This is a genomic window from Phaeobacter sp. 11ANDIMAR09 (assembly GCF_001294455.1).
Taxonomy (GTDB): Bacteria; Pseudomonadota; Alphaproteobacteria; order Rhodobacterales; family Rhodobacteraceae; genus Pseudophaeobacter.
Genome location: NZ_LIKT01000003.1, coordinates 170,139 through 225,970 on the forward strand (window position 1 = coordinate 170,139; position 55,832 = coordinate 225,970).

Sequence of the window (55,832 nt, forward strand, 5' to 3'; positions counted from 1 at the left end):
TCTTGTTCCAGCTTGGCCACCGCATCAACCGGCATGAACCGGTCGGTATGCTCGGAATTGTCGGAGTAGTATCTCCCCAAAGTTGCCTTGGATTTGCCGGTGATCTGGCAGGCTGCCTCGATCCCAACATCTTTAACCAGGGCCTCAGTATGCTTTTTCAGGTAGGTACCAATCTCTGCCATAAACTCTCACCAGCCATGCCGTGCCAAAAGGGGAAGGTCGGGAATAAATTCCCATGATGTCGTTTTAAAGTATTTGCTAATATTTCACCATCCCTAAGGTTTTTCAGGGATTTAGCAAGTGACGGAGAGCATATTTATTGGGCTCTCCATGGTGTTTCAGAACCTGCTTAGTGAGTGGGCAAGGTTTTGACATGGGATGCATTTACCCGTGGCTTTTGTGTGGGCAAAGTTAAGGCCTGAATACCCTTCCTGATCTGTCGGTAATAGCCGCCGAACAACCCCCAGAACGCAAGTTCCAGGGTGTCAGGGGGGGTATGAACTTGCCCGGCCACCCGGGTGAGCCCCCAGAGAAAACGCATGAGCAACCATATTAACCATTTATAAAATATGGATTTTCCAACTTCACTGCAGAATTTCACATGTCGATTTGAGGAGAAATCTCAGCCCCGCCCCACCAGGGTCAGAACCCCGCTCCGGGCTTCGCCCTCCTTAGTTGGTTTTGACAGGCCACCTGCCCCCTTGCTCCCTTGTGTTGAGACAGGCTAAAGGGGGGCCATGGCAAAGCTTTACTTCAACTACTCGACCATGAACGCTGGAAAATCGGCGGTTCTGCTACAGGCTTCGCATAACTACCGCGAAAACGATATGGACACCTATCTGCTGACCGCGCAGATCGACACCCGCGAGGGCAAGGGGAGAATCGCTTCGCGCATCGGCATCAGTGAACAGGCCGATACCTTTTCCCCTGGCGAGGATCTCTTTGCAAAAATCCAGGCCCGTCTGGCGCAGGGGGACCTCGCCAGCATCTTTATTGACGAGGCTCAGTTTTTGACGGCTGACCAGGTCTGGCAACTGGCTAGGATTGTGGATGATCTGAAGGTGCCAGTCCTGTGTTACGGGCTGCGGGTGGATTTTCAGGGGCAGCTCTTTCCCGGCTCTGCCGCGCTGCTGGCATTGGCTGATGAAATGCGCGAGGTGCGCACCATCTGTCATTGCGGCAAAAAGGCCACCATGGTGATCCGCCAGGACGCCCAAGGACGGGCGATCACCAAGGGCGACCAGGTGCAGATCGGCGGCAATGAGAGCTATGTCTCATTGTGCCGTCGGCATTGGCGTGAGGCTATGGCAGAGGGAAGCTGACCCCTGCGGTCAGAACAGTTTTTGGCAACGGGTGCAGGGGGCTCTGCCCCCTCGCGCCGAGGGCGCTTACCCCCGGAATATTTTTAGAAAGATGAAGTCAGGGTCAGGTTCGTCAAAATCGTTGCGCGAGGCTGGGCCGCAAATCGATTTTGAGTGGGGTTCTCAGACCTGGTTTGGCAGCTTCTGCCCCGCCACAAAGGCGGCAATATTGTCCAGGGCCATATGACCCATGGCACTGCGCACCTCTTCGGTCGCTGTGCCCAGATGCGGCAGCAGGGTCACATTGGACAGATCCCGCAGAGCCTGTGGCACCTCGGGCTCGAATTCATAGACGTCCAGACCGGCTCCGGCGATCTTTCGCTTCTGCAAAGTATCGATCAGCGCTTCCTGCTGCACCACTTCACCGCGTGCAATATTGATCAGATGCGCTGTTGGCCGCATCGCCGACAGGACCCTAGCATCCACCAGATGATGTGTATCCCCGCCACCTGGAACAGCCACCACCAGGAAATCCACTGTGGCTGCGAGCTGTTTCAAATCTGCCATAGGGGTGGCGGCAAATCCGGGAGATTTTTCACTGCGGGCGGTGTAAAACACCTGCATATCAAACCCAAAATGGCAGCGCCGAGCGATGGCAGCGCCGATGCGTCCCAGGCCGATCACCCCGAGCTTTTTGCCCGTCACATGTTGGCCCAGCATCTGGGTTGGATGCCAACCGGGCCAGCCCCCGCTGCGCACCAGGCGTTCGCCCTCTGCGGCGCGGCGGGCCGACATCAGGATCAAAGTCAGGGCAATATCCGCCGTCGCATCTGTCACCGCCCCCGGCGTATTGCTGACGGCAATCCCATGGGCAGCTGCCGCAGCCACATCAATATGATTGAAGCCAACGCCAAAATTCGCCAGAAGCCTGCAACGTGGCGCTGTGACCTCGGCAAGAACCCCCGCGTCAAACCCGTCCCCGAGAGTGGGCATCACCAGATCAAAGTCCCGCAGCGCTGCCAGCATCTCCCCGCGACTGAGCACCGCAGTCTCCGGTCGGATCACCACGTCAAACTCCGCCCTGGCGCGGGCCTCGACTTCTGCGGTCATGGGGCGGGTGATCAGCAGTTTCATTATCAGTGCATCCTGCCGCCCAGAGGAACCGGCCCATCCGGCCCCACGAGACGGATCTCACCCGCATCATCCGGCAGCCCCAAAACCAGGACTTCTGACATGAATTTTCCGATCTGGCGTGGTGGGAAGTTCACCACCGCCAGGACCTGTTTGCCGATCAATGTCTCAGGCGTGTAATGCGCCGTCACCTGAGCCGATGTTTTTTTCTCACCGATCTCCGCGCCAAAGTCGATCCAGATCTTGATCGCCGGTTTGCGGGCCTCCGGGTAGGCTTCGGCGCGAATGACCTCGCCGACACGAATGTCCACCTTCATGAAATCGTCAAAGGAAATCTCAGCCACGCGACAGCTCCTTTGACCGATCGGTCGCAGCCGCCACTGCCCGGTTCAACAGGTCCGGAAAGCCGGTCTCTTGCTGCATCAGCACCGCAAGCGCAGCCTGGGTGGTGCCATTGGGACTGGTGACATTGATGCGCAACTGGCTGGGGCTTTCATGCGCCACATTGGCCAGTGCCCCGGCCCCGGCAACTGTCGCCTTGGCCAATTGCATTGCCATATCCGCAGGCAGTCCCTGGGCCTCTCCGGCTTGAGCCAGGGTCTCGATCAGGTGAAACACATAGGCCGGCCCTGAGCCGCTCACCCCGGTGACCGCGTCGATCTGCGCCTCGCTGTCGAGCCGTACGGTCTGGCCAATCGCCTTGAGCAACCGCTCGGCCATGTCCAGATTGTCGGCGCTGGCCACGGCGTTGCCGATCAATGCCGTGATTCCCTGGCCAATGGCCGCAGGCGTATTAGGCATGGCCCGCACAATCGGAGTCTGAGCCCCGAGGATCTCCTCAAAACTGGCAATCGAAGTCCCGGCGGCAACCGAAACAAACAGCGTATCACCATTGCCCAGTGCCCGAAGCTCGGGCAGGGCCGCGCCCATCATCTGCGGCTTCACCGCAATCAGCACCAGGGCGGGCGAGCTAGGCAGACCTGCATTGATATGCACCCCTGTCCCCTGCAGCCATTCCGAAGGATGCGGATCCAAAACCCAGACCGAAGAAGCTGGCAAGTCTCCCTCGAGCCAGCCTGCCAACATGGCCGACCCCATTTTGCCGCAGCCCAGCAGTACCAGCCCACGGGTTTCAATAGCACTTGTCATCGTACGCTTGTCTTTCTTGCGTGAATTTTTCGTTCAGAGCCTTCAGGCGCGCCCATAGGCTTCGGCGATGGCGACCTCCATCGCTTCGCCCGGAGATCTCCCCGCCCAGGTGGTGAGCTGGATCGCCGGATAGTAGCGCTCACAGTTTGAAACCGCTGCATGGATCATGGCATCTACCTGCTCCGGGCTAGCGGATTGTCCGCCAGCCAGGACAAGCCCATAGCGATAGAGCATCACCTTATGATCAGCCCAATAGGTAAATCCGCCAGCCCAGCATTGATCGTTCATCAGATTGATCAACTCATAGAGCTGTGGGATCTTGTCCTGGGGGGGCTCCATCTCATAACTGCAAACCAGCCGCAAAGTCTCTTCATAGGCCGACCAGGCCAGAGTCAGGGAATAGGTCCGCCACTGACCTTCGACGGCCATGGCGATCTGGTCATCGCCAATACGGTCAAAATCCCAGTCGTGGTGGGCCGCCAGGTTTTCGACGATATCAATCGGGTGGATGTCATCGTCCAGATGAAATTCGGAAAGGGCCATGTCTCACCTCTCAGCTCTCTAGCTGTTTGGGCCGATTTCGCCCCCTACAACTAGGTTTCTGGTCAATGGACCGGGGAGCATCCCCGCCTCCATACTAGATATGGTGGCAAGGGGGCCATAGTCTGGCAACCCCTTATTTGGGGATATCTTCAATAAGTTGTGGACGAATGGCGTCACGCCGCAATATATCGGCAAATTCACGCGCGCATCAGGTATGCGATCCTGCCCCGCAGCCTGCGACATGGAAGCCACTGCACGGCCTCGACAGCGCGCCCCTGCTCTCCCGAGCCTAGGTCAAAGCTGTACAGGACCATTTGAGCCTGGCCCCGTTTCATCTTTCTAAAAATATTCCCGCCGGAGGCATTCCCCGCTCACAGCCAATACTGCCGCGGGACTACGAAACAATGCGCCCACGACTGATCCCCCCCAAGCGCTCGCCGGGAAAAATCGTTCAGCCCTTGGCGTCCAACGCGTCCAAGCGCGCCTTCAAGGCCTCATTTTCTTCCCGTGCCTTTTGCGCCATGGCCCGGACTGCGTCAAATTCTTCCCGGGTGACAAAATCGCGGTCCGCCAACCAGCGGTCCATAAGGCTCTTCATGGCAGTTTCAGCTTCATCCTTTGCGCCCTGGGCCACGCCCATCGCATTTGTCATCAGCTGGGAAATGTCATCCATGATCTTGTTTCGGCTCTGCATCATCTTCTCCGTATCACTCTTCCCCCCTATATGGGGCCGCAAAGGGTCGCGGGCAAGCCGTTGACTTTCAATTGCGAGCAAAGGCATTCAGGACAACATGCGAGCCATGATCCAATTCCCCGATATTTCGCCCGAGATCTTCTCGATTTCCCTGTTTGGCATGGAGTTTGCCCTGCGCTGGTACGCTTTAGCCTATATCATTGGCATCGTGATTGCCTGGCGGCTGGCCATTGCGGCGTTGAAATCGCCGTCGCTCTGGCCCGGCCAAAAGGCGCCAATGCGGCCCGAACAGGTCGAAGATCTGCTGACCTGGATCATTCTGGGGGTGATTCTGGGGGGGCGGCTTGGCTTTGTTTTGTTCTACCAACCCAGCTATTACCTGGCGCATCCCGGCGAGATTCTGCGGATTTGGCAGGGGGGCATGGCCTTTCACGGCGGCCTCCTCGGGGTCATCATCGCAGCCTGGGGCTATGCCCAGCGTCATGGAATTTCCAAACTGCAGATGGCGGATTTGGTCGCCTATACGGTGCCCGCCGGGTTGATGTTGGGACGATTGGCAAACTACATCAACGCAGAACTCTGGGGCCGCCCCACCGATCTCCCCTGGGGTGTCGCCTTTCCCGGACAGGCTGCGCAGGACTGCGGCCAGGCCTTGGGCGCGATATGCGCCCGCCACCCCTCTCAGCTCTATGAAGCAGCGATGGAAGGGCTAGTCCTGGGGCTTGTCCTGATCTGGCTGACCTGGCGCCGCCAGAGCCTGCAGCACCCAGGCCTAAACCTCGGCGTGTTTCTGGCCGGCTATGGCCTGGCGCGGTTCACCGTCGAATTTTTCCGCCAACCGGATGCACAGTTTGTGACCCCCGGCAACCCGCTCGGGCTGGCCTGGGAAATGGCAGGATATGGCCTCACTATGGGACAGATCCTGTCGCTGCCGATGATCGCATTGGGACTGTATTTCGCCCTGCGCCCGGCCAAACAGAAAGCGGCCATATGACCGTTTTGGCAGAACAACTGACCGCCCGGATCAGGACCGAAGGCCCAATCAGCCTGGCGGACTATATGGCAGAATGCCTGCTGCATCCTGAACACGGGTATTACACTGCCCAGGTCCCCTTTGGGGCCCTGGGTGATTTCATCACCGCGCCGGAGATCAGCCAGATGTTTGGCGAACTCATCGGATTGTCGCTGGCCCAATGCTGGCTGGATCAGGGGGCCCCAGCCGCCTTTACCCTTGCCGAACTGGGACCCGGGCGCGGCACCCTGATGGCGGATCTGCTGCGCGCCACCCGGAGCGTGCCCGGCTTTCATACCGCCCTGCAGCTTTACCTCGTTGAGGCCTCGGCGCAGCTGCGACAGCAACAGGAAGAAACCCTGCAGGGCTATGAGGTCACCTGGGTCGACGGCATTGATGAGCTGCCACAACAGCCGCTGTTTCTGGTGGCCAACGAGTTCTTTGACGCCCTGCCCATTCGCCAGTTTCTGCGCGACGGTGAAGGCTGGCGAGAAAAGCGCGTGGGATTGATTGACGGTGCGCTCGGGTTCGGGCTGGGGCCAGAGGCCCCGCAGCCTGCGCTGGAACATCGTCTGCTGGACACCAAACCGGATGATCTGGTGGAGATGAGCCCGGTCATGGCGCCCATTACCGCAGGCCTGGCCCAGCGCATTGCCGCTCATGGCGGCGCTGCGCTAATCATCGATTATGGCGATTGGCGCTCTCTTGGGGACACCCTTCAGGCGCTCAAATCCCATGCCCCCGTTGACCCGCTGGCAACACCGGGTGAAGCCGATCTCACGGCTCATGTGGATTTTGAAGTGCTCTGTTCTGTCGCCGCAGGGGCGGGCTGCGCCCATAGTCGCGTGACCCCCCAAGGCGTGTTCCTCGAACGCCTCGGCATCACCGATCGCGCCCGCACCCTGGCCAAGGGGCTGGAGGGAGAGGCACTGGAAGCGCTGATTGCCGCACATCGGCGGTTGACGCACCCCGAGGAAATGGGAAACCTGTTCAAAGTGCTGGGGCTCACCCCGGCCGAGGCCGCTCCACCACCAGGATTAAATGCATGACGCTGGAAATACTTACCTCCGAGCTATTGAACTCCGTGCACCACGGGTTCTTTACCCGTCGCGGCGGCGCCTCTTCGGGGATCTTTGAGGGATTGAACTGCGGTCTGGGCTCCAGCGACCAGCAAGAAGCCGTGACACTGAACCGCGCGCGTGTGGCCGAGGCGATGAATGTCCCCGCTGCGGCCCTGGTTGGGGTGCATCAGATCCATTCGCCGGATGTAGCCGTGATTACCGGCCCCACAGCAGACAGGCCCCGCGCCGATGCCATGGTGACAAAGACCCCCGGTGTGGCGCTGGGTATCCTGACAGCCGACTGCCAGCCGGTGCTTTTTGCCGACCCCAAAGCCGGAGTCATTGGCGCCGCCCATGCCGGTTGGCGCGGCGCTCTGGATGGTATTCTAGCGGCCACACTCGATGCCATGGAGGACCTGGGCGCAGATCGGCGCAACACCTATGCGGTCATTGGTCCCTCGATTTCCAAGCGCGCCTATGAAGTCGGCCCGGAATTCCATGCCGACTTCCTGCAAAAGGACCCGGACAACAGCCGCTTTTTTGCCCCCGGTCACGAGGGGCGATATCAGTTTGATCTGCCCGGGCTGGGCCTTCATCTGCTGCGGCAAGCCGGTGTGGGACGGGCCGAGTGGACAGGCCATTGCACCTATAGCGATGAAGAGCTGTTTTACTCCTATCGTCGCACGACCCATGCCGGGGAAGCCGACTACGGAAGGTTAATATCCTGCATCACCCTGTAGAGGGGAATCTGGGCAAGACTGCACCTTTTTTGCCCAGTTTCCCTCGCGCTCACCCCAGGCAAACACAAAAAGTCACAATAGTTTTAATTGAATTTCAGGCACTTGTGCCGCCAGAATTTAAACCAACACGGAAAACATCGCGATTGGGGCGTGATCTCAGAATTCCACGTCCAAGCCACATTCAGGGCGCAATGATTACCGATAAATGGGTCAACAGAGCTTGGAAAACTCAGCTCGCCCCAGGTAGGAGAGGCCCCATGAAAGCAAGAGATCGCTTTTTAAAGTCGGTAATTTCGGCTGCAAAAACAGAGACAACGCAGATGCCCTGGAGCCGTGGTGCCGTGAGAGAGGCGCATCTGATCCAGCGTCGCGCACCACAATCGCGCCAAGCGACGACGCAAGAGCTAAAGCGCGCCTAGACAAGGCCTCCTAAGGTTAAACCAAGAGGCAGCCCGGGTCGGCCGCAATCAGCCCTTTTGCGGATAGGCCCCTGACGCTGCGAGATCCGGTTTTTCCTCCGTATTTGCGGTGACCCTTTATTAGTCAATGACCGCCACAGTCTTTACGGAAACAGCCACCAGATCGCTCTTGAGCCGTTTTTTCTGGTCCGTTGAGAGATAACCAATAAGGCACAGTTGTGCAGATTAAGTCGATGCAAAACACAGATCCATCACCAGGCCAATCACTGGCCCATGCCGCTCCTTCCATCTGCCGGTTGGGGTTTGCAATTCGTGACGTGTTTGCAAGAAAGGTTTTGAGCCAATGACACTTCCTCATTCCTTGCAACAGGCCGCTGCCAGGGCCGCTGAAGCCAGCGCGTTGCTCCAGGATCCCGCCGCGCTGCGCCTGCCCAACAAGCCGCAGCTGCGCCGCTACGAGGTGAGCAGTCTGCTGCCCAATGGCAGCATTGCAGAAACCCGCCACATCGCCCCAGCCCTGCCGATTTTTGAAGATGCGTTTTGCGCGTTCACCCGTGGCTCGCTGGTGGAAACCACCATGGGCCAGATCGCGGTAGAGGACCTGTTGCCCGGTGACGAAATCGTCACCCGGGATGGTGGCAGTCAACCTTTGGTCTGGAAGGGCTCAACCAGTCTGGTGCCCTCCCGCAGCGATGCCAAGGGCCGCGCCCATCGGCTGACCAGTTTTATGCCTGACAGTCTGGGGCTGCAAAAGCCTGCTTCCTGCGTAGTGGCAGGACCTGCTGCGCGGCTGCTGCGGATGCCACCGCATATGCGAGTCGCAGCAGACTCAGAACAACTGCTGACACTGGTCGCGGAATTCCAGGATGGAATGAATATCTTTGAAACCGCTCCGCCTACCGTGGTGGATATGTTCCACCTCTGCCTGCCAGAACATGCGGTCATCAATGTCGGTGGCTTGGAGTTTGAAACCTATCACCCGGGTCCCGAAGCGTTGAAACTGGTGAGCTATGCCATCAAGACGCTTTACTTCAACCTCTTCAGCCATGTGGATTCGCTCAGCGGCTTTGGCCCATTGGCCTATACGCGCGCCGCCCCAATGACAGACAGCTCTCTACGGGACTAAGGTCGCGCCGGATCAGGATCCGCGCTTTCTGGGTGTATTGAAGGTGGTCCAACAAACCATAGCCCGCAGCGCCTTACCGCTTGCGGGCTGTTGCCTTTAGGCCTCGCGTTGAAGCCGCTCTTCCAGAACATCAAAAGGCACGCCAGGTTCATCCTTGGCCCCCCGAATGACAAGCGAGGTCTTGACGCTGGCCACATTGGGCGTGGTCAACAGATCCGCGGTCAGAAAGCTCTGAAAGGTGCTGAGATCGGGCGAGACACATTTCAGGATGAAATCCACCTCGCCGTTCAGCATATGGCATTCCCGCACCAAGGGCCAACTGCGGCACTGCTCTTCAAAGGCGGAAAGCTCGGCTTCGGCCTGGCTTTCCAACCCGACCATGGCAAAGACCTGAACTTCAAAGCCCAGTTCCCGTGCGTTGACTTCGGCATGGTAGCCGCCAATCAGACCCGCCTCTTCCAGAGCACGTACCCGACGCAGGCAGGGCGGCGCCGAAATGCCAACCCGTTTGGCCAGCTCAACATTGGTCATGCGCCCATCGGCCTGCAATTCCGACAGTATCTTGCGATCAATCGGATCGAGACGGGTTGTGACCATGGTTTAAGCTCCTGACGATTTTCGTTTCTTATAGCACTGCCGCCGGGCTGCGCAATATTATTTCACAGCTGCGAAATAATCTTTGCGGCAGGCGGATACAAGCAGCAAAATGGGCGAGATGAACAATCGCAAAAGCGTGACCAGCCGCCCGCGCTTTCCGCAGGCAAGGCAGCGCATGAGGGGTTTAAGAGGCGCGGCCCTGCCGCTATATGCAGGGACTGACGGTGGCCAAAGCCGCCATGTGCAGCCTTATTTGCAGATTTGGGGATACGAAATGAGCGACACGCGCCACACCAAGGTTCTGATCATTGGCTCCGGCCCGGCCGGTTATACAGCGGGTGTCTATGCCGCCCGCGCCATGCTGGAACCTGTTCTGGTTCAGGGCATCGAGCCCGGCGGCCAGCTGACCACCACCACCGAGGTGGAAAACTACCCCGGCTTTACCGAGGTCCAGGGCCCTGATCTGATGATCAAGATGCAGGAACATGCCTCCGCCATGGGCTGTGACATCGTCGGCGACATCATCACCTCGTTGGACATGTCCAAACGCCCCTTTACTGCCAAGGGCGACAGCGGCACCACCTATACAGCGGATGCGGTGATCCTGGCCACGGGGGCGCGCGCCAAATGGTTGGGGTTGGAGTCGGAAGAGAAATTCAAGGGCTTTGGCGTCTCGGCCTGTGCCACCTGCGACGGTTTCTTTTACCGCGGCCAGGAAATTGTGGTCATTGGCGGCGGCAACACCGCCGTGGAGGAAGCCCTGTTCCTGACCAACTTTGCCTCCAAGGTCACACTGGTTCACCGCCGCGACGAGCTGCGTTCGGAGAAAATCCTGCAGGACCGCCTGTTCAAAAACCCCAAGATCGAGCCCCTGTGGTTCCATGAGCTGGAAGAGGTCTATGGCACCGACAGCCCGCTGGGCGTCGAAGGCATCAAGGTCAAACATGTAAAAACTGGCGAGATCACCGACATCCCCTGCAAGGGCGTCTTTGTTGCCATCGGCCATGCGCCTGCCAACGAGCTGGTGAAGGACGTGTTGGACATGCACAACGGCGGCTATGTCTCGGTCAAGCCAGGGTCGACCGAGACCTCGGTCCCTGGTGTCTTTGCCGCCGGTGATCTGACTGATCACAAATACCGCCAGGCGGTTACTTCGGCCGGCATGGGCTGCATGGCCGCGCTGGATGCGGAGCGTTTTCTGGCCGAACAGGACGACTAAGCCCGGCGGCACAGGCTCCAGTTACACAATAAAATTGGTCGACCAAGGCAGATTTGGTCGACCAAGCCCAAGCTCTGTCGTCAGCCCCTATTTTTTACCGTTTGAAACGCCTTGACCTGCCCAAAGACATCCGGGCACCCTGCTCGTGTGTAACCGAAAGGGTCTTTGGCGTGACACATGTGCTCTGGCGGGGAGATTTTGTTCAGCGCAGTCGCACCGTTAGTGGTGTCTTCCTGCTCCTGTACGCATTCCTTCACTTTCTGAACATTGCCGCAGGTCTGATTTCCCCGGAGGTCATGTATCAGGTTCAGGAGTTCCGCAGGCTGCTTACCGGTCACCCGCCGGGTCAGATCCTGCTGTTTTCCGCACTCTTGGTGCATATCGGTCTGGCGCTCTGGCAGGTGGCCAGCCGTCGGACCCTCCGCATGAGCCTGGCCCAGGGCCTGCAACTGATCTTGGGGCTCGTCATTCCTCTGCAGCTGATCCAGCATCTTGTTTTCACCAGCTATGCCTCCAACATCCATGGGCTGGATGATGACATGACCTCGATCATATTGCTGATGTGGAATTCCCCCGAAGTCTGGCAGCAATATCTGTTGCTGTTGGTGGTCTGGGTGCATGGCTGTATTGGCCTGCACATGTGGCTGCGGATCACCAGCTGGTGGCGGCCGCTTCTCCCCTATATGATTGGCCTGGCGACCCTGGTGCCGACTTTGGCACTGGCAGGTCTTTTGACCGAAGGGCGCCGCATCTGGGCAATCTTTAGCCGCCCTGGAAACGCCCCCGTAATACGTGACAGTTTTAACTGGCCTGACAATACCGGCTTTGCCCGCTTGTTTGAGATCTACAACCTCAGCTTTTGGATCTTCCTGATTCTGCTGGGCAGTGCGGTGGCAACCTTTTATTTGCGCAGGATCATTCGCAAGCGGAACTCACTGCAAATCCGCTATGAAAACGGCACCCAGATCACGATTGAACACGGGCTGACTCTGCTGGAAATCTCTCAGCTCAACGGTATTCCCCATACCTCGCTCTGCGGCGGCAAGGGGCGCTGCACCACCTGTCGGATCGAAGTGACCAAGGGTCTGGAGGGCCTGCCACCGCCCAGCCCGGCAGAAGCGCGTACACTAAAGGCCATCAAGGCCCGAGAAAATGTCCGCCTGGCCTGCCAAATCCGGCCCAGCACCTCGCTCTCCATTCAACGGGTCTATCAGCCCAAGGGGCGCCGCCAGGTGCATTCGGCGCAGGGAGTCGAAAAAACCATCGCGGTGCTGTTTTTGGACATTCGCGGCTTCACCGCCCGCTCTGCTGGACTGCTGCCCTATGACATCGTCTTTCTGCTGAACAGGTTTTTTGACGCAATAGTGCCCGAAATCACTAAGGCTGGAGGCACCGTGGACAAATACATGGGAGATGGGCTGCTCGCCCTATTTGAGATGGACGAGCCGGAGCATTCGGCGCAGGCCGGGATTGCCGCTGCCTGCAATATCGGCGTGGCTCTGGCGCGGTTTAACAGGCTGCTTGCTTCCGAAGGCGAAGACCCAGTCCACATCGGCATGGGTCTGCACACTGGCACCGTGGTTCTAGGCGAAATTGGCACCACCGAGAATGCCCCCCGCACCCTGATCGGCTCAGCTGTGAATGCGGCCAGCCGCTTAGAGGCCAAGACCAAGGATCTGGGGGTTGAACTGCTGATCTCCGAATTGGTGATCCAGGCGGCAGGCCTATCGGCGCCACTGGGGATGATGCAGGATTTCACCCTGCGCGGTGTGGACCACCCGGTCCGCGCCCTGCCCGTCGCCCAGGCCGCAACGCTGGAGGGCATGCTGACACCCCAGACGGATCCCGAGGTCACCACCTTTGCACCCGCGACCTCTGGCCGAGCAACCTGACCCCCCTCCCTAAGTTTTACCCTGTTTTGGTCCAAAGTTCCGGTTTTCCCGGCCTGTGTGATACGCTGTTTCATCAGGATGGACAAACTCGGTCCAGCGGGCATCCTGTCCCGCAACTGGGGACGGTTTGCGCGGATTCTAGAAAAATTTGACTTTGCATTTGCAGCAATTTATGAGATGTGTTCACTCATGAACACATATTGAAAATCAACCATGCCTTCGCCTGAAACAAACCCAAACCCAGATGAGGAAGATCTGCTCTTCCGCCTCCTGCGCCAGTTCGATCTGGAGCCGGAAGCCTCGCAGCGCGCTACCGCTGCTGCGCTGGGGATCTCTTTGGGCGGGCTCAACACTCAACTGCGCGCAGCCGCCGAGGCCGGTCTGATCACAATTAGCGACCGCCCCGGCCCGGATAAACGGCAACGCTATGCCTACACATTGACCCGCCGGGGCGCTTCAGAAAAGCGCCGCCTCGCCGATCAATTCCTTTCCCGCAAGCTCGCTGAGTACAACGCGCTCCATGCGGAACTCACTGGTACAGCAAGCGGCCTGCCACACATTAAACACAGGACTCATCCAATGCAGAACAATCTGGCCCCCATCCCCGAGCTCTACGTCTCTTATGACTCCGCTCAAAAACTGAAAGTCGAGGCCGGCGAGCTGAAAAGCCACGACCTGACACCGCGCCAGATTTGCGATCTGGAACTCTTGATGAACGGCGGCTTCAACCCGCTGAAAGGCTTCCTGTCCAAGGAAGACTATGATGGCGTTGTTGAAAACATGCGCCTTGCGGATGGTTCCCTCTGGCCTATGCCAATCACTCTGGATGTCTCCGAAGACTTTGCCGCCAGCCTGGAAGCCGGTGAGGACATCGCCCTGCGTGATCAGGAAGGCGTAATCCTGGCCACCATGACCGTCACCGATAACTGGGTGCCCAACAAATCGCGTGAAGCCGAAAAAGTCTTTGGCGCCGACGATGATGCCCACCCCGCAGTCAACTATCTGCACAACCAAGCCGGCAAGGTCTACCTCGGCGGCCCGGTAACCGGCATCCAGCAGCCTGTGCACTATGATTTCCGCGCCCGCCGCGACACTCCAAACGAAATGCGCGCCTATTTCCGCAAGCTGGGCTGGCGCAAAGTTGTGGCCTTCCAGACCCGCAACCCCCTGCACCGCGCCCATCAGGAGCTGACCTTCCGCGCCGCGCGGGAAGCCCAGGCCAACCTGCTGATTCACCCCGTTGTTGGCATGACCAAACCCGGCGATGTTGACCACTTTACCCGCGTCCGTTGCTACGAGGCGGTTTTGGACAAATACCCTGCCTCCACCACCTCGATGAGCCTCTTGAACCTGGCAATGCGTATGGCCGGCCCCCGCGAGGCCGTCTGGCATGGTTTGATCCGCAAAAACCACGGCTGCACCCATTTCATCGTTGGCCGCGACCACGCAGGCCCCGGCAAAAACTCTGCCGGTGAAGACTTCTATGGCCCCTATGATGCCCAAGACCTGTTCCGCACCCATGAGGAAGAAATGGGTATCGAAATGGTCGACTTCAAACATATGGTTTGGGTCTCGGAACGCGCCCAATATGAAGCTATCGACGAGATCGAAGACAAGGATGATGTCACCATCCTCAACATTTCGGGCACCGAGCTGCGCCGCCGCCTGGCCGAAGGTCTGGAAATCCCTGAGTGGTTCTCTTTCCCCGAAGTTGTCGCCGAGCTGCGCAAAACCAAGCCACCACGCTCCAAGCAGGGCTTCACCGTCTTCTTCACAGGTTTCTCGGGCTCCGGCAAATCCACCATTGCCAATGCTTTGATGGTCAAGCTGATGGAAATGGGCGGCCGCCCCGTGACCCTGCTGGATGGTGACATCGTGCGTAAAAACCTTAGCTCCGAACTGGGGTTCTCAAAAGAGCACCGCGATCTCAACATTCGCCGTATCGGCTATGTGGCCTCGGAAATCACCAAAAACGGTGGCATCGCCATCTGCGCGCCCATTGCGCCCTATGCCACCACCCGTCGCGCCGTGCGTGAAGATGTGGAGCAATTTGGTGCCTTTGTCGAAATCCATGTTGCCACCTCGATCGAAGAATGCGAGCGCCGCGACCGTAAGGGTCTGTACAAGCTGGCCCGCGAAGGCAAGATCAAGGAATTCACCGGGATCTCTGACCCCTATGACGTGCCTGCCAGCCCCGAGCTGAGCGTTGAGACCGAAAATGTTGAGGTCGACAACTGCGCGCATCAGGTTCTGCTCAAGCTGGAAAACATGGGTCTGATCGCAGGTTGATCTGAACGCGAGACAGCAGCCCCGTCACAAATTCAGGCCCGCCCTTTTCCAAGGGGCGGGCCTTTTCATGTGCTGGCCTTGGCACCGCTTGACCACTTGCCTCAGTGCCTCAGCTTCGCAGAGCTTTCGGGCAAAACGGCAGACAATTAGACAAAGGCAGAGCGGGTCAGAGACTGTCGCGAAGAGTTCGCGCCGCGCGCAAAGACAGATCGCCATAGTGCACAGCTGCCTGTTTCAGCTCTCGGAGCGCTGGCAGGCGACGCGCATAGTCCTCAGGGCCGATCTGCTTTAGGGCCGCCTCAAGCTCCTGCTGATCGTGACACTGTATGATGCCCTCACCTGCAAAGAAGTCCGCGATATTGGGACACCCCCAATACAGCGGCACGGTTTCACATAGAATCGCATCGATCAGTTTTTCGGAAAAGTAATTCGGCTCCTGCACGTTTTCGATCACCACCGAATAGCGATAGGGGGCCAGGCCGTCCGATTTTTTGTCAAAAGGCTGGTAGCCCCGGCCAAGGATCTCTGCCTCTGGCCTCTGCGCCTGCAGATGGGCGACAATTTGATGGCGCAGCTTGTGCCCCGGATGATCCTTTTTGGCCGAGGCAATCAGGGAAAGTTCTTTGGTTTTAGTGATTTGCAGCCGCTCCCACTCCGGCACCCAGGTGGTGCCATAGGGCAGCATCAGGCCATTGGGCAGGTGCGCCAAAAGCTGTGGATCATAGGTAAAAACCCGGAAAAACCTCCGCGCGCTGAGCCTGAGAATGTGATGATGATCCGCCGACATGATCTTGGGCTCGGCCACGATCATCGACAGATGCGCCGGGCAGCTACCATGCGACTGAATATGCATCGCCCGTTTGGCAAAGACGATCAAATGATCCTCGGCCGCCATATCCCTGACCCGCTTTCCAAGCAGGCGTTCCGGGCATCCCAAAGGCCATTCCATCTCTGACAGCGGCCGTTCAGCCAGGGCTTTGCCCAGTTTGCCGCCATAGGGCAGGATTGCAATTGCAGGCTCTGTCATGGCTGCGGGCTCAGAGGGCGTCATTGGCACAGGATTCCGTTTTTGGTTGGGGTCTGAGATCAGCTTTGATCCGGCAGGTCAACTGAGCCGCGCATCAAAACAAAGCCCTGTCCCGCAACCTTGATGCCCTGGATATTGTCACAGGGACCAATCCGACTGACCTGCGCCATGCCCGGCCGGCCCATGCCATGCCCCTGCTCGGCGGTAAATCTGTCCTTTGGCATGAGGCCGTGCCGCCACAAATAGGCCGCCATGGCCCCGGTGGCTGAACCGGTAAAGGGATCTTCGGGTGGGCTGGGCGGTGCCATCAAAAGCCGGGAGTAGGTATCCCCCATCTCTGTGGCCCCCTGCAGGGTCACCAAAAAGGGCTCCATCATGTCAACGCCATCAGCGCCCAACGATTCCCCCAGGGTCGCCAAAGCCGACAGATCCAGCCGTGCTCGAGCCAAGTCCGCCTGGTGCTTTAGCACCGTGATGCAAAAGGGCAAGCCGGTGGAAACCCTTTGCGGTATCCCCTGGATGGCCTCGACGGGTAATGAAATCGCGGCCGCGACCAGAGCGGGATCCGCCGCAGGGCCAAATTCTGGTGCGATCTGGGTCATTTCGATGCGCTCACCTGCAACCGTGACCGGAACGATCCCCGCCCCGGTCTCCAAGCGGATCTCTCCGTCACCGATCAGCCCGCGATCCCGCAGCGCGGCAACTGTTGCAATGGTGGGATGGCCGGCAAAGGGAATCTCGCGACTGGCCAGGAAATAGCGCACCCGAATATCTGCCAGCTCCGAAGGACCGGTGAAGGTACATTCGACCAGGGAGGTCTCGCGGACATAGGCCGTACAGGTCTCGACGGGAAGATGCGCGCCCTCATGGACCACGGCGCAGCCATTGCCGCCAAAGGCCCTGTCTGAGAAGGCGTCGACCCAGTCAAAATCAAATCTGCTCATCCACCCTGCCCTCAGAAATTATTTGCAGGAAGTCTAACCAAGTTTGATCACCGGGTGAACCACCTGCACATCATAGGTCAGGCGCCCCTATGCTCTCTATTGACCATCAAGAGTGCGCATAGGGAAGCGGAGTCAATGCACGGCAACCGGAGAGAAATCATTTTGCCGTGCCAGAACAAAGGCCAGCTTGCGGTCTGCCACCAGGGCGAGCTGCTCGCCCTCGGCATCATGCACCGCATAAAGATGGTCGCGTCCCTGGGCGCTGGCCTGCATATCCTCTGGCAAGTCCTCAACAGCAATCGTTTTGACGTAAACGATGCGTGGGCCGGAATTGCCAAAGCTCGGCGTATCAACTGGAGTGTGCATCTCTTTCAACCCTTTCTGATATTGATTGTCTGAACCACGGTTTCAGGACGCGACCGAGTGAGGTCAACGTGCAACAATCCGTTTTCCATCACTGCCTCGCCAACCTCGACACCATCAGCCAGCACAAACATGCGCTGGAATTGGCGCGCAGCGATTCCTCGGTGCAGAAAAACCCGCCCCTCACTGTCATCGCCCTGCCGTCCCCGGATCACCAACTGGCGATCCTCGATCGTGATGGCAAGATCCGCCTCTGCGAACCCTGCAACAGCGAGGGTGATCCGATAGGAAAAGTCGGAGGTTTGTTCAATATTATAAGGCGGATAGCCCTCGTTGCCGGATTTGGCCGAGCGTTCAAGAAGGCGTTCTAGCTGTTCGAACCCGAGCATATGCGGGTAAGAGCCCAGAGTGAGTTTCGTCACGTGTTTCGTCCTTTTACTGCAAAGCGACGTTGATCAGCAGTCCCGTTGCGGCAACTGCCTGTTTAGAATATGGGAACTTTCCTCGAATTCTCAAGACTATGGCTGCTAGGTCTAGCGGAAAAGCCGTTAAAGAAGTATCTTGAACCCGACCCGCAGCCTTTCATATTTTGAGTCGCCCATGAATGCATCTGTCGATATTTCCATGAAAACCGATGAGGTTCTCAAAGTGGAACTGGAAGTGTTTCGCAGACAGCACCGGGATCTGGATGAAGCCATCATCGCCCTGCAGGAACGCGGCACCAGCGATCAGCTCACCATCCGGCGGTTGAAAAAGCAGAAACTGGGACTGAAAGACAAGATCGCCCAGATCGAAGACCGGCTGACCCCAGACATTATCGCCTGAGCGGCACCGCAGTCGGGCCTGCACCTTTCAGCACCCAAACCGCTCTCCTGCGCAGCGTCAGAGATGGCGGGCGCCCTTTGCGTGCCTTTGGGTCTGGCAGATGACCGCTACTGGCATCCTGGCCGGGCGAGTACCGCGACCACGATCTCGTAGCATTGTCGCATTGCGCCACTGGCAAGTTTGACTATAGTGCGCGTCTCCTTCCACCCCAGCAGCCCTCCCCTGCGGAGACTGCGGCATGACAGGACAAATCACATGCCAAACACCCCCAGCGACATCAAAGTCGGCATCATCATGGGCAGCCAGTCCGACTGGCCAACACTGAAAGAGGCCGCCACGCTCCTGGATGAGCTCGGCGTTCCCTATGAAGCCAAGATTGTCTCGGCGCACCGCACCCCCGACCGCTTGTGGTCATACGGAAAATCGGCAGCAGAGCGCGGATTGCAGGTGATTATCGCAGGGGCGGGTGGAGCCGCGCATCTGCCCGGCATGGTGGCCTCCAAAACCCGGGTGCCTGTTGTGGGGGTTCCGGTTCAGACCCGGGCGCTTTCGGGGGTCGACTCGCTCTATTCCATTGTGCAGATGCCCAAGGGCTTCCCGGTCGCGACCATGGCCATCGGCGCCGCCGGTGCGGCCAATGCCGGGCTGATGGCCGCTGGCATTTTGGCCCTGCAGGACGCGGCCCTGGCCAAACGTCTGGACGCCTGGCGCGCGGCGCTCTCGGCCTCGATCCCTGAGGAGCCCGTCGATGACTGAAGCCCTGAAAACCGGCGCCACAATTGGGATCCTCGGCGGCGGCCAGCTGGGCCGCATGCTCTCCGTTGCGGCCTCCCGTCTGGGCTTCAAGACCCATATCTTTGAACCCGGCGCCACCCCTCCAGCGGGCCAGGTCGCTGATCAAGTGACCACCGCAGGCTATGAGGACAGCGCGGCCCTGCTTGCCTTTGCCAATTCTGTCGATGTGATCACCTATGAGTTCGAAAACATCCCCACGGCGGCCCTGGACATCATCGAAGCCCATGGCCCCATTCGCCCGGGCCGCGAAGCCCTGCGCATCAGTCAGGACCGGTTGACAGAAAAGAACTTCCTGCAAAGCCTTGGTCTGCAAATCGCGCCATTTGCCGATATCACCGATGCCGCCAGCCTAGAGGCCGCTTTGGCAGAGATCGGCACTCCGGCAATCCTGAAAACCCGGCGCTTTGGCTATGATGGTAAGGGCCAGGCACGGATCATGGCGGCGGATCAGGCTGAAGAGGCCCTGACCGCAATGGCAGGCGCCCCTTCGGTTCTGGAGGGTTTTGTGACCTTCAGCCATGAAGTGTCAGTGATTGCCGCCCGCGGCACAACCGGTGAAGTCGCCTGTTATGATCCCGGTGAAAACGTCCACCGTGACGGCATCCTGCACACCACCACCGTGCCTGCGCGCCTCAGCGCCAGCCAACGCATGGACGCAGTGCTCTTGGCTGCCAAGATCCTGAACGCGCTGGACTATGTTGGCGTTCTGGGAGTCGAGCTTTTTGTCACCCCACAGGGGCTGGTGGTCAATGAAATCGCGCCACGCGTGCATAATTCTGGCCATTGGACCCAGAACGGCTGCGCGGTTGACCAGTTCGAACAACACATTCGTGCAGTTGCCGGCTGGCCTTTGGGCGACGGCCAGCGCCATTCAGATGTGGTCATGGAAAACCTTATCGGCGATGACATGGACCGCCTGCCCGAGCTGGCGAAAGAGCGCGACTGTGCCCTGCATCTATACGGCAAGGCCGAAGCCAAGCCGGGCCGCAAGATGGCCCATGTGAACCGAATTACACGGCCCCAAAAGTAACTCTGGCAGCCCACTCTATCAATCTTCAAGCGCGCGCATTCAAATGAGAGCGCGCGCTTTGGGCGGCAAGTTATACGGTTTAATCAGAACCTTCCCACGTTCCCTGAGATATTCGGCACTCGCGCCACAAATAGTAGACGATGCACCAGCAAGCGCACTAAACGTGGTTCCCATAGAAACCACATCCAAAGTTGTCTCAAACCAATAGCGCAAAGCAGTTGTATCCACCCAAGTTGCGGGCTCTCGTCCGACCCTGAGGTAAAGAAAGTACTGCCCAGAATCGGCTTTCGTTTTCAGCACATATCCTTGTGAAAAAAGCGCCGCGAGAATGGAAATCCCCCAGCAAAGGACCGCAGAGATGGCTATACATCCTATTGCTATCCTCAAAGCTGTCTTCATGCCTCACCCCATGAACCGAGTCGCAATTTCACCAGACATATAGCTCACCCGTCCGCCTGACAGGGTCGCAGCCACCCGTTCGCTCGCCTGATCCAGGATCACCATGTCGGCGCGCTTGCCGGGAGTAAAATCGCCGCGATCGTCCAACCCCAACAGCCGCGCCGGACCCGACGAGACCAGACCCCAGGCCGTTGACAGATCCAATACCCCCGAACGGGCCAGCATCAGGGCAGCCCGGCGTGGGCTGGGGTAGTGGTAATCTGAGGCCAGCGCATCACACAGCCCCATGGCAATCAAATCCAGCGCCGAGGCATTGCCTTTGTGCGAGCCGCCGCGCACCACATTTGGAGCCCCCAGAATGATGTAGTCTCCCCCCGCGCGCGCGGCCTCTGCAGCTTCCTGAGTTTCGGGAAACTCGCTGATCTCAGCCCCGCGCGCACGCCAAATGGCGCGATCGTGGGCGGTTTGATCATCATGACTGCCAATCCGCAGCCCCTTGGCCCGTAGCTGCTGGCACAAGATCTCCAGCGCTGCGGGCACCTCAGAGCTGCGGCGATGCATCTCCAAAAGCATCTCAAAATGCCGATCCGGGTTGCGTCCGGCCTTCAGCGCCTGGCCGATCAGACGCGGCGGCTTTTTGCCCTGGGCCAGACGGTCATGCGGCAGGTGATCGTTGAAGACGATATAGGACAGCCCCCAGTCCGCAATCCTCTGTGGCAGCTCGGCATAGTGCTCCAGCATATGCGTTTCAAATCTGAGCTGAGGCAAGAGATCCGTGACCAAATCCCCCCGCACCTCGGCCACCGCGTCAAAAACCTGGCCTGCGTAATCCGGGGCGCGCAGCCCCCCTTCCCAGCTGTAAAACTGCGCCAATACCGCTGTGGTCATGCCATTTGCGGCAAGCTCTGCCTCGGTGGCAACGACCCCCTCACCCATCTGCTTCATTGCGCCCCGCCGCGGCGCCAGATGGCGTTCAAACCCGTCGCCATGGGGGTCAATAATTCCCGGCACAATGAGATAGCCCGAAAGATCCACAGCCCGCCCCTGTGGCTGCGCCAAGACAGCCCCAGCCCCAAAGGCAATCTCGCCGTTCCGGCGCAGCCCCTCTGGAGTCAGCACATCCCCCCCCTGGAGGGTCAATTCAAGCGAAGTCATTGGCGCATAGGCTCCTGCTGCTTTTCTATCGTCAAACCATAGCCGCAATCCGCACCGATACAGCTGCCAGCGATGGCATTATTTAACGCATCCATCCAGGTGATGCTCTGATCGAACCTGCCCTCTTTGAGAAAGGCGACAACCTGGGCAATAACCAAGGGATCATTCATCATAAATGTATGGGTCACCGGCAGCACCAGGTGATCCTGCATCCCGTCAAGGCGGGTGCTCTCAACCGAGACCTTCCCGTCATCCACACCGGGGATGAGCGCCGAAAACACCGGGCTGATGGATTGGCTTCCAGCAATGATGCCCAGCGGGAAATCCGCAGGTGGCAACTGTCTGGGCAGGCTCTGCGGCCCGGTTCCCAGGCTTTGCCCCGCAGGGCCGTTGATCATACCAAAGATTGCCCAATCGCCCAGCTCGTCCACCAGCTCACTGCCCCTATTGGGCGGCCCCAACATGACCGTGCGTCCCAGCTGCGCCGGGCGATGCGCCGCTTCCTTCAGATAGTGGCGCAGCAGGATCCCTCCCATAGAATGGGTGACAAAATGGATCGTCCCCTTGCCCTGGCAGGCGGCAACAGCTGCGGGCAAAACCTGATCGGCCAGCTGGGTTACGGGAAATTCGGTCGACTCATAGCCCGGCCGCAGCACCTCATAGCCCTGCTTTCGCAGGACCTGCTCCATCACCACAAAGGAGGTCTCAGAACGCGCCAGCCCATGCAACAGCACAACACAATCGGCTGCGGCGAAACTGGGGAGCAGCCCCCAAGCCACAAAAGCAAAAAATCTGGTCAGGTTTCTCATCCCCTTCAGATAGAATTTGCAGTGCCGCGAGAAAACCCCCTTTAGCTGCGATTTGGCGCCCAGATCACCAGCGCAATGCCGGCCAATACGCCCGAGCCCCCCAGCACCAGCCGGAGCCCGACAGGCTCGGCCAGAAAAACCACCCCACCAAGGACGGCCAGAACCGGCACGCTCAGTTGAATGGTCGCCGCCACTGTGGGCTGAAGGCGAGGCAGAACCTGATACCACAGCGCATAGCCCAACCCCGAGGTCACCGCACCAGAAAGCACCGCCAAAGAGATCCCCGGCCATGTCACCAGCCCGCCGCCCTGCAAGACCCAGACAAAGGGCAGCATCATCCCGGAGGCACAGAGAAAGTTCACCGCGCTGGCCCCCAGCGGATCGCGCACACCGCGCCCGATCAGACTATAGGCCGCCCAGCCCAGCCCGCTCACGGCCATCAAAGCCGCATCCCCAGGTGAGACCTGCAGGCTCTCGTGCGGCCAGATTACATAGGCCAACCCGGCAAAGGCCACCCCGGCGCCCAGTATCTGGCCAAGACTGGGGGGCGTGCCTGTCGCGGCACCCCAGCCAAACATCGCAATTTGCACAACCCCAAACAGGATCAAGGCCCCAAGCCCAGCATCAAGCCCTTGGTATGCCAGGCAAAAACCTATCATATAGAGTGTCAGCGCCGCGCCACCTTTTAGGCTGTCACCCCAAGGCTGACGTAAAGAGCCCCGGCGCAACAGGCTCAGGGCAACCAACATGGCAGCCCCTGAAATCAGCCGCAAAAGGCCAAAGCCCAGTGCATCCATATATCCCCAGCTGATGGCCATTCGGCCCAAAACCGAATTTCCTGCAAAAGCAATCAAGACAAGAACCACAAAAAGGAGAAGCTGCATCATCAGGCCTCGATTGGGCCGAGGCTATCGGCGCAGAAAAGAGCGTTTCCCGTCGCTATCGCATGTGCAGCCACAGAGCAACCACCAGCCAAGAGGGCTAATCCATTGGAGCAGGGGACAGCCATCACAATTTCGAGAAAGCAGCAGGAAAGATCAGCTCTGCCTCTGGCACATCATCGCCATGTCGCAGGATCAGCGTGCATTCCAGCGGATAAGGGCTTTGCAATTTCTGCGCCCGTTCCAGGCTAAAGCCATAGCGGCTGTAGAACGACGGCTGTCCCAGAACTACAATTGTCTTGGGGACATTGGCAGGCAATCGCTCAAGCGGGATTTCATACATGGCTGCCAGTTCCTGCAGCATCCTGGTGCCAAAGCGCCAAGGGCTGCGATACATTTCGTCCTTTGAGCCACCGACGTCCATATTGGGATTTCGCTCGGCCAACCGACCGCCCTGCCACTCAGGCTGCACCGCCATTGGCGCAAGACAAGCCCAACCTTCGGGTGCCTGCATCCGGCTCAAAGCGTAGTAACCACCGATTCTCCCCTCCCAGGGTTTTTGAATTTCAACCAGCATATCGCCATCGGCGCGCAGCTGCCGCACCAGACGCGCTTCCGCATCCATTGGGAAGGCCGCGCACAACAGCGCCTCAACCTCATCGAACTGTGCATCTTTGATATCCGTCGAATAGTCCGGTCCAACCACCATCTCACGCCCTCCCCATCACCTTTCCCAAAAATATTCCCGCCGGAGGCAGGCGCGCAAAGCGGGCCACTCTTCTCTAACAACAAAAAGGGGCCGCCCAAAGGCGACCCCAAATTCATCCGGTAGGATGGCTGATGCTTACATCATGCCGCCCATGCCGCCCATGCCGCCCATGTCGGGCATGCCGCCGCCGGCTGCGCCGCCGTCTTTCGAAGGCTTGTCTGCAACCATGGCTTCGGTGGTGATCAGCAGGCCTGCAATCGAGGCCGCATCTTCCAGCGCGGTACGTGCCACTTTGGCAGGGTCGATCACACCAAAGGCAAACATGTCACCATATTCTTCGGTCTGAGCGTTGAAGCCAAAGCTGGTGTCGTCGCTTTCGCGCACTTTGCCAGCAACAACCGCACCGTCAACACCGGCGTTCTCAGCGATCTGACGCAGAGGCGCTTCGATGGCTTTGCGCACGATGACGATACCAGCGTTCTGGTCAGCATTGGCACCTTCCAGAGTGGCCAGGGCTTTACCAGCCTGAACCAGAGCAACACCACCACCAACGATGACGCCTTCCTGTACGGCCGCGCGGGTCGCGTTCAGTGCATCGTCAACGCGGTCTTTGCGCTCTTTCACTTCAACTTCGGTCATGCCGCCAACGCGGATAACAGCAACACCGCCGGCCAGTTTGGCAACGCGCTCTTGCAGTTTTTCACGGTCGTAGTCGGACGTGGTTTCTTCGATCTGAGCGCGGATCTGGCCAACGCGGGCTTCGATCTCGGCCTTGGAACCCGCACCGTCAACGATGGTGGTTTCGTCTTTGGTGATTTCGACCTTCTTGGCGGTGCCCAGCATGTCCATGGTGACGGACTCGAGCTTCATGCCCAGATCTTCGGAGATCACCTGGCCACCGGTCAGGATCGCGATGTCCTGCAGCATGGCTTTGCGGCGATCGCCGAAACCAGGGGCTTTAACAGCAGCAATTTTCAGACCGCCACGCAGTTTGTTCACAACCAGAGTTGCCAGGGCTTCGCCTTCAACATCTTCAGCAATGATCAGCAGTGGCTTCTGCGACTGGATCACCTGCTCCAGCAGTGGAACCATGGACTGCAGCGAGGACAGTTTCTTTTCGTGCAGCAGGATCATGCAGTCTTCGAGATCTGCGATCATCTTGTCAGCATTAGTCACGAAATAGGGGCTCAGGTAGCCGCGGTCGAACTGCATGCCTTCAACAACATCGGTCTCTGTTTCCAGGCCTTTGTTTTCTTCGACGGTGATAACACCCTCGTTGCCGACTTTCTGCATCGCGTCTGCAATCTGCTGGCCAATTGCTTCTTCGCCGTTGGCGGAGATGGTGCCAACCTGTGCAACTTCTGCAGAGTCTTTTACGTCACGGGCAGAGGCTTTGATGCCTTCAACGACTTTGGCAGTTGCCAGGTCGATGCCGCGCTTCAGATCCATTGGGTTCAGGCCAGCAGCAACCTGCTTCAGACCTTCTTTGACAATCGCCTGAGCCAGAACGGTGGCAGTGGTGGTGCCGTCGCCTGCTTCGTCGTTGGTGCGGGAAGCAACTTCCTTCACCATCTGGGCGCCCATGTTTTCGAACTTGTCTTCCAGCTCGATCTCTTTGGCAACGGAAACACCATCTTTGGTGATGCGCGGTGCGCCAAAAGATTTGTCCAGAACCACGTTACGGCCTTTGGGGCCCAGGGTCACTTTAACCGCGTCAGCCAGTACGTTTACGCCGGCGAGCATACGGTTGCGGGCATCGGTGTCGAATTTGACGTCCTTAGCAGCCATGTTTTATTCTCCTCGAGAAAATCTGTGTTTTTTAGCGATATTTGGAATCAGAGAAGCCAGTTGGGAAATCCCGGTGGCTTACTCGATGATGCCCATGATGTCGCTTTCTTTCATCATCAGCAGCTCTTCGCCGTCGACGGTGACTTCGGTGCCGGACCATTTGCCGAACAGGATGGTGTCGCCAGCTTTAACAGCCATTGCGATCAGCTCACCGTTGTCCTTGCGTGCGCCTTCGCCGGTTGCGACGACCTGGCCTTCGCTGGGCTTTTCTTTGGCGGATTCAGGAATGATCAGACCGCCAGCAGTTTTTTCTTCGCTTTCGGTACGACGAACCAGCACGCGATCGTGGAGTGGTTTCAATGCCATCTTTGCAGCTCCTTATAAGGCTCAAAGGTTGTTATCTCTGTCTCCCCCTGCTCCCCGCAGAGGGCGTTATCACTCACACCTGATGAGTGCTAACGGACGAATAGCTAGGCAGCACTCGCGCGTGAGTCAACCAAAATGGGAAAGAAAATTTTAGCAATTGGACGAATAAAGGGCGTGCCGGGCCTTCAGCCCCTCACTCCAGCCCTTCGTTGGCAGCCTGCCCGGCCTTTGGCTCCCAGCTATAGGCCCAATGTTTCAGCCCGTCACTGCCTGCCTCGGTCAGTTGGTAAATGCCTTTTTCGACCCGCTCGAACCAGCCATAGTGATTTGAGGCCATCAGCGTGGTGGCGCGGCCAACCCCGGTGGCCTTGGCGACCTCTGACCCTTTGGTGGCGCCCGCTTCGGCCAGATGAGCGGCGCAGCGCAGCGCATCCTGGCGATAAGCGGTGACGATACCATGACGTGTGGCGCCACCTGCATTGGGGTCACCTTGTAGTTTTTCAAACTCACGCAACAGTCTTTGCTGGCGCTTTTTGGATTTGCGCGGCGCATAGGGGCCAGGGTCGCACTGCACCTCGCAACGCCCATCTGGCAGCACGGTAATCAGCCCGAGAGCTAACCTCCGGCACAGGGCCAGGTTTTCCTTGAGCATCCGTTTGGCCTGCCGCCCCTTGGGCCGTGGCACCGCAATATACACAAGGTCCGTGACCGATTGGCGAGCGATAGCCTGATGAAACAGCGACAGCGAAAAGCGCAGCTTCAACTCAACAATGACCGGATCCTCATCGCCGCGCCGTGCCATCACATCGGCGGCCCCGATCTCGCCCTTGACCTCATAGCCCTGGGCCTGCAGCAAAGCCTTCACCGGCGGATATAACTGATCTTCGCGGTCCATTTTGGATGCTTGGCAGGTTGCATAGGGCTTTTCAAGCAGAAGGCCTGCGAAAGAGCCGCAACGCTCCTCGCCCTGCAGGAGAGGTAACGCCTTGCATTTGTCCAGTGCAGCCCCCTAGCCTTGCCCATCGAATCTTATGAGGCCAAGCCTATGATCCGCCTGTTTTCATTTCTGTTTGTGGCCTTGCTCAGCGCCCATGCAGCCAGTGCGGCCTGTCGCGGATTTGACATGCGCGATCATCTGCCGCCAAGCGAGGCCGCCTGGCTGGATCGGCAAATGGCGGCCACGCCCTATTCCACGGGCAACCATTGGATTGCCCGCAAGGACGGCCAGAGCCTGCATATCATTGGCACCATGCATAGTGGCGACAGCCGTCTGGCCCGGGTCATGCGCCGCCTGCGCCCGGTCATTGCCAAGGCCGATGCGGTATATTTCGAAGTCACCCGAACGGAAATGGACAAGGTCCAGGGCCAAATCAAGGTAAACCCTGAGCTCTTTTTACTGCCTCCGGGGCGCAGCCTGCAGCAGCTCATGACCCCGCAGGGCTGGAAACAGTTTGAACGCTTTGCCACCAGGTCAAATGTCAACATGAATCTCATCCAACACATGCAACCCTGGGCCGTACATTTCTTTTTGGTTCCCGGCGGCTGTCGCCCAATTGGTTTTGGGTTGCGGCGCGGGCTGGACGAACGGATCGAACGCTTTGCCATACGCAAAGGCATCCCCACCGGTGGGCTGGAGACAGCGGCCACCGGTTTTAAAGCCCTGGGCCGCACCCCACTGCGGGATCAGGTCCGTATCCTCGAGAACGAAGTGGCCCTGGTGCTGTCAGATGCACCGGAGAGTGCAACAGCCGTCGAGGCCTATTTTGATGAAAGCGTCTGGCAGTCTTTCCTTCTGAAGCCGCGCCTCGCCAGCCAATTTATCAATGTTTCTTCTCGCGAGCTCACCCGGTTGGATCAGGTGTTTCACAGCAACATTCTGGGATGGCGCAACAAAGGCTGGATGAAAACTATTCAGCGGATCAAAGAACAACGTGCTGTGATCGCCGTTGGGGCCGCCCATCTTCCTGGCAAGGAGGGGATACTGAACTTGCTGAAACAGCAGGGCTATGCGCTTGAGCCCGCCACCTTTCAATAGCCCGGCCCTGCGCCCACCGCCCACCCCATAGATTTTGTCGGAGAGATCATGCGTCTTATTGTTTCTATTCTGTTTTTGCTGCTGCCCCTCTGGGCACAGGCAGCCTGCACTGGCACTGATCTACGCGCCGGGCTGACGCCCAAAGATCACAACTGGATCGAGGCCAGGATCGCCCATACCCCCTTTGTCGAAGGCAATCATTGGATCGCCCAACGCGGGAGCCGCAAGATCCATGTGATCGGAACCATGCACTTTAATGATCCGCGCATGGATGCAGTCTTTGCGCGCCTGAGCCCGGTGCTCGACGATGCCGAGCATCTCTTGCTGGAAATCACCCCTGACGACGAAATAGCGTTGCAAAAACGCCTTGGCGCTTCGCCCGAGCTGATGTTCATCACCGAAGGCCCCACCTTGATTGACCGGCTGCCTGCCGAGGACTGGGCCGCGCTTTCAACCCTGGCCCAGGAACATGGGCTGCCCGCCTGGATGGCTGCCAAAATGCGCCCCTGGTTTCTGGGGCTATCCATGTCGGCGCCACCCTGCCTGAAATCCACCCAATCCAAGGAGCTGGGCCTGGACAAACGCTTGCAAAACGCCGCTACAGCGACAGAAACGCCCATGTCTTCGCTGGAGGATTCGATGACCATCATCCAGGCGCTGAACGCCGATCCACTGGAGGAACAGATCCGCCAGATGCGGCTCACGCTCAGCCTGGCCGGACAGGGGACGGATGAATATGTCACCCTGACTCACAGCTATTTTGAGGAACAGTCTTGGCAATACCTTGCCCAGATCGAACGCCGTTTCTACCAAAGCGAGGCCTTTGCCCCGGAAGAGGCCAAACGGCTCTGGGCGCATTCCATGGACCTGGTGCTGGTGCGCCGCAACCGGGCCTGGATCCCGGTGATCGAGGGCACCCCCGGCGACAGGCTGGTGCTGGCCGTAGGCGCCCTGCATCTGCCCGGGGAAACCGGCGTGCTCAACCTGTTGCAGCAACAGGGATATAGGCTGACACGCGCCGCATTTTGACCGCCAGGACCCGGGCCTCACGCTCCCCAGCCAGGATCGCCCTGCAGCAACCACATTGCCGCATTGCAGCTCTGGTGGGGTGACAAGTGATTTCTCCCTGCTATAAGGCGCGCAAACTCCCGTTTTGTTCATAGGATAGCATCATGACCGTCCAAGTTTTTGGCCATAAATCTCCCGACACCGATTCGACCGGCTCCCCGATCATCTGGGCCTGGTACCTGAACGAGATCAAAGGTGTCGCTGCCGAAGCCAAACTGCTGGGTGAGCCCAATACCGAAGCCGCTTTCATGCTGCAGCGCTGGAACCTGGACAAGCCGGAAATCATCGCTGATGTGGTGGACGATCAGGCGGTTGTCATTGTTGACACCAACAACCCTGCCGAGCTGCCCGCCAATATCAATGGCGCCGATGTTCAGGCCATCATCGACCACCACAAACTGGTTGGCGGGTTGGAAACCAAAGGCCCCATCGACATCACCATCCGCTCCCTCGCCTGCACCGCCACCATCATGAATGATCTGATCGGTGACGACATGGCCAAGATGCCTGAGGCCGTCAAAGGCGCTGCCCTGACCTGCATCCTGTCCGACACGCTCGAGTTCCGCTCGCCCACCACCACCGATCACGACCGCGCCGTCGCTGAAAAGCTGGCCGCGGAACTGGGCATCGATATCGCCGCCTATGCTGCTGATATGTTCGCTGCCAAATCCGACGTCTCGTCCTTCTCTGACGCAGAGCTGCTGCGTATGGATAGTAAGGAATACGCGGTTGAGGGCACCAAGTTCCGCGTCTCGGTTCTGGAAACCACCGCGCCTGGCGTGGTTTTGGACCGCAAGGCCAGCCTGATGGAAACCATGACCACCGTTGCCAGCGAAGATGGCGTTGATCAGGTGCTGCTGTTTGTCGTCGACATCCTGAACGAAGAGGCCACCCTGCTGGTGCCCAACGACCTGGTCAAAACCGTCGCTGAAAAGAGCTTTGACGCCAGTGTCGAAGGTGACGCTGTTGTCCTGCCCGGCATCATGAGCCGCAAAAAGCAAATCATTCCCAACCTCAAGGTCTGATCCGCAGCGTGCTGAGCTTCCTCAGTAACAGCTTGGAAACAACAAAGGGCGCCCTCGGGCGCCCTTTCTCTTTGATCGTTTTGGCGGCGGTCACTCTACCCGCTGCAAGCCAACATTTGCTTCGATTTGATCCGCTGTGGCCAAAACAGTTGCCAGCCGTTTGGCATCCGGCGGATGTGTGCCCCAAAAGGACAGCTTCCCGGCGGTGGTGCGTGCGTCCTCGGGCTTGGCAAAGTATTTGGCGCCTTCCACCGCATCATAGCCAGCGGCATCGGCAATACGGGTACCCAATGTGTCGCTTTCCAGCTCAAAGCTCTGGGAATAGGCATAGGTGCCGACGGCAGCGCCGATCCCGACCCCAGCTTCCACAATCCCACTGTCAAAAACACCGGAATCAGCGGTCACTGCCCCAGCAATCACCCCGACGATAAGCGCGCCAGCAATGGCCTGTTGCTTTTGTTTTTCCGTGTGTTTGCCAATCAGATGCCCATATTCATGTCCCAAGACAAAGGCCAGCTCATCGTCGTTTCTGGTGTCTTTGACCAGAGGCAAGGAGACGCGGATGATTGGCTGGCCTTCGCGATAAGTGAAATAGGCGTTGCGGTCTTCCATCTGGCGATCAATGGCAATGTCGACCGCGCAATTGCTGCCCGCTGTGTCCTTGGTCAGGGTTTCACAATAGCTGCGCCCAACCGGTTCAATCCGTGCTGCCACACGCCGAAACCGTCGTTCGGCGGCCGCGTTCGACAGGTTTGCCCTGGCCGGTTCTGCTGAAGCTTGTGCAAAGATATGCGACGCCTGAGCCGTCTGATCTGGGCTAATTTCGGGCAACTGGTAGGTGGTACCACAGGCAGTCACCCCAAAGCACAGCCCCAGAGTGGCGATCTTTAAAGTCAGGTTTTTCATCAATTTACCTCTTGAGAATCTCGGAATTGATGACCCGTTCACGGTACAGCGTCAAGTTTTTCCCTGGGTCAGTCCACAACCCTAGATTGGCATTTGGGCCTTGCCGCCACAGCTCAGCAAGAGAGACTGGCCAAATCCCCCCCAGTTTGGCATAGCAGCAGGTAACTCGCTTCCCGTCTCAAAGGTCAGCCCATGTCCCAGATCATCCAATCCCTGTCCGAGGTCTCCGACCGGTATCGCGCGCTGTTTGTCGATCTGTGGGGCTGCGTCCACAACGGGATCACCGCCTACCCCGAGGCTGTTGCCGCGCTACAGGCTTACCGCCAGCGCGGCGGCATCGTGGTCCTGGTCACCAATTCGCCAAAGCCACGCGCGGGCGTCGCCGCCCAGCTGACACAGTTTGGTGTGCCCGATGACGCCTATGACACCATCGCCACCTCGGGCGATTCTGCGCGCTCGGCCATGTTTACCGGCGCCGTTGGCAACAAGGTCTATTTCATGGGCGAATGGCAGCGCGATGCCGGCTTTTTTGAGCCGCTTCACGTCATCCATGATCCGGTTGAAATCACCCGTGTTCCCCTGGCCGAGGCCGAGGGCATCGTCTGCTGCGGACCCTTTGACACCATGGCCGATCCGGATGTGAACCGGGCCGATTTCCTGTTCGCCAAGCAAAAGGGCATGAAACTGCTCTGCGCCAACCCAGACATCATTGTCGACCGGGGGGAAACCCGGGAATGGTGCGCTGGCGCCCTGGCGCGGCTCTATACCGAAATGGGCGGCGAGAGCCTCTATTTTGGCAAGCCCCATCCACCGATCTATGATCTGGCCCGCCGCCGCCTGGCCGAACTGGGCAACGACATCGCTGATGGCGATATTCTGGCAATCGGGGACGGCCCGCACACAGATATCGCCGGCGCTATGGGCGAGGGGATCGATTCCCTCTTCATCACCGGTGGACTGGCAGCCAGTGAGACAAAAACATCGGTCCAGCCAGACGCAGAGGCGCTTGCAGAATACCTCGCCCAGGAAGGATCGGCTCCCACCTTTAGCATCGGCTTCCTGCGCTAGGGTAATTTTTTAATACTTTCAACACATTGAAAGAAAATCAAACACCGGCACCAGATCCATCTGTGCCGGTGTTTTTGTGCCCAACGCCAGGGTGCGCGTGAATTTCAATCACAGAATTCCCTTTAGAAACCTCTTGATTTTCTGCACCTGCAAAGTAATAAAGTTGCCAGAACTCGAGCGCTAGAGCTCGAAAATTTCTTGCCAGCCTCGAAAGGGGAGATCTGATGGAGGATCAAATGTTGGACAACATGCCACGCGGAACCATCTGCATCGAAGACATCGAAATGGGTATGACGCGCTATGTCCGCAAGGTGATCACCGACGAGGACATCGAAATGTTCAGCCAGGTCTCCACCGATCGCAACCCGGTGCATCTGGATGACGATTACGCCCAGGATACCATTTTCCAGGGCCGTATCGCCCATGGCATGCTGACGGCTGGCCTGATCTCTGCCGTCATTGGTGAGCAGCTGCCCGGTCACGGCACCATCTACATGAGCCAATCGCTGAAATTCCTCGCGCCGGTCCGCCCTGGTGATCTGGTGCTGGCAGAGGTCGAAGTGACCGATATCGTCATCGACAAGCGCCGGGTTAAATTGGATTGCCGCTGCATGGTGGATGGCAAAAAGGTTTTGGTTGGCGAAGCCATGGTCATGGCCCCCTCGCGCAAGTTCGACTAGCCTCCTTTCGGGACCATACAGGAGGTGGATCCTGCCTCCTGCAAACTTCCGCAACGCCGAGACTTGCAAGCCCCTGTGCGGAGCGCTAGGCAGGCGGTATGCGCATCATCCGAGACTATCAATTTGTAGAAGAGCAAGACCGTGGCGCCAGCGTCGCGATCGGCAACTTTGACGGCGTCCACCGTGGCCACCAGTCGGTCATCGACCTGGCCCGTGCGGCTGCCCCCGCGGCCCCGCTGGGCGTCATGACCTTTGAACCGCACCCACGCGCCTTCTTTGCACCCGACGCCCCCCCTTTTCGCCTGATGTCGCCCGAGGCCCGCGCCTCGCGATTGGAAAAGCTGGGGGTTGAACGGCTCTATCAGCTGAACTTCAATGCCGCCCTCTCCGGCCTCCCCCCCGAAGACTTTGCCCGCAAAGTCATATCGGAGGGCCTGGGTCTGGCCCATGTGGTGGTCGGCGCCGACTTCTGCTTTGGCAAGGGACGCAGTGGCACCGCCGAGGATCTCCAACGTTTTGGCGCCGAGATGGGGTTTGGCGTCACCATTGCGCCCCTGATGGAACATTCCGACGATACGGTGTCCTCCACCGCCATCCGCACAGCGCTCAGCCAAGGGCGCCCCCGTGATGCCGCGGCCATGCTCAGCCATTGGCACCGGATTGAAGGCGAGGTCATCGGCGGCGAGCAGCGCGGCCGGGATCTGGGCTTTCCCACCGCCAATATGTCCATCGACGGGCTGCATCCGCCGGCCTTTGGCGTCTATGCAGTGCTGGTGGATGTGCTGGATGGGCCTCATCAAGGCAGCTACCAAGGCGCGGCTTCTGTTGGGGTTCGCCCCATGTTTGACGGCTCCCACCCCAATATCGAAACCTTCTTGTTTGATTTCACCGGCAATCTCTATGGGGCCACCCTCTCGGTCGCCCTGGTGGACTATCTGCGCCCCGAGATGAAATTCGACGGGCTGGAAGCCCTGATCGCCCAGATGAATGCCGATTGCGACCGCGCCCGGGATATTCTCGCGGCTGAAGAACAAGCGCCAGAACGGACCCGGACATGAGCGATGGCATCGACCGCAAAGGCCTGTCGCCCCGGTTCTGGGAAAAAAAGCCGCTCGACAAACTCAATCAACAGGAATGGGAAGCCCTCTGTGATGGCTGTGGCAAATGTTGCCTCAACAAGCTGGAAGATGAGGACAGCGGTGAAGTCGCCCTGACCCGCGTGGCCTGCCGCCTGCTCGACGACCAGACCTGCCACTGCGCCCATTATCAAAACCGCCACCAGTTCATCCCCGAATGTATCGTGTTGAAACCCGACAACCTGGACAGTCACGCCTATTGGATGCCGCAGACCTGTGCTTACCGCCTGCTCTGGGAGGGCAAGCCCCTGCCCCAGTGGCACCCCCTGCTGACCGGCGACCCAAACAGCCCCCATGCCGCCGGCGTGACTGTACGCGGCTGGACGGTTTCTGAATTTGACACCCCCGAAGAAGACTGGGAAGACCATATCATCGAGGAGCCTATCTGATGTTTTTTGCCTCTGACAATTCCGGCCCAGTGCCGCCGCAGGTATTGGCCGCTCTGGCAGAGGCCAACGCAGGCTATGCCATGGGCTATGGTGCCGATGCCGAAATGGAAGAGGTGACCAGACGCATTCGCGACATCTTTGAGGCCCCTGAGGCAGCTGTCTTTCTGGTGGCCACGGGGACAGCCGCAAATGTGCTGGCGCTTTCGACGCTCTGCCAGCCCTTTGAAACCATCTTTTGCACTCCCACGGCCCATATCCACGAGGATGAGTGCAACGCGCCGGAATTCTACACCGGCGGCGCCAAGCTGACCCTGGTCCCCGGCGCGCCCGGTTTTGACGACAAAATGACGCCAGACGCCCTGCGCGCCACCATCGCCAAAGAGGAAACCCGCGGCGTCCATGGCCCCCAACGCGGCCCGGTCTCGCTCACCCAGGTGACCGAACGCGGCACCCTCTACAGCCTGGCCGAGCTGCAAGAGCTGTCAGCCGTGACCGCCGAATTCGGCCTGCCCCTGCATATGGATGGCGCCCGCTTTGCCAATGCCATGGTGGCGCTGGACTGCACCCCGGCGGAAATGACCTGGAAGAGCGGCATTGATGCGCTCTCCTTCGGCGGCACCAAGAACGGCCTTCTCGGGGTAGAGGCCGTCATTTTCTTTGATCCCCAAAAGGCCTGGGAGTTCGAGCTGCGGCGCAAACGCGGCGGCCACCTCTTCTCCAAACATCGCTATCTCTCCGCCCAGATGCTGGCCTATCTCACCGATGAGTTGTGGCGCGATAACGCGATCAAGGCCAATCAGAACTGCGCCTATCTCGCTGAAGGTCTGCGCCGCGCCGATGCCCCTTTCCTGCATGAGCCCCAGGCCAATATGATCTTTGCCACCCTGCCCCGCGCCTCCCATCAGCGCCTGTTTGATGCAGGGGCCGCTTACCACCTCTGGGATGGCCCTTTAGAGGGGGACCCCAATGAGAAAGTCGCCGCGCGTTTTGTTTGCGACTGGGCAATTGGCCGGGACCAGATCGATCAGTTTCTGGCTCTGATTACCTGAGCCGCCCAGAACCCCAGCACCTCTCCCCCGGCTTTCACCTTTCCCAAAATATTCCGGGGGGCTGGGCCCGATAGGGCGCAGGGGGGCAGCGCCCCCTATTCCTTTCCACCCCAGAACTGGTCCAGAATTTTCGCGGTCACCCCAGCATGGGTAATGGGCAGCATATGCCCCGCCTCTGGCACCACCCGCGTGTTCGCCCGCGGCATGCGTCGCGCCAACCCTTCGTTGATCAGTGACATGACCGGCTGGCTGGCACCTCCACTCAATAACAAAACAGGCATAGCCACCGGATCCAGCGCGCCGGGCTTCAACAGGCCTTTGTCATCCAGATAGAGCGCTTCAAAACTCATTGGCACAGCTTTCATTCCGCGCACCATGGAGGCCCGTGCCTGCTCCGGCATATCCGCCCATTTCGGCTTACCTGTGCCCCACATGCGATTGAACAGGCGCGTGGCCTGCTCAACCTCACCAGCGCGCAATAGATCATTAAACGGCGCTTCCTCTTCTTCCAGGGCCGCTTGCAATTCCGGCGCTTCCAACCGGGTCACGGCAAACAGAACCGGCTCAATCAGCACCAAGCTTCGGATCTTATCAGGGCGGGCCTGCGCCATACGCAGCGCCACCGTCGCGCCAAAGGAATGACCGATCAGATCGACCGCGCTTGCTTCGCTGTCTAGCAAAGCCAGACCGGCCTCGACGTTACGGGTCTGAAAATCGCCGCGCCCGTCCCAATCCGGGCTGCGCCCATGGGACAACATGTCAAACCCCCTGAGGGTGACCTCATCTTTCAGAATATCGCCCAGCCCGCGCCAGGCACCTGAATGCGCAAGCGAGCAATGTACAGCCAAGACCCGGCGCGGCCCCGCTCCAAATGTGCGGGAAAAAACTGCGCTCAAACTGCCATCCTTCATTTCTCACCCTTTTTCCCCGGCCCGCCTCGTGGGCCAACAGTGCCTGCGCTATTCTGACCGGATTTACCCCGCCAGATGCTGCTCCAGATCTTCGATCCTGTCTTGGCCCCAGAACCGTGCCCCATCATCCGTGACATAGAACGGCGCGCCAAAGACACCCGCCTTGACCGCATCCTCGAGGTTTTGCGCATATTTCTCCGCGCCGGCCAGGAGCCCGCTATCCGCCAGTGCGACGTCAAAGCCGGCGCTCTCGAGGCAGGACTTGATCACATCGTCCTGAGCAATATCGCGCTCCTCGGCCCAGACCGCCCGCAGCAGCCCATGCACCAAGGCCCCCACATCACCACCGCCAGCGCTCTGCGCCGCGAGGATCGCATAGGAAGAGGGCGCGGCATTGGTCGGCCAATGCGCTGGTTTCAGGTTCATCTCCATACCCAGTTTTGTCGCCTGCCGTTCCAGTTCGATCAAGCGATACTCCTGCCGCGAGACGTGACGTTCCTTGGGAGAGGTGCCGCCGGTGCGGCCAAACAGCGCCATGATATCCAGCGGTTTGTAGTTAATCTGGGCATTCTGTCGCGTCGCCACAGCTTCCAACCGGGTTCCGGCCAGGTATGCATAGGGGGACAGCGTCGAAAAGTAGTAATCAATGGTGGCCATTTTTGGTTTTCTCCCGCTTAGAACTAGGCTGAAAGCTACGCACATGTTAAGCGGTGAGCAAGATCACGAATCTGTCACATAGCCATTGCTGCCGGGGATATCAGCCAATGCCGACCTTGAACGAACCCAAGCTTATCGCTGGGAACGCAAACCTCCCGCTCGCCAACTCCATTGCCCGCCGTATGAGCATGCACCGCGGTGTCGACCAAGGTCTGGTTGATGCCCGCGTTGAACGCTTCAACGACGGCGAGATCTTTGTCGAGGTCTACGAGAACGTGCGCGGCGAGGATATGTTTATCATCCAGCCGACCTCCAATCCGGCAAATGACAACCTGATGGAGCTCTTGATCATCTCCGATGCTCTGCGCCGCTCCTCCGCGCAACGTATTACTGCGGTGATCCCCTACTTTGGCTATGCCCGCCAGGACCGCCGCACCAAGGCCCGCACGCCGATCTCCTCAAAGCTGGTGGCCAATATGCTGACCGGTGCAGGGATCGAGCGCGTCCTGACCATGGATCTGCATGCCGCTCAGATCCAGGGCTTCTTTGATATTCCGGTGGACAACCTCTATGCCTCACCGATCTTTGCACTGGATGTGAAAAACCAGTTCAAGGGCCAGATGGATGAGCTGATGGTGGTCTCCCCCGATGTGGGAGGCGTTGCCCGCGCCCGCGAGCTAGCCAAACGCATCAACGCACCGCTGTCGATCGTCGACAAACGCCGTGAAAAAGCCGGCGAAGTGGCTGAGATGACCGTCATCGGCAATGTTCAGGACAAGATCTGCCTGATCATCGACGATATGTGCGACACAGCCGGCACCCTATGCAAGGCCGCGCAGGTGCTGCTGGACAATGGCGCCAAAGAGGTCCACGCTTATATCACCCACGGCGTGATGAGCGGCCCAGCGGTTGAGCGCGTCTCCAACTCGGTGATGAAATCGTTGGTGCTGACCGATTCCATTCAGCCCACCGAAGAGATCCTCAACACCCCCAATATCCGTGTGCTGCCCACCGCACCGCTGTTCACCCAGGCGATCCTGAATATCTGGCACGGCACCTCAGTGTCCTCGCTGTTTGAGGACAAGACCTTGGTGCCAATCTACGAGTCTCTCTACTCAAACGGCGTTTAGCCCGGTTCAGACCCATCACAAAGGCCCCGCGCAGCACTCTGCCGGGGCCTTTTTGTGTCCAGATTGGTGGCAATGCCGCAGGGGCACAGCTTTCACTTCAAGTCAGCAATGAGCCCAAAAATACCGATGCTGCGCCAAGCATGAAGGTCTGGTTTATTTAAGAAGTAGCCAAAAACCAACATTTTGGCAGGGAGGTTTTGACCTAAGTTTTTTGCACGCGACTCTAACCGTAGCCAGTGCTCGCTGTTTCTACAGAACAACGAACCGTGCAACAGGCCGTCACGATAGAGTATCAAAAGGGAACGCAGCATTCGGGAAGACTTCGGCTGCCTTTCGAACTCTATCGAATATCAATCTATCATCTTCTTCGTGATGCGCTCGGCAAAGGTAGAACGCCCCAAACGGCGTTTCGGAAAAGATCAACCAATGACCCGAAGTCAGGTTATTGCGCCTCCCTCGATTGGTGATCCCTTGGATGACTGCAAGGTTGGCTAATTTTCCAGCGAGATGCTCATCAAAAACACCACCAGCGTGATCTGCGGATAACCCATCGAATTTCTTTTCAAACCACCTCTGATCTGCTTCGCGCAGTAAGTTATGCGCGAAGTCTCCAAGACCTTGTGGAACAGTGTGAGCTTTCCATAAACCTTTCAAAGGCGGTTTCTGGAATTGACCTGGCTTTCTCGGCCCTTTTGGCCAGTCGACAAAATTGGTCTCACGGTGTCTTTGTATGAGCACGATTAAATCTAAGATGGCAAAGATTCCCGTAGATTGGCTTTGCTCTGTTAGTTGATCTATCAGTAAAGGACTGCAAAAAAGTTCCACGCCTGAATAGCGCAATTGCTCGCAAATGTAACGCCTCGCATCTTGAGTTTTTTTAGAGGGTTGCAATAAGCTCGGTGCCTCTGGTGTTACCGCTGAAACCTTCAGCATGTGCTAAACAATGGTGTGGGGGGACGGACTCGCACCGCCCCCTCGCGGTCTACCGGCTCAGGCTTTGGGCACTAAACTATCATCTTGCAGATGGCGTGGCTGCTCACCCAACTAGGCCCACAGAACCGCGAGAGCATTCACACCAGTTTTAAACGTTGCTTCCATGAAACCCTCCTTTAGCACTTTAAGGCTGAACAACCAATCAATGCAGGCCCAGAGGGTGAACAGACACGCCCCAACATCTCCAATAGCGATACCCAAAGTCGTTAACGCCGACCTCTGAATCTCTCGTCGAAAATAGGGTTGAAATGCTGATACTTCAAGTGAAGAAGTCGCCACCGCTTATGCATAAACGACCGTATTTGATTACCTGTTTTTCCTAAAGCTGTCATTGGCGCAGCCGCAGCGAAATGGCGCATTGTCCGCTTAGCTGACGCTGGCGATAACACAAGCCCTCAGAGACAGCCGAGTGGGTTTACGCAGGCCCCAAAACCGCGAACCTCAATCCACATCATCCCAATCATCGTCAAAGGGCAGCTCGCCCATGGCAATCCAGGCGGCGCGCAGGCGGGCGATGCGGCTGTCGCCCCAGGTGCGGAACACCACTTCAAAACCTGTTGTGGTGATGTTCTCCGCCACCAATTCGGCTCGGATGGCAGCATTGGTGTCCATATCCCAGAGCGAGATCGAGACCTGCACGGCAGGCGGGCGACGATAGGCCTCTTTGAAACGCACCAGTTTGCGGCGCTCACGAGCGCCCTCCCCGGTCCACATGCTGCCACCACTGTCGAACTCGGAGAACAGCACCAGATCGCCCTGATCCACGCCGGTACGGGGGTTGCGTAGTCTCTGCATTACTCGTCGTTCCAAATCATCTTGCTAGCCCTGTCCCGCTGAAAACTTAGCTGGAAAACACAGGTTACACCGCAAAGGCTAAAAGATTCAAAAAAGAAAACCGGCCCCCTCGATCAAAGGGGCCGGCCTATTCATGAAAGGTCACACCAGGCGTACGCACAGGGGCCTTTACAGGCTCATGTGGGTGCCCAGGGCCTCCATGTCCGCCAGGAGTTTGGCAGCTTCCTCGACGATGTCGTGGGGCTGCTCGTCTTCCTGAGCGGTCTTGTACATGGTGCGAGCCTCTTCGATCAGCTCGTCCAGATGGGCACGGGTCATCTCATCCATTGGGATTGCTTTTTCAGCCAGGACCGAGAGAGCCTCGGCGCTGATTTCAGCAAAACCGCCAGTAACCACATACTCCGAGTTGCCTTGCGAGCTTTCAACCCGCAGGACACCCGGACGCAGGGTGGTGATGGTGGGTGCATGCATCGGCATCGCCGTCATGTCACCCTCCGCGCCGGGGATCTGCACCGCGTTCACCTGGAGCGAAGCAAGGCTGCGCTCCGGGCTAACGAGGTCAAATTGCATGGTATCAGCCATCAGGGCCCTCCTTAGGCCGCTTCAGCAGCCATTTTCTCGGCTTTTGCGATCACTTCGTCGATGCCGCCAACCATGTAGAAGGCGCCTTCGGGGAGGTGATCGTATTCGCCAGCCACAACGGCTTTGAACGATGCGATGGTGTCTTCCAGAGGTACCTGAACACCGTCGGAACCGGTGAAGACCTTCGCAACGTCGAACGGCTGGGACAGGAAGCGTTCGATCTTACGCGCACGGGCCACGGCCAGTTTGTCGTCTTCGGACAGTTCGTCCATACCGAGAATTGCGATGATGTCCTGCAGCGACTTGTAACGCTGAAGGATCTGCTGAACGTCGGTGGCAACCTTGTAGTGCTCGTCACCGATAACCAGTGGATCCAGCAGACGCGATGTCGAACCCAGGGGGTCAACCGCAGGGTAGATACCTTTTTCCGAGATCGCACGATCCAGAACGGTGGTCGCATCCAGGTGCGCAAACGAGGTCGCAGGCGCAGGGTCAGTAAGGTCATCCGCAGGAACGTAAACGGCCTGAACCGAAGTAATCGAACCGTTTTTGGTCGAGGAGATCCGCTCCTGCATCGCACCCATGTCGGTGGCCAGGGTTGGCTGGTAGCCCACCGCCGAAGGAATACGACCCAATAGAGCCGAAACCTCGGAACCCGCCTGAGTAAAGCGGAAGATGTTGTCGACGAAGAACAGAACGTCAGAACCGGTATCGTCACGGAACTGTTCCGCCAGGGTCAGACCCGACAGAGCAACCCGCATACGCGCACCGGGAGGCTCGTTCATCTGGCCGTAGACCAGCGCAATTTTCGAGTCGACCAGGTTATCAGGAACGATAACGCCGGATTCGATCATCTCGTGGTAAAGGTCGTTGCCTTCACGGGTCCGCTCACCAACACCGGCGAACACGGACACACCCGAGTGCACCTTCGCGATGTTGTTGATCAGTTCCATGATCAGAACGGTTTTACCAACGCCGGCACCGCCGAACAGACCAATTTTACCACCCTTGGTGTAGGGGGCCAGCAGGTCGATAACCTTGATGCCGGTGGTCAGGATCTCGGTTGCGGTGGACTGCTCGTCAAAAGCAGGCGCATCGCCGTGGATCGGACGGGTGTCGGTTGCGTCTACGTCGCCTTTTTCGTCAACGGGCTCGCCGATAACGTTGAGGATACGACCCAGGGTGGCGTTGCCAACTGGAACCGCGATGGGCGCGCCGGTGTCGGTCACGTCCTGGCCGCGAACCAGACCTTCGGTTGCGTCCATAGCGATGGTACGAACGGTGTTCTCACCCAGGTGCTGGGCAACTTCGAGAACCAGTTTCTTACCATTGTTGTCGGTGATTACAGCATTGAGGATTTCCGGCAGGGCATCCTCGAACTGCACGTCCACAACGGCGCCAATCACCTGCGTGATTTTGCCTTTTGCGTTTGCCATGTGTTTGTCTCCGGTTGTCTCTTAGAGCGCCTCAGCGCCCGAAATGATTTCAATCAGCTCGTTGGTGATGACGGCCTGACGCGAGCGGTTGAACTCGATTGTCAGCTTGTCGATCATCTCACCAGCGTTACGGGTGGCGTTGTCCATCGCGCTCATCCGGGCACCCTGTTCGGATGCACCATTTTCCAGCAGCGCCGAGAAGATCTGGGTCGCAACGCCACGGGGCAGCAGGTCAGCCAGAATGGCCTCTTCGCTGGGCTCGTAGTCGTAAACGGCCGAGGTGCTTGCTTCAGCTTCACCGCCCTCGTAGGAGGCCGGAATGATCTGCTGCGCTTGCGGTTTCTGGGTCACAACATTGACGAACTCCGCATAGAAGATCGTTGCAACGTCGAACTCACCGGCGTCAAAGCGGGTCAGGATGTCCTTGGCAATGCCCTGTGCATTGGCATAGCCGATGCGCTTGACTTCGCTCAGGTCCACATGGCCGATGAAATCATCGCCCAAGTCACGACGCAGCGCGTCGCGACCTTTTTTGCCAACGGTCAAAACCTTGACCGTCTTGCCAGCAGCCTTCAGCTCGCTCGCCTTTTGGCGCGCCAGCTTGGAGATGTTGCTGTTGAAGCCGCCGCACAGCCCCCGCTCGGAGGTCATGACGACAAGCAGCTGAACCTGGTCGCTGCCGGTGCCGCGAAGCAGCTTAGGCGCTGAATCGCTGCCACCAACCGAAGCCGCCAGCCCTGCCATCACAGCGTTGAAGCGCTGGGTGTAGGGACGGGAGTCTTCGGCAGCTTCCTGGGCGCGGCGAAGTTTCGCCGCGGCCACCATTTGCATGGCCTTAGTGATCTTACGAGTGCTTTTGACACTCGCGATCCTGTTTTTCAGGTCCTTGAGATTTGGCATTGCCCTATCCCCTTACGCGAAATCAGCGGCGAATGCGTCCAGCGCTGCTTTGACTTTATCTGCGGCATCGCCCTTGATCTTGGGATCCTCAACAGAGATCCATTCGAGCAGGTCAGCGTGCTTGCTGCGCAGATGCGCCAGCAGACCAGCCTCGTAGCGACCAACTTCCTTGACGTCGATCTTGTCGAGGTAGCCGTTGGTGCCCGCGAAGATCATGCAGACGATTTCGGAGTTGGTCAGTGGCGAGTACTGAGGCTGTTTCATCAGCTCGGTCAGACGGGCACCACGGTTCAGCAGCTGCTGGGTGGCGGCGTCGAGATCGGAGCCGAACTGCGCAAAGGCAGCCATTTCGCGGTACTGAGCCAGCGACAGTTTCACCGGACCAGCGACCGAAGACATCGCTTTGGTCTGAGCCGAGGAGCCAACGCGCGAAACCGACAGACCGGTGTTCACAGCAGGACGGATACCCTGGTAGAACAGTTCGGTTTCCAGGAAGATCTGGCCGTCGGTGATCGAGATCACGTTGGTTGGAATAAAGGCGGAAACGTCACCACCCTGGGTTTCAATCACGGGCAGCGCGGTCAGCGAGCCGGAACCGTAATCTTCGTTCAGTTTCGCCGAACGCTCCAGCAGACGGGAGTGCAGGTAGAAAACGTCACCAGGATAGGCTTCACGACCGGGTGGACGACGCAGCAGCAGGGACATCTGACGATAGGCCACAGCCTGCTTGGACAGGTCATCATAGATGATCAGAGCGTGCTTGCCGCTGTCGCGGAAGTATTCCGCCATGGCGGTGGCAGCATAGGGTGCCAGGAACTGCAGAGGGGCAGGATCGGAAGCGGTCGCGGCAACCACAATGGAGTATTCCATCGCACCGGACTCTTCCAGCTTTTTCACCAGCTGAGCAACAGTCGAACGCTTCTGACCAATCGCAACATAGACGCAGTACAGTTTCTTCGACTCGTCGTCGCCTGCAGCTTCGTTGTAGCTCTTCTGGTTCAGGATGGTGTCCAGAGCAATCGCGGTTTTACCGGTCTGACGGTCACCAATGATCAGCTCACGCTGGCCACGGCCAACAGGGATCATCGCATCCACAGATTTCAGGCCGGTTGCCATTGGCTCGTGCACCGACTTACGTGGGATAATGCCAGGGGCCTTAACGTCGGCAACGCCACGCTTTTCAGCGTTGATCGGGCCCTTGCCGTCCAGCGGGTTGCCCAGACCGTCCACAACGCGACCCAGCAGTTCGGGGCCAACTGGAACGTCCACGATCGAGTTGGTGCGCTTGACTGTGTCACCTTCTTTAATGTCGCGGTCGGAGCCAAAGATAACGATACCTACGTTATCGGCCTCCAAGTTCAGCGCCATGCCCATAATTCCGCCAGGGAATTCGACCATTTCACCAGCCTGAACATTGTCGAGACCGTAGACGCGGGCGATACCATCGCCAACGCTCAGCACGCGACCAATTTCAGCCACCTCGGCTTCCTGACCAAAATTATTGATCTGGTCTTTTAGGATCGCAGAAATCTCTGCTGCTTGGATACCCATTTATCCGACCTCTTTCATTGCATTCTGTAGGGAGTTGAGCTTGGAGCGGATCGAGCTATCGATCATCTTCGAGCCCACTTTAACGACGAGACCGCCAATGATGCTTTCATCGACGGTTGCATTGATGGTAATCTTTTTGCCTACGCGCTCTGCCAAAGTCTTGGCCAGCTTCTCGCTCTGGGTCTTGGTCAGTGCCTTGGCCGAGATCACCTCGGCTGTCACTTCACCGCGAGCCTCTGCCAGGCGATCCCGCAGAGCGGTGATAAGAGCAGGGACAACAAACAGACGGCGCTTTTGCGCCATCAGCGACAGTGTATTGGCCAGAACGGGTGCCAGACCCATCTTGGCAGCAATCGCTGCAATGGCGGCACCCTGCTCATCCCGAGAAATCAGCGGCGAGCTGATCAGGTTTTGCAGATCGTCACTGTCAGCCAGGGCAGCTGCCAGATCATTGATGCTGGTTTCAAGGCTATCGAGCGCCTTGCTTTCTTCGGCGATCTCAAAGACCGCAGTGGCATAGCGCGCAGCAATGCCTGCTGAAATCGAAGCTGGTTCGGACACGTCCACCCTTCCGACATTTGGCCCCGGTTGGCATGCCTGCGATGCAGACGGCGTCCGGGGGCGTGAGCAAGCCCTACCAAAGCGGCAGGACGTTAAAATCAGCGTGGATGTAACAGAGCGTTAGCATCCTATCAACTGTCTATAGCCCCAAGGGTGAAATCGGTGACATCAATGTTTTCAAAGGGTTAGCTAAACTGCGGCTCTTTGCCCCTCTAAACAGGAGCATTTTTATCTACGTTACGGCACCGATTTACGATTCCTGACGACGCAAAAACGACAAGAATGCCTGTTTTTGACCTGGCCACCGTCAGCAAACTTCAAGATCCAATAGAAAAAAATAGGAAACAGAATCATCTTCTCCAGCCGTCGCCTCTCGATGACAGGAACCAATGCGACCTAAAATCCTCCCTGGATCTTTGCCGGAACGCGGCCCTGGACTGGTCCGGGGTTAAACCGGATCCGGCAGCGGATTCGACAGACCTTCCAGCACCCGGATTGGATTCGAGCGCTTGATCTTGGTCATATGCCCATGCTGCGGATGGGTCTGTTTACTGACCTCAACCATAAACACACCGCCTGCAAGCATGGCGGGCAACTGCCGCCCTACCCTTTCAAACAAGGCACCAAACTTGAGCCAGAACCGCTTTTGACTGGGCATACGGTACAGAGCTGCCGCGTGACGTTCGATGGTGAATTCGTGCAGGCGCAGCTGATTTTCCAACTGAATGAGCGTATAGGGCCGCCCATAGCCAAAGGGGGTCTGGTCAGACCGGGCCCAAAACCCTGCCCGGTTGGGCACCACAAAAATGGCCCGCCCTCCCGGCCCCAGCACCCGGCGGCATTCCTCCAGCACCTGTGTCGGCCGCTCCGAGGTTTCCAGCCCGTGCATCACCACCAGCCGATCCAACCGTCCGGTGTCTATCGGCCAAGAGGTCTCTTCGCACAGGACTGATACATTGGGCATGCCTGCCGGCCATTGCATTACCCCCTGCGGTCCGGGCATCAATGCGATGACCCGCCGTGCCTCGGCCAGATAGGGCCGCATCAAGGGCGCTGCAAAGCCAAACCCCGCCATGGTTTGCCCCGCGGCCTCGGGCCAGAATTCCAGCAACCGATTGCGCACCGAAGCCTGCGCCGCACGCCCCAGGGTGCTGCGGTAGTAAAAATTCCTAAGATCCTGAACATCAAGATGCATTGCGGGTGCCTGCTGCTTGGGCCAATCTATGCGCAGTGTAACAATGGAGAGGCGAAAGACCATGCCCCTGGAAATCATTACCCTGCCCTGTCTCTCGGATAACTATGCCTATCTGCTGCATGATGCCAAGAGCGGTAAAACCGCTTTGGTCGATGCACCAGAGGCCGAGGCGATAAATTCAGCGCTCACCGCACGCGGTTGGGGGCTGGATGCCATTTTGCTGACCCATCACCACTATGACCATATTGACGGCACCGAGGAGCTGCGCAGCCGCTATGGCGCCCAGGTCTATGGCGCCGGGGCCGATGCCGCCCGGCTGCCGCCGCTGGACCATGCGCTCGAGGACGGTGCCTCTTTTGATCTCTTTGGTGAAGAGGTTCAGGTGCTGGATGTTTCGGGCCACACCATCGGTCACATCGCCTTTTACCTGCCCCAGAGCCAGGCGGTCTTTACGGCTGACAGCCTGATGGCGCTTGGCTGCGGCCGCCTGTTTGAAGGCTCTCCGGAGATGATGTGGGTGAGCCTCAACCGTCTGATGGCCCTGCCGCCTCAGACCCTGGTCTATTCGGGTCACGAGTATACCCAGTCCAATGCCCGGTTTGCGGTGACCATTGAGCCCGACAATGCCAATTTGCAACTTCGCATTGATGAAATTGACGCAAAACGCGCCATAGGCGAGGCCACCGTTCCGTCTCCATTGCAATTGGAACTGGACACAAATCCGTTCCTGCGGGCTCATCTGGATGAGGTAAAAATGGCCATTGGAATGCAAGATGCTGAAAATAAAGCAGTCTTTGCGGAAATTCGGCAGCGAAAGGACAATTTCTGATCCGGCAGGTCATGGTTTACCCGCTTACAGGCCGGGTGCAAATCGACCGCTTTCAAAAGAAATGTGACCTAAATTTGAAAGAAAGTCCTTGAAGCTGCCGCTCTATCAACCAAACTCTAATACTATGAGGACATGGTTGAAGAATGGGGAAGAGGCAGAACGCCGATACCCGGATCAACCCAAGAACAGAGGAGCACGCCCGTGCCTTCATTCTCGAGCACATTAGAACAAGCCATTCACGCCGCGCTCGCGCTGGCGAATGAGCGGCGCCATGAGTTTGCCACGCTGGAACACCTGCTGTTGGCTTTGATCGAAGAGCCAGAAGCTGCCCGCGTCATGCGCGCCTGCGGCGTTGAGCTGGGTCAGCTACGCACTTCGCTAATTGAATTTGTCGACGAGGACCTCGCCAATCTGGTGACCGATGTCGACGGATCAGAGGCTGTGCCGACGGCGGCCTTCCAGCGTGTTATCCAGCGCGCCGCCATCCACGTACAAAGCTCCGGCCGCACCGAAGTGACCGGCGCCAATGTCTTGGTGGCGATCTTTGCAGAACGCGAGAGCGACGCCGCCTACTTCCTACAGGATCAGGATATGACCCGTTATGACGCGGTGAATTTCATCGCCCATGGCGTGGCCAAAGATCCGGCCTTTGGGGAATCCCGTCCGGTGACCGGCGCCCCCGAAAACGAAGAGGACTCCATGGGCGCGACGCCCCCCGGCGAGGGCGATAAGAAAGAGAGCGCACTTGACAAATACTGCGTCGATCTCAACGCCAAATCGCGCGAAGGCGATATTGATCCGCTGATCGGCCGCAGCCATGAGGTGGAGCGCTGCATCCAGGTGCTGTGCCGCCGCCGCAAGAACAACCCGCTGCTGGTGGGGGATCCCGGTGTCGGTAAAACCGCCATCGCGGAAGGTCTGGCCCGCAAGATCGTTCAGGGGGAAGTGCCCAACGTTCTGGCAGAAACCACCATTTTCTCGCTCGATATGGGCGCGCTCTTGGCCGGCACCCGCTATCGCGGCGACTTTGAGGAACGTCTCAAAGCCGTGGTGACCGAGCTGGAAGATCATCCCGATGGCGTACTCTTCATTGATGAGATCCACACGGTGATCGGCGCTGGCGCCACCTCTGGCGGTGCCATGGATGCTTCCAACCTGCTGAAACCTGCCCTGCAGGGCGGCAAGCTGCGCACCATGGGCTCAACCACCTACAAAGAGTTCCGTCAACATTTTGAAAAGGACCGCGCCCTGGCGCGTCGTTTCCAAAAGATTGACGTCAATGAACCCTCGGTTCAGGACGCGGTTGAGATCCTCAAAGGGCTGAAACCCTATTTTGAGGAACATCACAGCATCAAGTTCACCGCCGATGCGATCAAATCCGCAGTGGAACTGGCGGCGCGCTACATCAACGACCGCAAACTGCCCGACAAGGCCATTGACGTGATTGATGAAGCCGGGGCGGCCCAGCATCTGGTACCGGAAAGCAAACGCCGCAAAACCATCGGGGTGAAAGAGATCGAAGCCGTGGTGGCCAAGATCGCCCGCATTCCGCCTAAGAGCGTCACCAAGGACGATGCTGAGGTGCTGAAGGATCTGGAAAAGAGCCTGAAACGTGTGGTCTTTGGCCAGGACGATGCCATCGACGCACTGTCCAGCGCTATCAAACTGGCTCGTGCCGGTCTGCGTGAACCCGAGAAGCCCATTGGCAACTATCTGTTTGCGGGCCCTACCGGGGTTGGCAAAACCGAAGTTGCCAAACAGCTGGCCGATACGCTTGGTGTAGAACTGCTGCGCTTTGACATGTCAGAATACATGGAGAAGCACGCGGTGTCGCGTCTGATTGGTGCCCCTCCCGGCTATGTCGGCTTTGATCAGGGTGGGCTGCTCACCGATGGGGTTGATCAACATCCCCACTGCGTGCTGCTGCTCGATGAGATTGAGAAGGCGCATCCTGATGTCTTCAACATCCTACTGCAGGTGATGGACAATGGTCAGCTCACCGATCACAACGGTCGCGCGGTAAACTTCCGCAACGTGGTTCTGATCATGACTTCCAACGCCGGGGCCTCGGATATGGCCAAGGCCGCTATCGGCTTTGGGCGCGACCGCCGCGAGGGCGAAGACACCGCTGCGATTGAGCGCACCTTTACGCCTGAATTCCGCAACCGCCTGGATGCCGTGATTGCCTTTGCACCGCTGCCCAAAGAGGTCATCCTACAGGTGGTCGAGAAGTTTGTGCTGCAGCTGGAAGCCCAGCTGATGGACCGCAATGTCTCGATCGAGCTGACCCGCAAAGCCGCCGAATGGTTGGCTGACAGGGGCTATGATGACCGCATGGGGGCGCGCCCACTGGGGCGGGTCATTCAGGAGCACATCAAAAAGCCGCTGGCCGAAGAACTGCTCTTTGGCAAACTTGCCAAAGGTGGGTTGGTCAAGGTGGGCATCAAGGATGGCAAACTGGACCTGCGGATCGAAGGTCCGACCAAGCCGCGGATCTCTGGCGATAAACCGCCACTGTTGACAGCCGACTGACCATGCGGCTGCCGATAGGAGCATTTCTCCTCTCGCTCGTCACGGCCCCCGCCGTGGCGAGCGATTTCACCTTACACTGGCCCCTGGACTGTCGCCTGGGCGAATCCTGCCATATCCAGCAGTATGTCGACCATATCCCCGGCCCCGGTTCCCAGGATTACACCTGCCAGGGGCTGAGCTATTCAGGGCACAAGGGCACAGACATCGCCCTGCCCTATCTCAGCGACATGCAGGCTGGGGTCACAGTCCGCGCCGCCGCCCCTGGTGTTGTGCGCGGTTTGCGCGACTCTATGCCCGACGCCTATGCCACCGATGAACATACGCAGGCTCTGAAGGGCCGCGAATGTGGCAACGGCGTGGTGCTCCGTCATGACGATGGGTGGGAAACCCAGTATTGTCACCTGAAACAGGGCTCCATTCAGGTCCAAAAGGGCCAGCGGGTTGAGGTGGGCACCCCCCTCGGCGAGGTGGGCCTCTCCGGCAAGACCCAATTCCCGCATCTGCATTTGTCGCTGCGCCAGAATGGAATTGTGGTGGATCCCTTTGCCCCCGAAGGGCGGCAGTCTTGCGACACGTCTGCAGAAACCAATGCTGCTGCTTCTGCAAGCCTTTGGTCAGAGACACCTCCCTATCAGCCCGGAGGTTTCCTGGGGGCTGGATTCGCGGCACAGGTTCCTGAGTTTCAGGCCATCAAATCCGGCGCCGCTGCCGCTACAGGGCTGTCGACCAAATCTCCAGCGCTGGTCTTCTGGGCCTATGCCTTTGGCGGCCGAAAGGGCGATCGCATACGCCTGACCATTTCCGGGCCACGCGGGGTTTTCTCGGTCCATGAGATCGCCCTTGAACGTGACCAGGCGCAGTTTTTCCGCGCCTCCGGAAAACGGCTGCGGCGCGAAGCCTGGGACTACGGCCGCTATACTGCCTTGGCCGTTTTGCTGCGGGATGACGAAGAGATCGACCGTATTGAAGAGGTGATCGACCTGCGGTGAGCCTCGCGCTCACCAAGGGCTAGCGCCCCCCTTCACCCTGGCAACGGACTTTCAGAACTTGGCTGCCGGTGCTCAGCGCTCGGTGAACTTCAGCTCGATGCGGCGGTTTTGGGCGCGAGCTTCCGGGGTGTTGTCACTGTTCACAGGTTGGAATTCGCCAAAGCCATTGGCCGCCAGACGATCCGGCGCGATCCCCAGGTTTTCGATCATAAAGCGCACAACTGACAGGGCCCGGCCCTGGCTGAGCTCCCAGTTGTCGCTGTATTTCTCGCTGCCAGCCATGGCCGTGTTATCCGTGTGGCCATCCACCCGAATGATCCAGTTGAGCTCCGGTGGGATCTCAGCAGCAACCGCCTGCAGGATCTGTGCCACCTTTGCCACCTCTGCCTGCCCGGCTGTCGACAGATCGGCACTACCAGAGGCAAACAGCACCTCGGAGGCAAAGACAAAACGGTCTCCTTCGATCCGGACGCCCTCCTGGCTGCCCAAGACATTGCGCAAACGGCCAAAGAATTCAGACCGATAGCGCTCCAGCTCTTGTGCCTTGGTCTCCAAATTCTCAGCTTTGTTGGCCAATTCTGCCGCCTCAACCTCCAGCCGCTTACGTTCGCTTTCCTCCAACAGACGGCGACGACGCTCTTCCGAAGCCGCCCGCGCCAAGGCCGAGTTCAGATCCTGGCCCAGGTTTTGCAGCTGCACCTGCTGCGCCGCGTCACGCTGTTGATAGTCGTCCAGAATGGCCTGCAAACCGCCCAGCTGTTCGCGCAGAGCAGCCACCTGCTGGTTCAACAGTGCCGTTTCGCGCTGCGCTTCGGCCGATAGGGTTTTCTGATCGGCCAGAGCGGCCTCAGCCTGGCGCAGCAATGCCGCGCGCTCCTCGGCCAGACTGCGGTTCACATCAGCCGTGTCTTGGGCATTTTGCTGCGCGTTCAGCGCCGCCAGCAGCCGTTGTTGCAGCACCGCCTGATCGCTTGCCGCGGCCTGGGCATTTTCCAAAGCATCCAACGCTTCCAGCAAACGCAGCTCGACCGAAGCCCGTTCTTCGGCGGTCGAGCTTGCAGCCCTGCGTGCTGCGGCCAATTCGTTTTGCGCCTGAAGCAATTCCGCCTCAAGCCCCGACATCACCGATGCGGCATCAGCCTGCAACCGTGCCAATTGCGTTTCGACCTGACGCAGAGAGGCATCCGCTGTCGCCCGTTGCGCCGCCAGCTCCTGCTCCAGCAGCCGCACCGCTTCGGCATGTTGCGCCTGCAAGGCTGCCAGCTCGCTTTGGTACTGGGTTTCGGTTTCGACATTTGCCGCACGTTGCCGGGCCAGTTCGGCTTCCAGCGCCGCCTTGTTCTCTGCAGCAAGGCGGCGCGCGCTTTCCAGGTCGCTGTTCAATTGCGCCTGTGTGGCGGTGCTGTCCTGACGCAGGCGGTTCAACTCGATCTCCAGGGCAGCAACCCGACCCTCGGCTGCAGATTGGGACACCTGCATCTGCGCCAAGACCCGCGTCAAACGTTCGGCCAGCTCGTCGCGCTGCTCCGACTGCGCCTTGGCAGCTTCCAGTGTTTCCAGCGCCTGTTCCAGATCCGTGTTCAGGGCCTCCTTGGCCAGCTCCGCGGCAGCCAATAGCGTTAACGTGTCCTCGGCCTCCTGTCGCTGACGTTCCAGCGACAGGGTCATGGCCGTCAGTTCGGCATCCGCCGTTTCCAATCGGGCACGCAGGGCTTCGGCGGCGGCAGCTTCAACCAGGCGGGCCTCCTCCTCGGCACTCAACCGGGCGCTCAATTCCGCCACTGCAGTGTTGCGTTGCTCACCTTCGGCTTCAAGATCCGCAATCAAGGCCTCCAGTGCTTCGCGTTTGGCCGCCGCCAGTCGAGCGTTTTCAACACTCAGATCTATTTCCTCGCGGGCCTGCGCCAGCGCCAGCGTCATCGCTTCCGCCTCGCTGAGCAAGGTCGTGCGCTCGGCCTCCAGTGCCTCTTTGCTAATGGTCAGTTCCGCAATCTGAGCCTGCGCGGCATCGCGTCCGGCAATAAAGGCCGCGACCTGGGCCTCAAAGGCGGTGATCTGGTTCTGGGCCTGCGCCAAAGCCGCCTGTTGCTGATCCCGTTCAGCCGTGAGCCCGGCGATCACCGTACGCTGCTGATCCAATGCGTTCTGGGCCTGCGCCAAATCGCTTTGGGTGGTGGACAGGGTTGAGCTCAGCGCACCAAGCCGCGCGCTCAAACGGCTGTTGTCGCGTTCTTTCAGCCCCAAAGCATTGGCCAGTGCCTGCACTTCGGAAGACAGCTCATCCAATTGGCTTTCTTGGCCAGTAATCGTCTCGCGCAGGACAAATTGAACCACCATAAAGATGGTCAACAGGAACATCAGGACCAACAGCAGCCCCGTCATGGCATCGACAAAGCCGGGCCAGATGGAATTCTGAAATCGCTGCCCACTGCGCCGCGACAGGGCCATGGTCTATTCCTCGCCTTTGAGGAAGGCCGAAGCCTCTTGGGTCTGCGCGGCTTCCGGCGCCTGACGGCCCCGGCCACGCGGCACCGCAAAAGCCTTGACCATGAGGTCTATATCCTTGCGCAGCTCTGCGAGGCTTTCCTGGCGGCCCGCAGAAATCTCTTCGAGAATGCGCAGCATTTGCACATCGATCGAACGCAGCCGCATCCGGCTTTCGGCATCCATGCCGACATCCCCCTGGGCCCGCATGATCTCCGTCAGGGCTTCCTGGCCCACCGCAACCCGGTCCAGCGCCCCCGCGATGCTTGCGGCCTGATCCTGGCGCGCGTTCATATCATTGATCGCATCAACCAATTGCGCCAGCTTGTTGTCAACCTCGGCGCGGCTGGCGGCATTCTGCGCAAACATCGCCTGCAGCGCATCCATCTGTTCCGCCATAGTATCCAGCACCTCGGAGACAACCCCAGTATCGCCAGTACCGCTGCCCTCTTCACCAGAGGAAAAGCTCACCCGCGTAAAAGAGGACAGCCACTCCTCCAATTCGCGGTAGAACCGGTTTTGACCATGGCCGGCAAAGAGCTCCAACAGGCCCACGATCAAGGATCCCGCCAGGCCCAGTAGCGAAGAGGCAAAGGCCACGCCCATGCCGCCCAACTGCGCCTCTAGCCCGGTCATCAGACGGTTAAATACCGCAATACTTTCTTCGCCCTCCTGTGGGGCAAGACTGCGGATGGTGTCCACCACTGCAGGAACCGTTGTTGCCAGGCCGTAAAAGGTCCCCAGCAACCCTAGGAAAATCAACAGGTTGACGATATATCGGGTGATTTCGCGCTCTTCGTCCACCCGCTGCGCTACGGAATCCAGGATCGAGCGTGTCGAGGAAGATCCTAATTGCATCCGCGCCGCCCGCGAGCGCAGCAGGGCCGCCAGAGGTGCCAGCAGCGAGGGCGCGCGTTTCTCACCCCGGCTGCCGCCGGAGGCAAAGCTTTCAATCCAGCGGACCGAAACGATCAGCTGAAAGACCTGCCAGAAACAGGACAGAACGCCGATGACAAAGACAATGACGATAAAGCCGTTGAGCCAGGGATTGGCCTGAAACACCGGTAGCACTTTGGGCAGGGCCACAAAGATGCCAAAACCGGCAAGTCCAAGCGCGATCAGCATCAGAATGATTTGCCGGACCGGTTGCGAAAACTGCGGCCGCGTCTTGCGGTCTGTATGGGCCATGCTCGGTGCAATCCTGTCAGTTCTTTGACTAATTTAACCCGGAGCTTAAAGGCAAAGAGACAAAAGCACCAAGGCTTTATCCGGTAATTTGTCGCACGCGACGCATCAACCACTCCAGTTCGGCGTCCCCCAGTCCAATCTCGCTCAGATGTTCGGCCGTATTGTAGAGATATTCGGTATTGGGGCCGCGCCCCCCCACCGCCGTGGCGATGATCTGCGCCTGTTTTTCCAGTGCCATGCCACCGCAATATTGCGCGTGATGCGGATCAATCACATAGGTCACCGCCTGAACCGCCGCGCCGGAATGCAGATCCACCATGAGATCGCGCTCTAGATAGGCGGAGGAGACCAGTTCCCGTTCACGCAGATAGGCCAGGGTCTCCTCTTCGGCGCCTGAAGTCACCGCCAGGGCAAGACCCTGACACTGCGATCCGGCAACCTCATCAAGCGCCAGGACAAGCCCAGGGGCTTCGGTGGTGCCGCGATGATGAATTGAGGTCATACAGAAGGAGCGCGCATAGCCCTGCAGGGTCGCCACCTCGCTGCGCGCCACCGGGAACCCAGGGTTCCACAACAGCGATCCATATCCGAAAACCCACATTGTCATGATCTATGGCCCTTTTTATCCGCCGCCTATAAACAGCAAAATGCGGGCTAGAAAAAGAGGATCTTTGCAGAATGCGACTGCTGAAATGGCTTAGCCTTGGCGCGGCTGTCTGGATTGCCTATTGGGGGCTGGCCGCCTGGGGGCTGCGCAGCGGCTTTGAAACCTGGTTTAGCGAACAGCAACGCCAGGGCTGGCAGGTCTCTTATGGGGCTCTGAACACCCGGGGCTTTCCCGCACGCCATGTGACGCAGATTGACCAGCCACTATTGGCAGATCCCGGAACCGGCCTCGCCTGGAGCGCGGATTGGGTCAGTTTTGATAGCCCCGCCCTCTGGCCCGGCAGCCAGAAACTGCAATTTCCGGACACGGCTCAGCGGATTTCATTTTTTGATCAGACCCGCACCGTGACCGCCCAGGAGCTGCAGGCAGACCTGCACCTCTCTCCGGGTCTTGCCCTGGAGGTGGAGCAACTGTCACTGACCAGTAAGGCCTGGCAGATTAGCGACAGCGGTGGGGCGCTGTGGCAGGCCAAAGATCTGACTTTGGAACTGCGACAGCAAATCCAGCCCGAAGAATACCATCTGAGCGCGGAAGCCCGTCAGTTTTCCCCGCGCGGCCTGTTGCGCAGCGGTTTTGGCCTGTCCGTCGAGGACATGCCCGCGCAGTTTGACACCCTGCGCCTGCAGGCTGATCTGGCCTTTGACACCCCCTGGGACCGACGCGCGATCGAATTGCGACGCCCTCAGATCCGGGAGATCACACTGGACCTCGCCGAAGCTCAGTGGGGAGACATGCGGTTTCAGGCCGCAGGGGCGCTGGAGGTTGACGAAAAAGGGCGGCTCAGTGGAGCGTTGACCGTGCGGGCGGAAAAC

Annotated in this window: 58 protein-coding genes (2 of these 58 cut by a window edge); 25 read left to right on the top strand and 33 right to left on the bottom strand. The window is 58.7% G+C overall.

The window, feature by feature from the left end; translation table 11 throughout:
• A protein-coding gene (locus AN476_RS03750) for a hypothetical protein (RefSeq protein WP_054459630.1) crosses the window boundary here: on the bottom strand, positions 1-182 show its 5' portion. It extends 292 nt beyond the left edge of the window; the window shows 182 of its 474 coding nt (coding positions 1-182); its start codon is at positions 180-182; the stop codon falls past the left edge of the window.
• A gap of 555 nt (positions 183-737) precedes the next feature.
• Between AN476_RS03750 and AN476_RS03755 the strand changes: the two genes are divergently transcribed.
• Positions 738-1,322 carry a thymidine kinase gene (locus tag AN476_RS03755; RefSeq protein WP_054459631.1) on the top strand — a complete coding sequence of 195 codons (585 nt, stop codon included), beginning with the start codon at positions 738-740 and terminating at the stop codon, positions 1,320-1,322.
• 162 nt (positions 1,323-1,484) lie between these two features.
• Here the strand turns inward: AN476_RS03755 and AN476_RS03760 are convergent, their stop codons facing one another.
• The 5 genes from AN476_RS03760 to AN476_RS03780 all read right to left on the bottom strand — a co-directional run bounded on the left by AN476_RS03760 (position 1,485) and on the right by AN476_RS03780 (position 4,818).
• Positions 1,485-2,435 carry a D-glycerate dehydrogenase gene (locus AN476_RS03760; protein WP_054459632.1) on the bottom strand — a complete coding sequence of 317 codons (951 nt, stop codon included), beginning with the start codon at positions 2,433-2,435 and terminating at the stop codon, positions 1,485-1,487.
• A gap of 2 nt (positions 2,436-2,437) precedes the next feature.
• Complete coding sequence (locus AN476_RS03765) at positions 2,438-2,776, bottom strand: tRNA-binding protein (protein ID WP_054459633.1); 339 nt, start codon at positions 2,774-2,776, stop codon at positions 2,438-2,440.
• Positions 2,769-3,581 (bottom strand): pyrroline-5-carboxylate reductase, encoded by an 813-nt coding sequence (proC, locus tag AN476_RS03770; RefSeq protein WP_054459634.1) that lies wholly within the window; start codon positions 3,579-3,581, stop codon positions 2,769-2,771. The genes AN476_RS03765 and proC overlap by 8 nt, the downstream gene beginning before the upstream one ends.
• 42 nt (positions 3,582-3,623) lie before the next feature.
• On the bottom strand, positions 3,624-4,124 hold the full coding sequence (locus tag AN476_RS03775) for a YbjN domain-containing protein (RefSeq protein WP_054459635.1): 501 nt from the start codon (positions 4,122-4,124) through the stop codon (positions 3,624-3,626).
• Between the two features lie 451 nt (positions 4,125-4,575).
• Positions 4,576-4,818: an accessory factor UbiK family protein gene (locus AN476_RS03780; protein WP_054459636.1), complete on the bottom strand. Its 243-nt coding sequence runs from the start codon at positions 4,816-4,818 to the stop codon at positions 4,576-4,578.
• Positions 4,819-4,915: 97 nt separating this feature from the next.
• On the opposite strand from AN476_RS03780, the gene lgt reads away from it, so the two are divergent.
• From lgt to AN476_RS03800, 5 genes are all read left to right on the top strand, one after another.
• Positions 4,916-5,812, top strand: coding sequence for a prolipoprotein diacylglyceryl transferase (gene lgt / locus AN476_RS03785; RefSeq protein ID WP_054459637.1), 897 nt, complete (start codon positions 4,916-4,918; stop codon positions 5,810-5,812).
• Positions 5,809-6,879, top strand: a complete 1,071-nt coding sequence (locus tag AN476_RS03790) for a class I SAM-dependent methyltransferase (RefSeq protein ID WP_054459638.1) — start codon at positions 5,809-5,811, stop codon at positions 6,877-6,879. The genes lgt and AN476_RS03790 overlap by 4 nt, the downstream gene beginning before the upstream one ends.
• A complete protein-coding gene (gene pgeF / locus AN476_RS03795; protein WP_054459639.1) occupies positions 6,876-7,631 on the top strand; it encodes a peptidoglycan editing factor PgeF in 756 nt (251 codons plus the stop codon). The genes AN476_RS03790 and pgeF overlap by 4 nt, the downstream gene beginning before the upstream one ends.
• 257 nt (positions 7,632-7,888) lie before the next feature.
• Complete coding sequence (locus AN476_RS22795) at positions 7,889-8,050, top strand: hypothetical protein (protein WP_157063670.1); 162 nt, start codon at positions 7,889-7,891, stop codon at positions 8,048-8,050.
• A gap of 343 nt (positions 8,051-8,393) precedes the next feature.
• Positions 8,394-9,176 carry a Hint domain-containing protein gene (locus AN476_RS03800; RefSeq protein WP_054459640.1) on the top strand — a complete coding sequence of 261 codons (783 nt, stop codon included), beginning with the start codon at positions 8,394-8,396 and terminating at the stop codon, positions 9,174-9,176.
• 96 nt (positions 9,177-9,272) lie between these two features.
• Here the strand turns inward: AN476_RS03800 and AN476_RS03805 are convergent, their stop codons facing one another.
• On the bottom strand, positions 9,273-9,773 hold the full coding sequence (locus AN476_RS03805; protein ID WP_054459641.1) for an Lrp/AsnC family transcriptional regulator: 501 nt from the start codon (positions 9,771-9,773) through the stop codon (positions 9,273-9,275).
• 274 nt (positions 9,774-10,047) lie between these two features.
• Between AN476_RS03805 and trxB the strand changes: the two genes are divergently transcribed.
• The 3 genes from trxB to AN476_RS03820 all read left to right on the top strand — a co-directional run bounded on the left by trxB (position 10,048) and on the right by AN476_RS03820 (position 15,173).
• Complete coding sequence (gene trxB, locus AN476_RS03810) at positions 10,048-10,992, top strand: thioredoxin-disulfide reductase (RefSeq protein WP_054459728.1); 945 nt, start codon at positions 10,048-10,050, stop codon at positions 10,990-10,992.
• Positions 10,993-11,162: 170 nt separating this feature from the next.
• Entirely contained in the window at positions 11,163-12,884 is a 1,722-nt protein-coding gene (locus AN476_RS03815; RefSeq protein ID WP_054459729.1) for an adenylate/guanylate cyclase domain-containing protein, read from the top strand.
• 213 nt (positions 12,885-13,097) lie between these two features.
• Positions 13,098-15,173 (top strand): bifunctional sulfate adenylyltransferase/adenylylsulfate kinase, encoded by a 2,076-nt coding sequence (locus AN476_RS03820; RefSeq protein ID WP_054459642.1) that lies wholly within the window; start codon positions 13,098-13,100, stop codon positions 15,171-15,173.
• 166 nt (positions 15,174-15,339) lie between these two features.
• On the opposite strand, the gene AN476_RS03825 is transcribed toward AN476_RS03820, so the two are convergent.
• The 4 genes from AN476_RS03825 to AN476_RS03840 form a co-directional block, all read right to left on the bottom strand.
• On the bottom strand, positions 15,340-16,200 hold the full coding sequence (locus tag AN476_RS03825) for a glycosyltransferase family 10 domain-containing protein (protein ID WP_054459730.1): 861 nt from the start codon (positions 16,198-16,200) through the stop codon (positions 15,340-15,342).
• 59 nt (positions 16,201-16,259) lie between these two features.
• The gene (locus AN476_RS03830) at positions 16,260-17,144 is read right to left on the bottom strand and encodes a PhzF family phenazine biosynthesis protein (RefSeq protein WP_054459643.1); all 885 of its coding nucleotides are present in this window, start codon (positions 17,142-17,144) and stop codon (positions 16,260-16,262) included.
• 132 nt (positions 17,145-17,276) lie between these two features.
• Positions 17,277-17,510 (bottom strand): DUF1150 family protein, encoded by a 234-nt coding sequence (locus AN476_RS03835; RefSeq protein ID WP_054459731.1) that lies wholly within the window; start codon positions 17,508-17,510, stop codon positions 17,277-17,279.
• Positions 17,511-17,515: 5 nt separating this feature from the next.
• Positions 17,516-17,929 (bottom strand): Hsp20 family protein, encoded by a 414-nt coding sequence (locus AN476_RS03840; protein WP_172684789.1) that lies wholly within the window; start codon positions 17,927-17,929, stop codon positions 17,516-17,518.
• A 178-nt stretch (positions 17,930-18,107) separates the two neighbouring features.
• Between AN476_RS03840 and AN476_RS03845 the strand changes: the two genes are divergently transcribed.
• From AN476_RS03845 to AN476_RS03855, 3 genes are all read left to right on the top strand, one after another.
• Complete coding sequence (locus tag AN476_RS03845) at positions 18,108-18,332, top strand: YdcH family protein (protein ID WP_054459644.1); 225 nt, start codon at positions 18,108-18,110, stop codon at positions 18,330-18,332.
• 255 nt (positions 18,333-18,587) lie between these two features.
• Positions 18,588-19,088, top strand: a complete 501-nt coding sequence (gene purE, locus AN476_RS03850) for a 5-(carboxyamino)imidazole ribonucleotide mutase (RefSeq protein WP_054459645.1) — start codon at positions 18,588-18,590, stop codon at positions 19,086-19,088.
• A complete protein-coding gene (locus AN476_RS03855) occupies positions 19,081-20,157 on the top strand; it encodes a 5-(carboxyamino)imidazole ribonucleotide synthase (protein WP_054459646.1) in 1,077 nt (358 codons plus the stop codon). The genes purE and AN476_RS03855 overlap by 8 nt, the downstream gene beginning before the upstream one ends.
• Before the next feature lie 39 nt (positions 20,158-20,196).
• Here AN476_RS03855 and AN476_RS03860 read toward each other — a convergent pair whose 3' ends face one another.
• The 8 genes from AN476_RS03860 to AN476_RS03895 all read right to left on the bottom strand — a co-directional run bounded on the left by AN476_RS03860 (position 20,197) and on the right by AN476_RS03895 (position 27,159).
• Complete coding sequence (locus AN476_RS03860; protein WP_054459647.1) at positions 20,197-20,556, bottom strand: hypothetical protein; 360 nt, start codon at positions 20,554-20,556, stop codon at positions 20,197-20,199.
• 3 nt (positions 20,557-20,559) lie between these two features.
• Entirely contained in the window at positions 20,560-21,711 is a 1,152-nt protein-coding gene (locus AN476_RS03865) for an alpha-D-ribose 1-methylphosphonate 5-triphosphate diphosphatase (protein WP_054459648.1), read from the bottom strand.
• Positions 21,708-22,520: an alpha/beta fold hydrolase gene (locus AN476_RS03870; protein ID WP_054459649.1), complete on the bottom strand. Its 813-nt coding sequence runs from the start codon at positions 22,518-22,520 to the stop codon at positions 21,708-21,710. The genes AN476_RS03865 and AN476_RS03870 overlap by 4 nt, the downstream gene beginning before the upstream one ends.
• 41 nt (positions 22,521-22,561) lie before the next feature.
• Entirely contained in the window at positions 22,562-23,404 is an 843-nt protein-coding gene (locus AN476_RS03875; protein ID WP_054459733.1) for a DMT family transporter, read from the bottom strand.
• A gap of 124 nt (positions 23,405-23,528) precedes the next feature.
• Positions 23,529-24,110, bottom strand: coding sequence for a GNAT family N-acetyltransferase (locus AN476_RS03880; protein WP_054459650.1), 582 nt, complete (start codon positions 24,108-24,110; stop codon positions 23,529-23,531).
• Positions 24,111-24,245: 135 nt separating this feature from the next.
• Positions 24,246-25,898, bottom strand: coding sequence for a chaperonin GroEL (groL, locus tag AN476_RS03885; RefSeq protein WP_054459651.1), 1,653 nt, complete (start codon positions 25,896-25,898; stop codon positions 24,246-24,248).
• Positions 25,899-25,976: 78 nt separating this feature from the next.
• On the bottom strand, positions 25,977-26,264 hold the full coding sequence (gene groES, locus AN476_RS03890; RefSeq protein ID WP_054459652.1) for a co-chaperone GroES: 288 nt from the start codon (positions 26,262-26,264) through the stop codon (positions 25,977-25,979).
• A gap of 193 nt (positions 26,265-26,457) precedes the next feature.
• Positions 26,458-27,159, bottom strand: a complete 702-nt coding sequence (locus tag AN476_RS03895) for a DUF2161 domain-containing phosphodiesterase (protein ID WP_054459653.1) — start codon at positions 27,157-27,159, stop codon at positions 26,458-26,460.
• Positions 27,160-27,309: 150 nt separating this feature from the next.
• Here AN476_RS03895 and AN476_RS03900 point away from each other — a divergent pair, with 150 nt between their 5' ends.
• The 3 genes from AN476_RS03900 to AN476_RS03910 all read left to right on the top strand — a co-directional run bounded on the left by AN476_RS03900 (position 27,310) and on the right by AN476_RS03910 (position 30,392).
• Positions 27,310-28,299 (top strand): TraB/GumN family protein, encoded by a 990-nt coding sequence (locus AN476_RS03900; RefSeq protein WP_054459654.1) that lies wholly within the window; start codon positions 27,310-27,312, stop codon positions 28,297-28,299.
• Positions 28,300-28,347: 48 nt separating this feature from the next.
• Entirely contained in the window at positions 28,348-29,328 is a 981-nt protein-coding gene (locus AN476_RS03905; protein WP_054459655.1) for a TraB/GumN family protein, read from the top strand.
• Positions 29,329-29,471: 143 nt separating this feature from the next.
• On the top strand, positions 29,472-30,392 hold the full coding sequence (locus AN476_RS03910; protein ID WP_054459656.1) for a manganese-dependent inorganic pyrophosphatase: 921 nt from the start codon (positions 29,472-29,474) through the stop codon (positions 30,390-30,392).
• A 90-nt stretch (positions 30,393-30,482) separates the two neighbouring features.
• On the opposite strand, the gene AN476_RS03915 is transcribed toward AN476_RS03910, so the two are convergent.
• On the bottom strand, positions 30,483-31,298 hold the full coding sequence (locus tag AN476_RS03915) for a M48 family metallopeptidase (protein WP_054459657.1): 816 nt from the start codon (positions 31,296-31,298) through the stop codon (positions 30,483-30,485).
• Between the two features lie 192 nt (positions 31,299-31,490).
• Here AN476_RS03915 and AN476_RS03920 point away from each other — a divergent pair, with 192 nt between their 5' ends.
• The 5 genes from AN476_RS03920 to AN476_RS03940 all read left to right on the top strand — a co-directional run bounded on the left by AN476_RS03920 (position 31,491) and on the right by AN476_RS03940 (position 35,620).
• A complete protein-coding gene (locus AN476_RS03920) occupies positions 31,491-32,366 on the top strand; it encodes a TIGR01459 family HAD-type hydrolase (protein ID WP_054459658.1) in 876 nt (291 codons plus the stop codon).
• Positions 32,367-32,602: 236 nt separating this feature from the next.
• Positions 32,603-33,046 carry a MaoC family dehydratase gene (locus tag AN476_RS03925; RefSeq protein ID WP_054459734.1) on the top strand — a complete coding sequence of 148 codons (444 nt, stop codon included), beginning with the start codon at positions 32,603-32,605 and terminating at the stop codon, positions 33,044-33,046.
• Positions 33,047-33,144: 98 nt separating this feature from the next.
• A complete protein-coding gene (locus AN476_RS03930; protein ID WP_054459659.1) occupies positions 33,145-34,104 on the top strand; it encodes a bifunctional riboflavin kinase/FAD synthetase in 960 nt (319 codons plus the stop codon).
• Positions 34,101-34,571, top strand: a complete 471-nt coding sequence (locus AN476_RS03935; RefSeq protein ID WP_054459660.1) for a YcgN family cysteine cluster protein — start codon at positions 34,101-34,103, stop codon at positions 34,569-34,571. The genes AN476_RS03930 and AN476_RS03935 overlap by 4 nt, the downstream gene beginning before the upstream one ends.
• Entirely contained in the window at positions 34,571-35,620 is a 1,050-nt protein-coding gene (locus AN476_RS03940; protein WP_054459661.1) for a low specificity L-threonine aldolase, read from the top strand. Before AN476_RS03935 ends, AN476_RS03940 begins: the two co-directional genes overlap by 1 nt.
• Positions 35,621-35,715: 95 nt before the next feature.
• Here the strand turns inward: AN476_RS03940 and AN476_RS03945 are convergent, their stop codons facing one another.
• Positions 35,716-36,516: an alpha/beta fold hydrolase gene (locus AN476_RS03945; RefSeq protein WP_371257291.1), complete on the bottom strand. Its 801-nt coding sequence runs from the start codon at positions 36,514-36,516 to the stop codon at positions 35,716-35,718.
• Positions 36,517-36,594: 78 nt separating this feature from the next.
• Positions 36,595-37,188: a 2-hydroxychromene-2-carboxylate isomerase gene (locus AN476_RS03950; protein WP_054459663.1), complete on the bottom strand. Its 594-nt coding sequence runs from the start codon at positions 37,186-37,188 to the stop codon at positions 36,595-36,597.
• A 107-nt stretch (positions 37,189-37,295) separates the two neighbouring features.
• On the opposite strand from AN476_RS03950, the gene AN476_RS03955 reads away from it, so the two are divergent.
• The gene (locus AN476_RS03955; RefSeq protein WP_054459664.1) at positions 37,296-38,318 is read left to right on the top strand and encodes a ribose-phosphate pyrophosphokinase; all 1,023 of its coding nucleotides are present in this window, start codon (positions 37,296-37,298) and stop codon (positions 38,316-38,318) included.
• A gap of 279 nt (positions 38,319-38,597) precedes the next feature.
• Here the strand turns inward: AN476_RS03955 and AN476_RS03960 are convergent, their stop codons facing one another.
• The 8 genes from AN476_RS03960 to AN476_RS03995 all read right to left on the bottom strand — a co-directional run bounded on the left by AN476_RS03960 (position 38,598) and on the right by AN476_RS03995 (position 46,331).
• Positions 38,598-39,251, bottom strand: a complete 654-nt coding sequence (locus AN476_RS03960) for a hypothetical protein (RefSeq protein ID WP_054459665.1) — start codon at positions 39,249-39,251, stop codon at positions 38,598-38,600.
• 501 nt (positions 39,252-39,752) lie between these two features.
• Complete coding sequence (locus AN476_RS03965) at positions 39,753-40,106, bottom strand: H-type lectin domain-containing protein (RefSeq protein ID WP_054459666.1); 354 nt, start codon at positions 40,104-40,106, stop codon at positions 39,753-39,755.
• A gap of 168 nt (positions 40,107-40,274) precedes the next feature.
• Positions 40,275-40,688 (bottom strand): F0F1 ATP synthase subunit epsilon, encoded by a 414-nt coding sequence (locus tag AN476_RS03970; protein ID WP_054459667.1) that lies wholly within the window; start codon positions 40,686-40,688, stop codon positions 40,275-40,277.
• 11 nt (positions 40,689-40,699) lie between these two features.
• The gene (gene atpD / locus AN476_RS03975; RefSeq protein WP_054459668.1) at positions 40,700-42,124 is read right to left on the bottom strand and encodes a F0F1 ATP synthase subunit beta; all 1,425 of its coding nucleotides are present in this window, start codon (positions 42,122-42,124) and stop codon (positions 40,700-40,702) included.
• A 21-nt stretch (positions 42,125-42,145) separates the two neighbouring features.
• Entirely contained in the window at positions 42,146-43,024 is an 879-nt protein-coding gene (locus AN476_RS03980) for a F0F1 ATP synthase subunit gamma (RefSeq protein WP_054459669.1), read from the bottom strand.
• 12 nt (positions 43,025-43,036) lie between these two features.
• The gene (gene atpA / locus AN476_RS03985) at positions 43,037-44,575 is read right to left on the bottom strand and encodes a F0F1 ATP synthase subunit alpha (protein ID WP_054459670.1); all 1,539 of its coding nucleotides are present in this window, start codon (positions 44,573-44,575) and stop codon (positions 43,037-43,039) included.
• A complete protein-coding gene (locus tag AN476_RS03990; RefSeq protein WP_054459671.1) occupies positions 44,576-45,136 on the bottom strand; it encodes a F0F1 ATP synthase subunit delta in 561 nt (186 codons plus the stop codon). It abuts the gene before it with no gap.
• Between the two features lie 448 nt (positions 45,137-45,584).
• Positions 45,585-46,331 (bottom strand): class I SAM-dependent methyltransferase, encoded by a 747-nt coding sequence (locus AN476_RS03995; protein ID WP_054459672.1) that lies wholly within the window; start codon positions 46,329-46,331, stop codon positions 45,585-45,587.
• A 61-nt stretch (positions 46,332-46,392) separates the two neighbouring features.
• Between AN476_RS03995 and gloB the strand changes: the two genes are divergently transcribed.
• The 3 genes from gloB (at position 46,393) to AN476_RS04010 (ending at position 50,681) form a co-directional block, all read left to right on the top strand.
• Positions 46,393-47,160: a hydroxyacylglutathione hydrolase gene (gloB, locus tag AN476_RS04000; protein WP_172684790.1), complete on the top strand. Its 768-nt coding sequence runs from the start codon at positions 46,393-46,395 to the stop codon at positions 47,158-47,160.
• A 201-nt stretch (positions 47,161-47,361) separates the two neighbouring features.
• Positions 47,362-49,692, top strand: a complete 2,331-nt coding sequence (gene clpA / locus AN476_RS04005) for an ATP-dependent Clp protease ATP-binding subunit ClpA (RefSeq protein WP_054459674.1) — start codon at positions 47,362-47,364, stop codon at positions 49,690-49,692.
• 2 nt (positions 49,693-49,694) lie between these two features.
• Positions 49,695-50,681 (top strand): M23 family metallopeptidase, encoded by a 987-nt coding sequence (locus AN476_RS04010; protein ID WP_054459675.1) that lies wholly within the window; start codon positions 49,695-49,697, stop codon positions 50,679-50,681.
• A gap of 72 nt (positions 50,682-50,753) precedes the next feature.
• Here AN476_RS04010 and AN476_RS04015 read toward each other — a convergent pair whose 3' ends face one another.
• From AN476_RS04015 to AN476_RS04025, 3 genes are all read right to left on the bottom strand, one after another.
• The gene (locus tag AN476_RS04015) at positions 50,754-53,129 is read right to left on the bottom strand and encodes a peptidoglycan -binding protein (RefSeq protein ID WP_054459676.1); all 2,376 of its coding nucleotides are present in this window, start codon (positions 53,127-53,129) and stop codon (positions 50,754-50,756) included.
• A 3-nt stretch (positions 53,130-53,132) separates the two neighbouring features.
• A complete protein-coding gene (locus AN476_RS04020) occupies positions 53,133-54,353 on the bottom strand; it encodes a biopolymer transporter ExbB (RefSeq protein ID WP_054459677.1) in 1,221 nt (406 codons plus the stop codon).
• A gap of 76 nt (positions 54,354-54,429) precedes the next feature.
• Positions 54,430-54,960 carry a gamma-glutamylcyclotransferase gene (locus AN476_RS04025; RefSeq protein WP_054459678.1) on the bottom strand — a complete coding sequence of 177 codons (531 nt, stop codon included), beginning with the start codon at positions 54,958-54,960 and terminating at the stop codon, positions 54,430-54,432.
• A 71-nt stretch (positions 54,961-55,031) separates the two neighbouring features.
• On the opposite strand from AN476_RS04025, the gene AN476_RS04030 reads away from it, so the two are divergent.
• Positions 55,032-55,832 carry the 5' portion of a DUF2125 domain-containing protein gene (locus AN476_RS04030; protein ID WP_054459679.1) on the top strand. 201 nt of this gene lie beyond the right edge of the window, so 801 of the gene's 1,002 nt are visible here — the first part of the coding sequence; the start codon lies at positions 55,032-55,034; its stop codon lies off the right edge, out of view.

Excerpts from the sequence above, each read along its gene's own strand:
- AN476_RS03790 (WP_054459638.1), top strand. The coding sequence starts at position 5,809 with ATGACCGTTTTGGCAGAACAACTGACCGCCCGGATCAGGACCGAAGGC.
- AN476_RS04010 (WP_054459675.1), top strand. The coding sequence starts at position 49,695 with ATGCGGCTGCCGATAGGAGCATTTCTCCTCTCGCTCGTCACGGCCCCC.
- AN476_RS03860 (WP_054459647.1), bottom strand. The coding sequence starts at position 20,556 with ATGAAGACAGCTTTGAGGATAGCAATAGGATGTATAGCCATCTCTGCG.
- AN476_RS03760 (WP_054459632.1), bottom strand. The coding sequence starts at position 2,435 with ATGAAACTGCTGATCACCCGCCCCATGACCGCAGAAGTCGAGGCCCGC.
- groES (WP_054459652.1), bottom strand. The coding sequence starts at position 26,264 with ATGGCATTGAAACCACTCCACGATCGCGTGCTGGTTCGTCGTACCGAA.
- AN476_RS03800 (WP_054459640.1), top strand. The coding sequence starts at position 8,394 with ATGACACTTCCTCATTCCTTGCAACAGGCCGCTGCCAGGGCCGCTGAA.
- AN476_RS03960 (WP_054459665.1), bottom strand. The coding sequence starts at position 39,251 with ATGCTGAAGGTTTCAGCGGTAACACCAGAGGCACCGAGCTTATTGCAA.
- atpD (WP_054459668.1), bottom strand. The coding sequence starts at position 42,124 with ATGGCAAACGCAAAAGGCAAAATCACGCAGGTGATTGGCGCCGTTGTG.
- AN476_RS03880 (WP_054459650.1), bottom strand. The coding sequence starts at position 24,110 with ATGGTGGTTGGACCGGACTATTCGACGGATATCAAAGATGCACAGTTC.
- groL (WP_054459651.1), bottom strand. The coding sequence starts at position 25,898 with ATGGCTGCTAAGGACGTCAAATTCGACACCGATGCCCGCAACCGTATG.
- trxB (WP_054459728.1), top strand. The coding sequence starts at position 10,048 with ATGAGCGACACGCGCCACACCAAGGTTCTGATCATTGGCTCCGGCCCG.
- lgt (WP_054459637.1), top strand. The coding sequence starts at position 4,916 with ATGCGAGCCATGATCCAATTCCCCGATATTTCGCCCGAGATCTTCTCG.
- AN476_RS03845 (WP_054459644.1), top strand. The coding sequence starts at position 18,108 with ATGAATGCATCTGTCGATATTTCCATGAAAACCGATGAGGTTCTCAAA.
- AN476_RS03935 (WP_054459660.1), top strand. The coding sequence starts at position 34,101 with ATGAGCGATGGCATCGACCGCAAAGGCCTGTCGCCCCGGTTCTGGGAA.
- AN476_RS04020 (WP_054459677.1), bottom strand. The coding sequence starts at position 54,353 with ATGGCCCATACAGACCGCAAGACGCGGCCGCAGTTTTCGCAACCGGTC.
- AN476_RS03755 (WP_054459631.1), top strand. The coding sequence starts at position 738 with ATGGCAAAGCTTTACTTCAACTACTCGACCATGAACGCTGGAAAATCG.
- AN476_RS03775 (WP_054459635.1), bottom strand. The coding sequence starts at position 4,124 with ATGGCCCTTTCCGAATTTCATCTGGACGATGACATCCACCCGATTGAT.
- AN476_RS03920 (WP_054459658.1), top strand. The coding sequence starts at position 31,491 with ATGTCCCAGATCATCCAATCCCTGTCCGAGGTCTCCGACCGGTATCGC.
- AN476_RS03865 (WP_054459648.1), bottom strand. The coding sequence starts at position 21,711 with ATGACTTCGCTTGAATTGACCCTCCAGGGGGGGGATGTGCTGACTCCA.
- AN476_RS03820 (WP_054459642.1), top strand. The coding sequence starts at position 13,098 with ATGCCTTCGCCTGAAACAAACCCAAACCCAGATGAGGAAGATCTGCTC.
- AN476_RS03980 (WP_054459669.1), bottom strand. The coding sequence starts at position 43,024 with ATGCCAAATCTCAAGGACCTGAAAAACAGGATCGCGAGTGTCAAAAGC.
- AN476_RS03930 (WP_054459659.1), top strand. The coding sequence starts at position 33,145 with ATGCGCATCATCCGAGACTATCAATTTGTAGAAGAGCAAGACCGTGGC.
- AN476_RS03835 (WP_054459731.1), bottom strand. The coding sequence starts at position 17,510 with ATGCACACTCCAGTTGATACGCCGAGCTTTGGCAATTCCGGCCCACGC.
- AN476_RS04025 (WP_054459678.1), bottom strand. The coding sequence starts at position 54,960 with ATGACAATGTGGGTTTTCGGATATGGATCGCTGTTGTGGAACCCTGGG.
- AN476_RS03950 (WP_054459663.1), bottom strand. The coding sequence starts at position 37,188 with ATGGCCACCATTGATTACTACTTTTCGACGCTGTCCCCCTATGCATAC.
- AN476_RS03995 (WP_054459672.1), bottom strand. The coding sequence starts at position 46,331 with ATGCATCTTGATGTTCAGGATCTTAGGAATTTTTACTACCGCAGCACC.
- pgeF (WP_054459639.1), top strand. The coding sequence starts at position 6,876 with ATGACGCTGGAAATACTTACCTCCGAGCTATTGAACTCCGTGCACCAC.
- AN476_RS04015 (WP_054459676.1), bottom strand. The coding sequence starts at position 53,129 with ATGGCCCTGTCGCGGCGCAGTGGGCAGCGATTTCAGAATTCCATCTGG.
- AN476_RS03905 (WP_054459655.1), top strand. The coding sequence starts at position 28,348 with ATGCGTCTTATTGTTTCTATTCTGTTTTTGCTGCTGCCCCTCTGGGCA.
- purE (WP_054459645.1), top strand. The coding sequence starts at position 18,588 with ATGCCAAACACCCCCAGCGACATCAAAGTCGGCATCATCATGGGCAGC.
- AN476_RS03780 (WP_054459636.1), bottom strand. The coding sequence starts at position 4,818 with ATGCAGAGCCGAAACAAGATCATGGATGACATTTCCCAGCTGATGACA.
- AN476_RS03925 (WP_054459734.1), top strand. The coding sequence starts at position 32,603 with ATGTTGGACAACATGCCACGCGGAACCATCTGCATCGAAGACATCGAA.
- gloB (WP_172684790.1), top strand. The coding sequence starts at position 46,393 with ATGCCCCTGGAAATCATTACCCTGCCCTGTCTCTCGGATAACTATGCC.
- AN476_RS03825 (WP_054459730.1), bottom strand. The coding sequence starts at position 16,200 with ATGACAGAGCCTGCAATTGCAATCCTGCCCTATGGCGGCAAACTGGGC.
- AN476_RS03900 (WP_054459654.1), top strand. The coding sequence starts at position 27,310 with ATGATCCGCCTGTTTTCATTTCTGTTTGTGGCCTTGCTCAGCGCCCAT.
- AN476_RS03910 (WP_054459656.1), top strand. The coding sequence starts at position 29,472 with ATGACCGTCCAAGTTTTTGGCCATAAATCTCCCGACACCGATTCGACC.
- AN476_RS03875 (WP_054459733.1), bottom strand. The coding sequence starts at position 23,404 with ATGCAGCTTCTCCTTTTTGTGGTTCTTGTCTTGATTGCTTTTGCAGGA.
- AN476_RS03895 (WP_054459653.1), bottom strand. The coding sequence starts at position 27,159 with ATGGACCGCGAAGATCAGTTATATCCGCCGGTGAAGGCTTTGCTGCAG.
- AN476_RS03940 (WP_054459661.1), top strand. The coding sequence starts at position 34,571 with ATGTTTTTTGCCTCTGACAATTCCGGCCCAGTGCCGCCGCAGGTATTG.
- AN476_RS03805 (WP_054459641.1), bottom strand. The coding sequence starts at position 9,773 with ATGGTCACAACCCGTCTCGATCCGATTGATCGCAAGATACTGTCGGAA.
- AN476_RS03970 (WP_054459667.1), bottom strand. The coding sequence starts at position 40,688 with ATGGCTGATACCATGCAATTTGACCTCGTTAGCCCGGAGCGCAGCCTT.
- atpA (WP_054459670.1), bottom strand. The coding sequence starts at position 44,575 with ATGGGTATCCAAGCAGCAGAGATTTCTGCGATCCTAAAAGACCAGATC.
- AN476_RS03870 (WP_054459649.1), bottom strand. The coding sequence starts at position 22,520 with ATGAGAAACCTGACCAGATTTTTTGCTTTTGTGGCTTGGGGGCTGCTC.
- AN476_RS22795 (WP_157063670.1), top strand. The coding sequence starts at position 7,889 with ATGAAAGCAAGAGATCGCTTTTTAAAGTCGGTAATTTCGGCTGCAAAA.
- AN476_RS03855 (WP_054459646.1), top strand. The coding sequence starts at position 19,081 with ATGACTGAAGCCCTGAAAACCGGCGCCACAATTGGGATCCTCGGCGGC.
- AN476_RS03955 (WP_054459664.1), top strand. The coding sequence starts at position 37,296 with ATGCCGACCTTGAACGAACCCAAGCTTATCGCTGGGAACGCAAACCTC.
- AN476_RS03830 (WP_054459643.1), bottom strand. The coding sequence starts at position 17,144 with ATGAGCAGATTTGATTTTGACTGGGTCGACGCCTTCTCAGACAGGGCC.
- proC (WP_054459634.1), bottom strand. The coding sequence starts at position 3,581 with ATGACAAGTGCTATTGAAACCCGTGGGCTGGTACTGCTGGGCTGCGGC.
- AN476_RS03965 (WP_054459666.1), bottom strand. The coding sequence starts at position 40,106 with ATGCAGAGACTACGCAACCCCCGTACCGGCGTGGATCAGGGCGATCTG.
- AN476_RS03915 (WP_054459657.1), bottom strand. The coding sequence starts at position 31,298 with ATGAAAAACCTGACTTTAAAGATCGCCACTCTGGGGCTGTGCTTTGGG.